Origin of the sequence: Laedolimicola intestinihominis (assembly GCF_040096155.1) — a bacterium.
Taxonomy (GTDB): Bacteria; Bacillota; Clostridia; order Lachnospirales; family Lachnospiraceae; genus Laedolimicola; species Laedolimicola intestinihominis.
In genome coordinates, this window is sequence record NZ_JBBMFE010000003.1 from 227,498 (window position 1) to 284,556 (window position 57,059).

The following is a 57,059-nucleotide window of genomic DNA, read 5'->3' on the forward strand; positions in this document are numbered from 1 at the left end:
TGCAATCCCAACAATCCCACTTCTACGGCGATTTCCCAGGATTCCATGCGGAAAATTCTGGATGAGTGTAAGCGGTATGACATCTTTGTGATGGTAGATGAGACTTATGTGGAGTTCGCGCCGGACGCGGCGGCGGTGGATTCGATTCCGCTGACTCATTTTTACAATAACCTGGTGGTACTGCGGGGCGTATCCAAGTTTTTCGCTTCACCGGGACTCAGGCTTGGGTATGCGGTCACGGGGAATGCGGATCTATTGAAGTATATCAATACCCATAAGAATCCCTGGACCATTAACAGTCTGGCGGCGGTGGCCGGGGAGCTGATGTTCTCGGATGAAGAGTATATCCGTAAGACACGGGAGCTGATTCATCGTGAACGGACACGGTGTTATGAGGAAATGAAGGGCTGGGGTACGGTGAAGGTGTATAAGCCTACAGCGAATTTTATGCTGGTGAAGATCCTCAAGGAGGGCGTGGATGCGGATGTGTTGTTTGAGCATGCCATTAAGCGGGGACTTATGATTCGGAATTGTTCGACGTTTCCATTTTTGGATGAGAGGTTTTTCCGATTTTGCTTTATGAGTCCGGAGAAGAATACGGAGCTTTTGAACTGTCTGCATGAATTACTTTAGGACGGACGAAAAAAGGGCGCAGGGGTTGCGTCCTTTTTTCTGTTCGTATATTATCAATTGCCGAAGTATTTGGTGTAGATGGTCATGAAGTTGGGGGCGGCTTCACCGCTGTAGTCGGCAAAGTGGACTTTGTTCCACTTCTGCCGGTTGAACTCGGATGGGGTGTCGGCCATCAAAGTTTCGTAGGCTTCGGTGAATTCTTCGTCGCGGCGTTTTTCTACCATGGTAATTTTGTTGGCTTCGGTGGCGTCGCGGTCGAAGTTGTTGACACATTTCAGGATATAGTAGCCGCCGGTGGTTTCGATGACGTCGCTTATCTGATCGTTTTCCAACGAGAAGGCTGCTTCTTCGTAGGCTGCTTCTTTTTCACCACGGCCTAAGGTTACGGTGGTCTGGCTGTCTCTATTATAAGCGGCGGCTACGGTACCGAAATCTTTGCCTTCGTCCAAGCGTGCTTTGACGATTTCGGCGTTGTCTAGGCTGTCCAGGCGGATCTGCTGGATGGTGATGATGCGGGCTTCGTCGTCGCTGACTTCCGTGTTCACGTCTTTGGTGATCTCGGTGTAGACTTTTTTCGATAATACATGGGCGGTGTAGAGGTCTTCTACGTCGCCTTTTTCGACTTTCATGTATTTTTTCTGTTCATCAGTCAGAGCGCTGTAATATTCTTCGGCTGCCTGGCTGATTTTTTCTTTTTCAGCATCGCTTAAGGTGACATTGTTCTCTTTAGCCAGCAGGGTTACGGCTTTGATAGAGGCCAGCTGGGCAATAATGGTATCTTTTACATATTCTTCCAATGTCACGCCGCCAAAGTCGTGCTCCCACATTTCCACGCCATAGGCGTTTTCATACTGCTGCTTGTAGTCCATGACGTAAATCATGGCTTCGGGCAGGGTGCAGACGCTTTTGCCCACTTTAAAGAGCTGATCGCCGGTCAGGCCGGTGGTCAGTACAATTTTTGTATTGCTCCATGTGCCGCAGCCGGTCAGGCTGCCCGTCAGTACGATGGCCGCAAGCAGGGCAGCCGCCCCCCGTCTGATGGTTTTTATCATTGTTTTTTATCCCTCCACAATCAGGTAGGTGCCGTCATCCAGGGCGAAGACTTCCGCGGTTTCTTCTACTTCTTCGTCGCTCATGCCGCTGACGTCCATACCGCTTTCTTCCAGATAGTCGCGGACGTCTTCCAGGCTGTCTACAACCACTGCCATGCAGTCCTCCAGAAATTCTTCCGCCTCTTCCAGGCTCTCCGCCACGAGTTCATCAAAAAGCTGACCCTGGTTCTTCAGAAATGTTTTCAGACATTCTTCTGTATATTCGTTCATTGTGTGCTCTCCTTTTTGTTTATATTCTATCCTACAACAGAGTGCGGAGTACTTTCAGTACGCCGTCGTTGACATTGGTATCCGTGATGTGCTTTGCCGCTTTTCTGACCGGTTCCGCCGCATTGGCTACCGCGTAGCTTTCCGTGGCCGCTGCCAGCATTTCCAGATCATTTAAGTTATCACCGAAAACCATGGTTTCATCAGGACTGATTTTCAGAATCTTCTGGATCTCCCGGATGGCGTGTCCTTTGTTGGATTCTTTGCTCATGAAATCCAGCCAGATGTCTCCTGCTATGGTGCAATGCAGACGCTTGGACCATCTGGGAACCATGTCCTCCGCCACTTTCTCAATGTCATTTTTCCGGTATACGGATATTTTATTGATATGGCGCTCCTCTGCCAGTACATCTTCCACAATCGTCAACCGGCTGTGGTAGCCCAGACGGATCAGATCCACGAACTCCTGATCCGTGCTTTCGGAGTAAAGTCCGCCGTCGGCGTCCAGGGCAAGGCTGGCTCCCGGAATCTTTCGCACTTCCTCTACCCACTCACAGACATCCTTCCAATCGATAACCTCCTCGGACATCAGATAGCCTCTGCAGCTTACATAGGCTCCATTTTCTGAAACGAAGATAATATCGTTTTTAACCGGCTCAAACAGTCTGACTATACTGGAATAGGGTCTTCCGCTGGCCGCCGCAAAGATGATATCTTTTTCCTTCAGTTTTCGAATAACAGCAAAGATCTCTGGATTGATTTCCGCGGTTCCCTCAGGAAGCAGAGTTCCGTCAATATCGCTGCATATCAGTTTAATCATGTATCTGTCCACCCTTTCTGTAGATCTCGGCAATTTCATCCGCCTGTCCCGCGATGGCGTCCGAACCGTTCTCCCGCAGCTCCCGCTCCTCACGGAAGCCCCAAAGCACACCCACTGTGTACATGCCGGCTGCGGTTCCAGTCTTCATATCTGTGCTGGTATCGCCCAGATACATGCACTCCTCCGGCTTTACGCCAAACTGCTCCGCGATGTAGAGAGCGCCTGCCGGATCGGGTTTTCTCGGGAATGCCCCGGACTGTCCCTGCACCCAGTCAAACAGCCCCTCCTCCGGAAATACGGTACGGATGACGTTTTTGGTGTTGGCGTCCGGTTTATTGGACAAAACGGCGAGCTTCGCGCCCTGTTTTTTCAGTTCCTTCAAGGCTTCCACGATGCCCGGATAAGGCTTTACGTTATGGAGACAGCCTTCTTTGAAATATTCCATGTAGCGTTCCCGCACCCGTTCAAAGTTCTCACACGCCTCGTCGCCGCCGAAGCGGAGCAGCCGCTGAATCAGGACGTCTACGCCGTCTCCCACAAAAATCTTATACTGCTCTGTCGCAGCTTCCCTCATTCCGAAATCCCGTAAAGCCCGGTTGGCACTCCAGGCAATGGACTCTACACTGTCACAGAGGGTACCGTCCAAATCAAAAATACATGCTTTAAAGCTCATAATATTCCTCCTCTTCCGTCTTCCGCAAATCCACGCCCTTTTTCAGAAGCTCCTGATAAAACCGGGCCGCCGGAAAGCCAACGACCGTGGCGTATTCTCCCTGTATTCCGCGGATATAGGGCATACAGCCGCCCTGTATGGCATAAGCTCCCGCCTTGTCCATGGGCTCGCCGGTCTCAATATAATCCTGAATCCAGGCGTCCGTCATGGGATACATGGATACCTTTGTCCCTTCCGCGAAATGCGCCAACGGCTCGCCGGTCACGGTATCGATCACCGCCACGCCCGTATACACCATATGGGACGCCCCCTGCAGCTCCTTCAGCATCCGAAACGCTTCTTCTTTATCATGGGGCTTTCCCAGAATTTTATTCCCACTGGCCACTACCGTATCGGATCCAATGACCAGCGCGGGCTCTCCTGTCTTGTCCGCCACTTCCCGGGCCTTCTGCAATGCCAGGGCTTTTACTGCCTCTACCGGGTCCGACGTCTCCAGTTTTTCTTCTCCGCAGGCCGGATGCACCTGGAAGTTCAGGCCCATATTGCTCAGAATCTCCCTGCGTCTCGGTGACGCGGAAGCCAGTATCAGTTTTCTTTTTTCCAATTTTTCACTCCTCTTTCCAGCTATGCCAGCTTTTTTACCGGCATACCACTTCTATTAGAGTAATATATAATTTTTAGATTGACAATAAATTTTTAATATTTTTTCGCTTTTCTTTTTTCCGGTTTCGTATTACAATAGAATAAATTTACAAGGAGGGACTGTATCATGAAGAAAATAGCAAAGATTTTTGGAGCAATCGCCGCAGTCGGAGCTGCCGTTGCAGGAGGAGTGGCGCTGTATAAAAAATTCATTTCCCCGAACGAGGATTTCGACGATCTGGTGGATGAGCTGGAGGACGAATTCGAGGACGAGGATCTGGACGCCGAGCCTTCGAAGACTGCTGACAGAAGCTATGTGTCCCTGACACCTTCTGAAGAATCCACAGCAAAAGAAGAGGACGCAGAAGAAGAGACTGCTAAAGCCCCAGAGAGCGAAGACGCTCCCGCTGCGGAAGAGGCTGCAGAAGCAGATGAGAAAGAGATATAAAAAATTCCCGACCGGACGCGCTGCGTCCGATCGGGAATTTTTTATATCTCTTTCTCTGCCTTTTCCTTCGCTTCTTCCCGAAGCTCCTTTTCCACTTCTGCCTGTTCCTTCTTCTGCTCCCGCAGCATCCGCCGGTAATAGGACACCCGCCGGAACTGATCCTCGAAGTAAGAATTGATCTCCGCGCCAATCAGAATGATATACATACAGAAATACAGCCACAGCATCACCAGCACGATGGTGGTCAGACTGCCGTACATATTGGCCAGACCCGGAGAATATTCCACATAAAGGGAAAATACGATAGAAAATACATACCAGCACACCGCCGCGAAAGCCGCGCCCGGAGCCTGCCGGATGAGCCGCACCTTCCGGTTCGGCACAAAACGGTACAGCACCATAAAGAGTACCGCCAGGATCCCGACGGACACCATGCCTTTCATTTTCAGGATAATCTCCGTCACATAGGTCAGAATCGGAATGTATTCCACCGCCATCTCGTGCAGGGAATTGCCAAAGACCAGAACCACCAGGGACAGGATAATCGCCACCACGAAAACCATCGTATATAACGCGGACTGCAGCCGCAGAATGATATAATTTCTGCGCTCCTCCACATTGTAAATCATATTCATCCCCTGTATCAGACCCATAAAGCCCTTACCTGCGGACCAGGCTGTCATGATCGCGGACAGGGAAATGGTAACTGCCGTCTTGCTGTATACCTCGTCTATAATTCCCAGCACGAACGAATCCATGCTGGGGGGAAAAATCATCTGTGCCGCTTTATAGATATCTGCAGGCGTCAGGGAGGTATACTGTACCAGCGTCACTAAAAGGATGATAAACGGGAAAAAGGACAGCATAATGAAGTATGCAGTCTGCGCCGCATACGCCCCCACACAGTCCTCCTGCATGGCATTCAAAAAGCCCATGATTAACTTTATGCATTTTTTCACAAACTTCATGATTCCCCCGTCATATTCTCGAATCTTTTAACCGTATCTTATATATTATCACATCTCCCTGATATCCGTCAATTCCACATCTGTGTAGAAAAAATGCAGGATTTCTCCGTAGCCTTTTCCCTGCTTCGCCATACCGTTGGCCCCGTTTTGGCTTAAGCCCACGCCATGGCCATAGCCACCGCCTGTGAACCGCCAGCCGGACAGCTCGCCCTTTTCATCAAACAGAGGCGTAATCCTCATGCAGGCGCTGGGCAGCAGCATGCCGCCCTCCACCCTGCTGCCGTCCCTTCGCCGGATGCTTCCGCCCTGTACATTCAGAAGGGCCCGGGCATTGTACTCGGTGCTGACCTCGATGGTATGACGGCTGCCGCGAATCTGAAGCTTTGTAACAGCTCCACCCTCGTTTCTCTCCAGCACGTCGATGCCCCGGATCCGCCCGATGGTTTTGATGGTACGGCTTTCCAGACGGCTTCCCAGGCGGGTCAGGACAGCGTTCGGATTGGCCGCGATACGCCCTGCCAACGCCTGATTCAGATTTTCCGAGAGTGTCTTGTTGTCAATCTCCGTCTCCCAGCGGTACCAGCTGATATCCGCGTCATAGCCGTCCGGGTGATCCGCCTCAAGAAATGCGTTAAATTCTTCTTCCTTACTTAAATCTACCGCTTCCCCGGCTGCGTCCACGGTCTTTCCGGCCAGATAGGGTGTCGCTGTCTGATCGCCGTCCCACCAGACCTCCTGATTGCCGGTTGCGCCGCAGGATGTGGAAAAATAGTATGCCGTAATCGGACTGCCCTGACAGGTCAGAATCTGCCCGGCGGTTTCTGCCACCGCCCGATCTGTGCCGGCGGTCCGGCCCGTGTTGCCGTAAACCTGGAAGCTGACACTGTCGTCCACATGAGCCTCGCAGTCCGGGTAGGCGTATGCGGAAAGCTCCTGATACGCATAGGTCCGGGCGCAGACCGCCTGGGCCTTCAGGGCTTCCATATGATAGCCGGATGGCATCTCACTGGGCACCACATAGGCCAGATATGTCTCCAGGGGCACCTCATTGACCAGATAGAAGCCCTCGTCCGCAGGCCAGATTTCCAACGCGCCCCCGTAAACGGGATGACCGGCATTTCTGGTCAGGGAAGCCACCCGGATGCCTACCTCTGCCGCCTGCGTCCGCAGACAACGCGGCCTGCCCTCCAGCGGTTCTCCGTTTAAATACAGCACGCCATCCTCCCCTGTCAGCTCCAGACGGTTTCCTTCCTCTATTGTTTCACCGGTATCCCGGTCCGTCAGGATCAGGTCGTTTCCGTTTTCTGAGATAAACGTTGCTTTTTCATGCAGCAATCCGGCGAAGCCGTCCGTCTTTAAAAGGACACGGATACTGCCGGTAAAAGGCAGCAGCTCCGGCTCCGGTTCTTCTGTCCCGGACTCACGCGCCCCGGGCGCTTCTTCCGTTTCCCTCCTGTCCGAAAATTCCATCTCTGTCTTATCCGCCGCGCCGCCATATTTCAGGCTCAGTATCACGCCTAAAATCAGGATTCCCATGGTCAGAATTCCCAGTTTTATCTTCCGGAGCTTCTTTCCTTCCATCCGCATTTTCCCTCCGAGCGCAAAAGAAAAGACAGCCGTCTCCGACTGCCCTTATCTTTCTTGTAAACCCAAAGTGCCGTTTCCGCGATTTTGACGCCTAGCTAATGCTAGGTGGGTAACCTCAACTGCCTTTCTGCCTTCCACTGCACAATCGGAGGCCTGACATCCGGACAGAAATGTTGGAATCCCATGAACGTAAATGTAGGTTCAAAATAGCGGGTTCACGCACACCCCAGGAATTCATTCCGTTTCACTTATAAGTTACTCAACTCATGAAATTATTATACTGCAAATGATACTATTTGGCAACAGAAAAAATTAAAGCTTACTTACCGCTTTTTTGTAAATCACAAACGCGGCCGCCGCGGTCGCCCATTCGGTCAGCCAGAAGCCGTGCCAGACGCCTGCTGCGCCCAGGAAACGGCTCAGGATGAAGCCTGCCGGAACCAGGAGTACCAGGTAGCGGAGCAGGGAGATTATCAGGGACGGCACGCCCAGGCCCAGCCCCTCCAGGACGCCGCCGGAGATAATGGATACAGAGGAAACCAGAAAACCGGCGGAAATCAGTCTGAGCGCCTGGGCTCCCATTTCCACGGTTGACGCGTTTTTGGTAAAAAGGCCGAATAATTCTTCCGGGAACATCAGGCAAATCACCGTTCCGAAAGCCATGATGACCGCCGCCAGTGTCAGCGCCGTCCGGTAAATTTTCCGCACCCGCTGCTCCTCTCCGGCGCCATAGTTATATCCCACTAACGGGCGGATGCCCTGCACGATGCCATTTGCGGTCAGATACAGGAAGGTCTGTAGTTTATAATATACGCCCAGCACCAGCACATAGACGTCTGAAAATCCGGCAAGAACCGCGTTTAATGCGGAAATTGTCAGAGATGGTACCGCAAGATTCAGGGTGGCCGGAATGCCCACGCTATAGATACGGCTCAGCACATCCTTTTCAAGGCTCAGGGCTTTTCTGGTGATTCGCACCGGAATCGGGCGTACAACATAAATGATCAGATACACAGCCACACTGACGGTCTGTCCGATGCCCGTTGCCAGGGCTGCGCCCTCGATACCCATAGCCGGAAAGGGTCCAACGCCGAAGATCAGCAGCGGATCCAGAATAATATTGCTGATACAGCCTGCCATGAGGCTTACCATGGACACCTTCATCCTTCCTACTGCCTGAAAGATTTTCTCAAAGCTCAGGCTAAAGGAAATCATCACCGCAAAGGCAAAAACGATGCGGGAATACCGCAGCGCATAGTCGATAACCCCTGTATCCTTCGAATACAACCACAGAAAGCCCGGCATCACCAGCAGACAGATGAGCATCAGAATCAGGCTCTGAACCGCATTGATGAAAAAGCCGGCAGAAGCCGCCCGATCCGCCTGCTCCTTTCGCTGTGCCCCCAGATAGAAGGCAATGGTGGCGTTGATGCCGACGCCAAAGCCGATGGTAATCGCATTGATCAGATTTTGAATCGGATAGACCAGGGACAGGGCCGTCATGGCCTCCTCGCTGATGCTGGCTACAAAATAGCTGTCCACGATATTGTACAGGGAATTGACCAGCATGGAAAGCACCATGGGCAGGGACATCGAAAGCACCAGACTCAGAATCGGTTTCTCTTTCATGAAAGCATCGTTCATTTCGTATCTCCTCTTATTTTCCCGCATAAAAATACCACACAGATATGATCTCTCATATCTGTGTGGCGAAAAGCAGAATCACTCCGGAAAAATCCACTTCCCTTTCGGGTTTTAATGGAGTCATTCTAACATGTTCTTTTTTTCCTGTCAATCCCTTTGTATAAATTAGAGCTGCGGACCTGCTGCAACCAGTGCCTTGCCGTCTGCGTTGCTCTCATATTTTGCAAAGTTCTTGATGAAACGCTGTGCCAGATCCTTAGCCTTTGCATCCCACTCTGCAGCATCTGCGTATGTATCACGCGGATCCAGAATGCCTGAATCAACTCCCGGAAGAGCTGTCGGTACCTCAAAGTTGAAGTACGGAATGGTCTTGGTCTCTGCGTTCAGAATATCGCCGTTCAGGATAGCGTCGATGATTCCACGGGTATCCTTGATGGAGATACGCTTGCCTGTGCCGTTCCATCCTGTATTTACCAGGTATGCCTTAGCGCCGCTCTTCTTCATCTTCTTAACCAGCTCATGAGCGTACTTGGTCGGATGCAGCTCCAGGAATGCCTGGCCGAAGCATGCGGAGAAGGTCGGTGTCGGCTCTGTAATTCCACGCTCGGTTCCTGCAAGCTTTGCAGTAAATCCGGACAGGAAGTAGTACTCAGTCTGCTCCGGCGTCAGAACGGATACCGGCGGAAGTACGCCGAATGCGTCTGCGGACAGGAAGATAACGTTCTTCGCGTCCGGACCGGAAGAAATAACATTTACATTCTGCGCGATCTTCTCGATGTGATTAATCGGGTAAGATACACGTGTATTCTCTGTAACACTCTTATCTGCGAAGTCAACCTTGCCGTCCTTGTCCAGAGTTACGTTCTCCAGAAGAGCGTTTCTCTTGATGGCATTGTAGATATCCGGCTCAGACTCTTTGTCCAGGTTGATAACCTTTGCATAGCAGCCGCCCTCGAAGTTGAATACGCCGTTGTCGTCCCAGCCGTGCTCGTCATCACCGATCAGAAGACGCTTCGGGTCGGTAGACAGAGTTGTCTTACCTGTTCCGGAAAGACCGAAGAAGATAGCGGTGTTCTTTCCTTCCATATCTGTGTTTGCAGAGCAGTGCATGGAAGCGATGCCCTTCAGCGGCAGATAGTAGTTCATCATGGAGAACATACCCTTCTTCATCTCTCCGCCGTACCAGGTATTGACGATAACCTGCTCGCGGCTGGTGATGTTGAACATAACTGCGGTCTCAGAGTTCAGACCCAGCTCCTTGTAGTTCTCTACCTTTGCCTTGGATGCGTTGTATACAACGAAGTCCGGCTCAAAGTTCTCCAGCTCCTCAGCGGTCGGCTGAATAAACATATTGGTTACGAAATGAGCCTGCCAAGCTACCTCTACGATAAAACGGATAGCCATGCGTGTGTCCTTGTTTGCGCCGCAGAATGCGTCTACTACGTACAGCTTCTTATCGGACAGCTCTTTCTTTGCAATATCCTTTACTGCAGCCCATGCTTCCTGAGTTGCCGGATGGTTATCGTTCGGATACTCCTCGGATGTCCACCATACGGTGTCCTTGGAATTCTCATCCATAACGATGAATTTATCTTTGGGGGAACGTCCGGTATAAATACCTGTCATAACGTTCACTGCGCCAAGCTCGCTCTCCTGGCCCTTTTCAAAGCCTTCCAGACCCGGCTTTGTCTCCTCTTCGAAAAGCATCTCGTAAGAAGGATTGTGTACGATCTCTGTGGTACCTGTGATACCATACTGAGTTAAATCAATCTTTGCCATCTTTCACTCGACCTCTTTCTTTGTATTATATGTGTCAACTAAAGGGTCCCTCTGCATGTAGCTGCCATCCTGCATACAGGGCTTACCCGCCCACGCCACTTATTATCACATCTTGTGAAAAAAAAGTCAAGGAAAAGTACTTAAAATAATACAATTTATTTCGCCAGAATTGACGCGCAGTAAAAAAGGATGCAACTTTCTGTAGGCGAGCTAGCTCTCCTACAGAAAGTTGCATCCGTTCGTCCGCATTCTCATTTGTTACCATTTTCTTAAAAATCTGTAAACTTTCTGTTTTTCGCATGATTTTCTGTCCACTTTATGATATGATAACTCCAATACGCGGCGGAACAGTGTCTGTGCAAAGTAATTCAATGAATACTCTTTCATATCCGCCCGGCAGGCATATCTGAACATCACAAAACACCCGTTATCAACAGAACACCTGTTATATTTTAGAAAGGAGCTTTTGCCCATGCAGATCAATTCATATTCCGAAATCACACCCGAAATTCTGGATCTCTCCCGCTTAAGCGAGAAAACCAGCCAGATTAACACAGAGCTTTATAAAAAATACGATGTAAAACGGGGACTGCGCGACATCAGCGGTCAGGGCGTGCTGGCCGGTCTCACGGAGATCGGCGAGATTCACGCCTACGATATGGTGGACGGTAAGCTGGTTCCCTGCGAGGGAAAGCTGTTCTACCGGGGCATGGATATCGAGGAGCTGGTGCGTGGCTTCGTATCGGAAGGCCGCTTCGGCTTCGAGGAAATCACCTATCTGCTGCTCTTTGGGGAACTGCCGAATCCGGACGAGCTGGCCTCCTTCCGGGAGCTTCTGGGCTCCTACCGTTCCCTGCCCACCCATTTTGTCCGGGATATCATTATGAAAGCTCCCAGCAAGGATATGATGAACACCCTGGCCAGAAGCGTCCTGACCCTGTACTCCTACGACAACCGTGGCGACGACATCTCTATTTCCAACGTACTTCGCCAGTCCCTGCAGCTCATTGCCCTGTTCCCGATGCTCTCGGTCTATGGCTATCAGGCTTACGCCCATTACCACGATGGCAAGAGTCTCTACATCCACCCGCCGAAGCCGGAGCTGTCTACAGCGGAGAATATTCTTTACACCCTGCGTCCCGACAGCAGGTACACAGACTTCGAGGCCAAGATTCTCGATATCGCCCTGGTGCTTCATATGGAGCACGGCGGCGGTAATAACTCTTCCTTCACCACCCATGTGGTCTCTTCCTCCGGTACCGACACCTACTCCTCGGTGGCTGCCTCTCTTGGCTCCTTAAAGGGTCCCCGGCACGGCGGCGCGAATATCAAGGTGGTGCGGATGTTCGAGGATATGAAGCAGCAGGTGAAAGACTGGACCAATGAGGAAGAGGTAAGCGCTTATCTGCGTGCTCTGCTCCACAAGGAAGCCTTTGACCATGCAGGACTTATCTATGGAATGGGCCATGCGGTCTACTCCCTCTCTGACCCCCGTGCGAACATCTTCAAATCCTTTGTCAAGCGTCTCTCCGTGGAAAAGGGACGGGAAGAGGAATTCGCCCTTTATTCCATGGTGGAACGGCTGGCCCCCCAGATCATCGGCGAGGAACGCAAAATCTACAAAGGCGTCAGCGCCAATGTGGACTTCTACAGCGGCTTTGTATACAGCATGCTGGATCTTCCCCTGGAGCTCTACACCCCGATCTTCGCCATGGCCCGTATCGTGGGCTGGAGCGCCCACCGCATCGAGGAGCTGGCGAATAACGGCAAGATCATCCGTCCGGCATATAAGAGCGTGGCCGAGCGGCAGGAGTATGTGAAGCTCGCTGAGCGCTAATCCGCTTTCTCCCGGCAGAATGAAAAAACAGCCTTCGGCGGTCAGATTTCTGTATTTCTGATCCGAAGGCTGTTTTTTCATTCTGCCGGGATCCTCACATATTTTACCAGAACTTTTCGGTTCCCTTTCGCGCCATCAGCGCGAACCAGATCAGGATCAGCAGAAATACAAACATCATTACATTGTAAAGCATAGAGGGAAGCGGTGTCACATAGCTATTGACCAGCCCCATGCCGCCATAAGCTACCGCACCCACTCCAAACACCAGCATCTTCGGCGCTATATAAGCCTTGTAACCTTCCAAATCCTTACACTTTTTCAATTCAATATCCTTACTCATCAGGACTTCCTGCTTAATCTCACCCTTTTTTTTCATAAGAAACCAGGCATACAGCATATAGACGCCGGCCCCCACAAAAATAATATCCAGAAAACTCCATATATTATCCATGTTTTTACCTTTGGCTGCCCTCTCTCCCGGGGACAGCGCTTCCTTTTCTTTTTTTGAGCTTACATACCGAGAAACGCCTTTACAGCCGCCTTCATATCCGGTACCTCTACCACCGTATCATGAAGAACCGGCGCGGTGCGGATCTCTTCCACTGCCTTCGGCACCTCTACGCCGGAAAGCCGGGATAGTTCATCCGCCAGTGCGAAGTCATCCTTGCCCTCGCAGTCCACGCCCATGGCCTCCAGAACGCTTCTGGTGAACTTGAAGGGGCTTGCGGTAGACGCGATCACAGCTTTTGTCCGGTCTCCTGTCTCTGCCTGATACTTCTTATATACACAGTCCGCTACCGCCGTATGGGTATCGATGACATAGCCATTTTCATCATACAGATCGTGAATGGTCTTCGCAGTCTCCTGCTCCGTCGCGTAATTTCCATAGAAATCACCCAGCTTTTCCCGCATGGCCGGGGTAATCTCATACTTTCCGCTCTCACTTAAGGACTTCATGAACGCTGCGTCCGCTTTGTCGTCGTGACCGGCGATACGGTAAATCAGACGCTCCAGGTTGCTGGAGATCAGAATGTCCATGGACGGGGAAGTGGTCAGCACAAATTTCCGGTTCCGGTCGTAGCTGCCGGTCCGGAAGAAATCGTAAAGCACCTTATTGTCATTGGAAGCGCAGATCAACTTCGCGATGGGCAGCCCCATCTGCTTCGCGTAGTAGGCCGCCAGGATGTTACCGAAGTTGCCGGTGGGGACGACCACATTGATCTTCTCGTTCTTCTCAATTTCCCCATTTGCGTATAATTTCGCGTAAGCATATACATAATACACAATCTGCGGAACCAGACGGCCGATGTTAATAGAGTTCGCAGAGGAGAACTGGAAGCCTGCCGCGTCCATTTCCTTCGCCAGATCCTTATCACCGAAGATGGCCTTTACCCCGCTCTGGGCGTCATCAAAATTGCCATGGATACCGATGACCTTCACATTCTTACCCTTCTGGGTCACCATCTGCTTCTCTTGTACGGGGCTGACGCCGTTCTTCGGGTAGAATACCACAATTCTAGTACCAGGCACATCGGCGAAGCCTGCCATAGCTGCCTTGCCGGTATCGCCGGAGGTAGCAGTCAGGATCACGATCTCATTTTTCACCTGATTCTTCTTTGCGGAAACGGTCATTAGATGGGGCAGGATGGAGAGCGCCATATCCTTGAACGCGATGGTGGAACCATGGAACAGCTCCAGGAAATAAGCGCCGTCCGCCTTCACAAGCGGCGCGATCTCCGGCGTATCAAACTTCTCGTCGTAAGCGCTGTCGATGCAGTGCTTCAACTCCTCCTCTGTAAAATCCGTCAGGAACTTGCTCATAACCGCGTAAGCTGTCTCCTGATAGCTCATCTTTGCCAGCTCATCCAGACTTACATTCAGTGCCGGAATCTCCATCGGCACAAACAGACCGCCGTCCGCGGAAAGGCCCTTTAAGATAGCCTGGGAAGCAGTTACCTGCACACTGGAATCTCTGGTACTTCTGTATAACAAATCCATAGTAGTTGTCCCCTTTTCTTGTATTCTGATCACTGCATCTGCTGAACTGCCCTTTTTCAGGAGCGAGATCGCAAATCGTGATTCTTTGTTCTCACAAAATTCCCGCTTATTATACCAGATCATAGGAACCGCGTCAATGCGCAGCTCTTTATTACGTTAAATCATTACGTCAAAAGTTAAATATGCAGCCCATCCGCCAGCTTTCGGTACAGCTCCGGCTTCCGGTCAATCTTTGCCGGGAACGCTGCCCGGTATTTCCGCACCATTTCCAGATCCAGGTCAGCCACCAGCAGTTCTTCCCTTCTTCCGCCATGGGCCAATTCCCGTCCCAACGGATCTACAATCATGGAATCCCCGCTGTACACCGAGGTTCTGGCATGTCCTACCCGGTTGATTCCGGCGATGTAACACTGATTCTCGATGGCGCGGGCTTTTAAAAGGGTCTTGAAATGCTCCACCCGGTCCTCCGGCCAGTTGGCGGGAACCACGATAAGCTCCGCCTGTGGGGAGGCAAGCTGAAAGATCTCCGGAAAGCGCAGATCATAGCAGATAAAGGGAGCTATGGTCCAGTCGCCTACCTTACAGAAGCTTAGGGAATCGCCGCCTGCGTAATGCACTGATTCTGTTCCGAAGGTAAAGGGATGGATCTTCCGGTAATCCGTCAGAATCTCGCCCTTGGGACTTATCATTGCATAACGGTTATAGGACTTGGGCTCCCGGTATTCTACGTAACCCACACCGATGTAGAGGCCGTATTCCACCGCCTTTTTCGCAAAATAGTTCAGCGTCTCCGGCTCCTCCGCCGGTTCCCCGATCTTCTCCGGATGCATGGAAAAGCCGGTCATGCTCATTTCCGGAAATAGGATAAGCTCCGCCTGTCCTTCTCTCGCTTCTTGCAAAAAGCGCTCCGCGCGCTCAAAATTTTCGTATTTTGCCTCCCAGAGAGGCTCCGTCTGTGCCAGTGCGATCCGCATACCCGTTTCTTTCCTTTCCTTTTTTCTTCTTATTTTGTATTATAGTCCATTCTATCCGGCATTTCCACAGGACTTTGAAAAACCACAGTTTTGGCACAGCATGTCCGCCACAGACGTACATATAAAATGAGGCCTCTGAACGTGGAGAGACCTCATTTTTCCGCTTGTTTTTATCCTGTTTTCTATGCCACGGAATTGTTGATGGCTGTCAGCAGCGCGTCGATGGAGGCACGGATGATATCCGGGTCCACGCCTGCGCCCCAGGCCAGGGTTCCGTCCGGCTTCTGGAGACCCACATAGGCGATAGCGCGGGAGCTGGAGCTCTGCTCCAGAGCGTGCTCCTGATAAGTAACCAGGCTGTACTCCAGGCCGTATCCCTTCTTAAGCGCATTGCTGACTGCGTTCAGACGACCGTTTCCGGTAGCGTAGAGAACCTGCTTTTCTCCCCGGTACTCGGTATGTACCTCTGCCGTGATACCGTCCACCTGCTTGAAATGTACTTCCGTGATATTGTAGGGAGCCGTAATGCCCTCGAACTTCTTCTTGAAGATCTCGAAGATCTCCTCCGGCATCAGCTCCTTGTTCTGGTGATCGGACGCGTCCTTGGCCGCGTAGCCCATAGCCTCGCGCATCTTCGGCGGCAGATTGAGACCGAAGTTGTGCTCCAGAATGTAGCCCACGCCGCCCTTGCCGGACTGGCTGTTGATACGGATGACGTCTGCGTCGTAGTTGCGGCTCACGTCGGTGGGATCGATGGGCAGGTACGGTACGGTCCAGTGCTCCGGGTCGTTCTCCACACGGTAGTTCATGCCCTTGGCGATGGCGTCCTGATGGGAACCGGAGAAGGCTGCGAATACCAGCGCTCCTGCGTAGGGGCTTCTCTCATTGACCTTCATGCCCGTGAACTTCTCATAAGCCTCGCAGATCTCCGGCATGTTGCTGAAGTCCATCTTCGGATCCACGCCCTGGGAATACATGTTCATGGCCAGGGTTACCACATCCACATTACCGGTACGCTCGCCGTTGCCAAACAGGGTTCCCTCCACACGATCAGCGCCAGCCAGCAGGCCCATCTCAGTGTCCGCCACGCCGCAGCCACGGTCATTGTGGGGATGCAGGGAAACGATAACGTTCTCGCGGTATTTCAGGTTCTCGCACATGTACTCCACCTGGCTTGCGTATACATGGGGCATGGAGTGCTGTACAGTAACCGGGAGGTTGATGATGGCCTTCTTATCTGCGGTAGGCTTCCATACATCCAGAACGGCATTACATACCTCCAGCGCGTACTCCGGCTCCGTTCCGGTGAAGCTCTCCGGGCTGTACTCGAAACGGAAGTTACCCTCAGTCTCGTCCGCCAGCTTCTTCAGAAGCTCCGCGCCGTCCACGGCGATCTTCAGGATCTCTTCTTTGGATTTATGGAATACCTGCTCCCGCTGTGCCACGGAAGTGGAATTGTATACATGAACAATGGCCTGCTTTGCGCCCTCCAGCGCCGCAAAGGTTTTGCGGATGATGTGCTCTCTGGCCTGGGTCAGTACCTGGATAGTCACGTCGTCCGGAATCAGATCCTGCTCAATCAGGGTACGCAGGAACTCATACTCGGTCTCAGACGCCGCCGGGAAGCCCACCTCGATCTCCTTGAAGCCTACTTTGCAGAGGAGCTTGAAAAAGCCCACCTTCTGCTCCAGAGTCATGGGAACCACCAGCGCCTGGTTGCCGTCACGCAGATCCACGCTGCACCATACGGGAGCCTTGTCTACGTAATCCTTCTCGGCCCACTTCATACAGGGGTACGGCGGTAAAAAGTACTGTCTCTGGTATTTCCTGTAATTCATCATACTGTTTTCTCTCCTTTTGTTCTGTGTGTTGTGTTATTCTGCATTTCGATAATAGATATGCGGTATGGCAACCTACAGGAACGTGGATTTCCGCAACGAGATAAAATACGCTTCGCGACTTTGACTCGTTGCTCGCGTAAAAAAATCCGCCTCCGTCAGCCTGCTGCCAACGGAGACGGAAGACTTATTCGCCTTACGCGGTACCACTCCATTTTCGTGAATCTCATTCACACTCTCATCGGATACGGATTCTTCATCAATACAATTATCGAACCTTATATCCTCCCCGCTGTAACGGTCGGGCTCCGTCTGCGTCTACTTTCCGATTTTCTGAAAATCAGACATCGGATTTCGGACAGCCGCTCTGAGGTCAGTTCCCATTCTCTCTTCCGCTGCTTCACACCAGCCAGCAGCTCTCTGAACTCCAAGGGAATCGTACTACTCCTCGTCCTCGCATTTATCTAATATCTGTAGTCTAGGATAGCAAATGTCGCTGTTATTGTCAACCCCTTTATAGATAAAACTCATGCCCATGGTAAGCAAAGAGCAGCGTCAGGTGCTCCCGGAACCACTTAAGGTTTCCGGCGTCAGCCAGGGTGGGGTTTACGAAATAGAGAGCGCCTTCGGAGACGTCCTCGCCGGTCAGAGCCCGGGCTACGGCGGCGCGGGTGGCGTCGGAGACGGTGACGCGCGCTATCTTGCCAGTGTGTACCGGGGAGAACTGGGCTTTGCCGTTCTTCCGCTGGTAGACGACTTCGCTTACTGTATTCGGAAAGGCTGCGCTTCGGACGCGGTTCAGGACCACGTTGGCCACCAGCAGACGGCCTGTCTCATCCTCGCCGGAGGCTTCGGCCTCCACGATGCGCAGGAGGGCGTCATAGTCCTCCGCGGTGATGACGTAAATGCTATTCTCCGGAACGGCCAGTTCCGGCTGCACTGCGGCAGCTTCTGTCACCGGTTCTGTCTCTGCTGTTTCTTCCTCCAAAATTACGGTCTGATCTATCTCTTCCTCCGGCCAGTCTGCCTGTGCCTCTGCGTAAGTCTGCCGCATCCGGCCGGAATCTACACGGTTCTCCGCCACAGCGCCAAGCAGCTCTGTCCCGATTCCCCGGAGCACCCCGGCGGTATCATCCTCTGTCGATCTGTCAATACTTTCACTTTCGTAAGAGATTTTCGCTTCCACATCCTTCGTATCGGCGGACACCATCAAAAGCATGCCTGCCAATCCCAGCACGATTGCACTATCTCTTAGTCTGTTCATATGCCCTATTATAAAAATGCCGCGGGAGTTCGTCAACCCGTTTGTAACAATTTTGTAACAGTTTTTGTATTTTTCTTCCTATATTATCCTTTTTATGAATAATTCCTGTGAAATAAACAAAAAATATTTTTCATAGGACAGACATTTTGGAGTCTTTTCTGTTCTAAACTGAAATGTGGCATTTTATCGGAGGAGGATTTGTATGAAAATCCGTGAGCGCATCAACCTGGCTGCCGGGATTCTGTTTACGCTGATCATCGGCACGCTGTTACACTTCACCTATGAATGGAGCGGGGAAAACCCTTTTGTGGCTCTCTACTCACCAGTCAATGAGTCAGTCTGGGAACACTTAAAGCTTTTGTTTTTTCCTGTGCTGCTCTATACCTTTTTTGAAATCATCGTGCTGTATAAGACCTCCGGGCATTTTCTCACGTCCCGGCTTCTGGCGGTCTGCATTGGAATGTTTTTTATCGCGTCCGCTTTTTTCACTTACACCGGACTGTTGGGGCGGGATTTTCTGGCGCTGGATATTCTGATCTTTATCTTCAGCGTCCTGCTGACCTTTTTTCTGTCCCGCTGCTTTGAAGTGCGCTGCCCCGGCCTCAGGCTGCCGCTGCTGGCGGTCTATGTGCTGCTGCTTCTCCTCGTCATCTGCTTCTTTTCCTTCAGCTTCGCGCCGCCGGAGCTGCCGCTGTTTACGCCGCCTGCATAAAATGAAAGAAACAAAAGCCACAGAAAAAGCATGAGATTCTGAAAATCTGTCAATTTCAAAATCTCATGCTTTCCTTATGTCACGAAATATCCGCAAGGCACTGCCGATGGGCAGCGGCTCCCGATACTCGATTTCTCTTTATTTCTGATTAATGTAGTTAATCAGTCCCTCGGCCTTAATAATCTTCTGCATAAATTCCGGGAAGGCCTGACCCTGGTACTGCTTGCCGCTGGTGCGGTTGTAAATGATACCGCTGTCGAAGTCCACCTCTACCTCGTCTCCGTCCTGAATATTCTTTGCCGCCTCCGGACACTCAATGATCGGAAGTCCGATATTGATGGCGTTGCGGTAAAAGATACGCGCGAAGGTCTCCGCGATAACGCAGGAAATGCCGGACACCTTGATGACCAGCGGCGCGTGCTCGCGGGAGGAGCCGCAGCCGAAGTTCTTGCCTGCCACCATGATATTGCCGGGCTGTACCTTCTTCACGAAATCCCTGTCGATATCCTCCATGCAGTGCTCCGCCAGTTCTTTGGGGTCTGCGATGGCCAGATATCTGGCGGGAATGATTACGTCTGTATCTACATTGTCTCCGTATTTAAATACTTTTCCTTTTGCCTGCATCTTTTCTTCCTCCTATAATCCAAGCTCTGCCGGTGCGCTGATTTGTCCGGTCACGGCGCTGGCTGCGGCTACGGCCGGGCTTGCCAGATATACCTCGGAATCCACGTGTCCCATACGGCCTACGAAGTTCCGGTTGGTGGTGGATACGCAGCGCTCGCCTGCTGCCAGAATTCCCATATATCCGCCCAGGCAGGGTCCGCAGGTGGGTGTGCTGACCACAGCGCCCGCCTCGATGAAGATCTTTAAGAGTCCCTCGTCCATAGCGTCCATGTAGATCTTCTGGGTTCCCGGAATCACGATGCAGCGAAGTCCCTTCTTCACCTTGCGGCCTTTCAGAATCTCAGCGGCTGCACGCAGGTCGTCGATACGTCCATTGGTACAGGAACCGATGACTACCTGATCGATCTCTACCGGATCGGTGATTTCGTCGATGGTCTTCGTATTCTCCGGCAGATGCGGGAATGCGACGGTGGACTTTAATTCGCTCAGATCGATGGTGTACTCCTCATCGTACTCTGCGTCCGGGTCTGCCTCGTAAATCTTATATTCCCTCTTTGAATGCTCCTTCATATAAGCAATGGTCTTCTCATCCACCGGGAAGATGCCGTTCTTGCCGCCTGCCTCGATGGCCATGTTAGCGATGGTGAATCGGTCATCCATAGACAGATTTTTGATTCCCTCGCCCACAAATTCCATGGATTTATAAAGGGCACCGTCTACGCCGATCATGCCGATGATGTGCAGGATTACATCTTTACCGCTGACCCATTTGGAGGGCTTGCCTACGATATTGAATTTAATGGCGGACGGTACCTTGAACCAGGCCTTGCCGGTGGCCATGCCTGCTGCCATGTCGGTGCTTCCCACACCAGTGGAAAACGCACCCAGGGCTCCGTAGGTACAGGTGTGTGAATCTGCACCGATGATGCAGTCGCCTGCTACGGTCAGTCCTTTTTCCGGAAGCAGCGCATGCTCGATGCCCATTTCTCCCACGTCGAAGTAATTGGTTACCTCCTGACGACAGGCAAATTCACGGACGCATTTGCAGTTTTCCGCGGATTTGATGTCCTTGTTCGGAATAAAATGATCCATAACCAGGGCGATTTTGTCCTTATGAAATACGTCCTGTCTGTTCAGCTTCTGCATCTCGCGGATAGCTACCGGTGTGGTGATATCATTTCCCAGAACCAGATCCAGATCGGCCTCAATGAGCTGTCCCGCTTTTACCTCGGGAAGGCCGGCGTGCGCCGCAAGGATCTTCTGTGTCATTGTCATTCCCATGATTTTGTTCTCCTTTTATCTGTAGTTTCTGCACATCTGTGGAAATAAGCTCCTTTCGGGTATGCAGTCTTTATTTTCAGCTTCTTGTATTCTAGCACATTTATTGATATAATCAAAATACATATTAATAATATTTATTATAACTATAAGTTATGTTTTAAAGGATTAGGAATAACCTGATGATTCCTGCAGAAATTCTTTGCAGCGTCAGGCTTCTCTCTCTTTTATAGAAAGGATTTGAATCATGAACCAGAATCTATCCCTCTACCGCATTTTCTACACCGTCGCCCTGACCGGCAACATCTCTCACGCCGCCGACGAACTCTTTATCAGCCAGCCCGCAGTCAGCAAGTCTATCCGAAAGCTGGAGCAGTCTATGAACACGGCTCTCTTTACCCGGTCCTCCCGGGGGGTTCAGCTGACCGAAGACGGGGAACTGCTTTTCTCCCATGTAAAATCAGCCTTCCAGACCCTGGAGAATGCGGAAAATCAGCTGCGTCTCCGCCGAGAGCTGGGCATAGGGCAGCTGCGCATCGGAGCCAGCTCAACCCTCTGTAAATATGTTCTGATGCCCCGGCTTAAGGATTTTATCAAAACCCATCCGCACCTGCGGGTGACCATTTCCTGCCAGGCCACTAACCAGACTTTGCAGATGCTGGAAAACAGAGAGCTGGATCTGGGACTGACCGGGCGGCCGGAGGAGACCGGGACGCTGCTCTTCTCTCCGGTCATGGAGATCCAGGATACGTTTGTGACTACCCGGGATTATCTCGACAATCTGGCCCGGCAGCTGGGGCAGCCTGTTCCCGAGAATCTGACTGCTGAGGATTCTGTTTCTTTCATAAAAAATGGCGTCCTGATGCTGCTGAATCGGGAGAATCTGACCCGGCAGTATCTGGACGCGCATATGAAGGAGCATACGCTGTTTCCGGAAAATGTGTTGGAGACAACTTCTATGGATCTGCTCATTGATTTTGCCCGGGTGGGGTTGGGGATCGCAGGTGTGATACGGCAGTTTGTGCAGACGGAGCTGCAAAGCGGTTCTCTCATCGAGCTGCCGCTGCCTTTTCCTATTGCTCCCCGGGAAATCGGGTTTCTGTGCAGGGAAGAGGCGGAGTATAAAAGGATTTAGCTTGTGTACGGACAGGAGAAGAACCGCTCCCTACCGGAACACGCAGATTTTCCTACTCTACTGTCACGCTCTTCGCCAGGTTCCGGGGCTTATCGACGTCCAGGCCTCTCGCTACGGATACGTAGTATCCGATGAGCTGGAGTGGGATCACGGCCAGGGAGGCCGCGAAGTGCTCGTCGGTCTTCGGGATGTAGGTGACGAAGTCGGCAGTGTCTTCAATGTTGTAATGACCGTAGGTGGTCAGGCCCATCAGGTATGCGCCGCGGCTCTTGCACTCGACCATATTGCTGACAGTCTTTTCGTAGAGGTCGCTCTGGGTCAGGATACCGATGACCAGGGTGCCGTCCTCGATGAGGCTGATGGTGCCGTGCTTCAGCTCACCCGCGGCGTAGGCCTCGGAGTGGATGTAGCTGATTTCTTTCATTTTCAGGCTGCCCTCCAGGGAGATGGCGTAGTCGATGCCGCGTCCGATAAAGAAGACGTCGTGGGCTGCGGCCTGCTTGGAGGCGAACCACTGGAGGCGCTCTTTATCCTGAAGTATCCGGGTGATTTTCTCCGGCAGAGTTCCCATTTCCGCGATCAGGCTCCTGTAGCGGTCTTCATCGATCGCGCCGCGTACCTTCGCGAACTGGACAGCCAGGATGTCGCAGGCCAAAAGCTGGGTGCTGTAGGCCTTGGTGGTAGCCACAGAAATCTCCGGTCCGGCCAGGGTGTAGAAGACGTTGTCTGCCTCACGGGCGATGGAGGAGCCAACCACATTTACGATGGCAAGGGTACGGATACCCATGCTTTTAGCCTCACGAAGAGCCGCCAGGGTGTCTGCGGTCTCGCCGGACTGACTGACAAGGATAACCAGTCCCTTTTTGTCCAGCAGCAGGGTCCGATAGCGGAATTCGGACGCCAGCTCCACACGGACCGGGATTTTCGCCAGATCCTCGATGACATACTGGGCGGACATGGCCGCATGATATGCGGAGCCGCAGGCCACCATGTATATCTGGCTGATATCGCGGATTTCTTCCTCGGAAAGTCCCATCTCGGACAGATCGATTGTGCCATCCTTTACCACAGAGTTCAGGGTATCCTGTAAGGCTTTTGGCTGCTCGTGGATCTCTTTCATCATGAAATGCTCGAAGCCTGCTTTTTCCGCCGCTTCGGCGTCCCATTTAATCTCCACCGGCTCTTTCTCGATTTCGTCGCCATCCAGGTTATAGAAGGTAATTTTGCCCTTCTGCAGACGGCCCAGCTCCAGGTTGCCGATGTAGTAGACGTTGCGGGTATATTTCAGGATGGCGGGAACGTCGGAGGCCACGAAGCACTCGCCGTTCTCCATGCCCAGAATCATCGGGCTGTCCTTGCGGGCCACGTAGATCTCCTCCGGATAATCTTTAAACATCACAGCCAGCGCATAAGAACCGCGGATACGCACCATGGCATGGTTGATGGCGTCTACCGGGGTGCCCAGGTATTTCTTGTAATAATAGTCAATTAATTTAATCGCCACCTCGGTGTCGGTCTGGGAATAAAACTGGTAGCCCTTGCGCAGCAGCTTATCCTTCAGCTCCTGGTAGTTCTCGATGATGCCGTTGTGTACGCCGACCACATTGCCATCGTCGCTGCAATGGGGGTGGGCATTATTCTCCGAGGGCTCGCCGTGGGTCGCCCAACGGGTGTGGCCGATGCCGCAGTCGCCTGCCAGCGCCTGACCGCCATTGGTCTTCTCAGCCAGAATCTTCAGCCGTCCCTTTGCTTTCACTACTTCAATGGCTCCGTCGCCGTCCCGCACCGCCATTCCGGCGGAATCATAACCTCTGTACTCCAGCTTGGACAGTCCGTCCAGCAGAATCGGCGCTGCCTGATGATTTCCCACAAATCCTACAATACCACACATACTCCTTTAATCCTCCTGTTATTCCTTCAGTTTATGCTCCGTTATACAAATTGACAATTTTACCTTTGTCGGATGCCAGGAATCGGTACCGACTTGTTATTGGTATTGTAGCAGATAATTGATAAATTGAAAAGTACAAATTGATTTTTGATTAAAAAGTGCAAATATCATTTTTTAGTTAATTAAAAATGCAAATTTACAACTAAAAAGTGCAAGTTCAAGGTTTTTCTGTCTCTTTTTCTATTCCGATCATCTTTTCCGCCGCCATTTCCGGAACCTGTATCACGCCCCATCGATACAGCAGCGGATAGATATAGGATATTCCCCGAATATCACCCAGCTCTTTCGGGCGGCCTATCACTGTGCCCCTCTCCATCTGCAGTGCATTCTGAAACGCCAGCACCACCGAACTCCAGGCCAGAGTCTTGCTCTCCCTGCGTCTGCTCACCAGCAGCTCCCGGTTATAGTCGCCGCTTCGTCCCCGTTTCAGCGTATAAGAAAAGGGCAGGCCTGATATCGTATAAAACGCCTCCCCCTGAAATGCCACAACGGCCTGCCAGAGGGCGTCCTCGGTCCGCGTGCGCTGAAGCCGTTCCACTGCCATGGGCTGCTGCGCGGCGGGGGAACTATCTAAGATATACTTTTGCTTAAACTCGATTACTTTGTTTTGACTTTTCATTTTTGTATGGATATTTTGCTCATTTCTTCTGTGTTTTCTATGATTTGCTCTTTTTCACGCTCTTCTTTTATTCTCGTATCACGTTCTTCAACCCAACCATAGTTCCACGCACTTATAGTGGCAATCATCAACACACACAATACAACGTTTGAAATTAGTAATGGTTTTATTTTATTCCTGTTTTCTTGTAGCCCATTCACTAATCTATCTACATAATAAAACAAGCCAAATAATATATTGATTAGCACCAAACCTATTATCAATGAAACCAATATAATTCTGTATACACTCACTGTATTAATATTATTAAGTACGGATGTGGAAAATGCTATCCCGCCTGTAAAGGCCAGTACAACCGCTGCAAATATTCCTAAAATAGAGATGTACTCTCTTTGCTGTTTTTCTAATTCAGTTTCTACATTACTTTGAGCTATTTTTGTCCTATTAATTTCTGTCTGGATCTGATTCAATTGTGACTGCATATCAATAATTGCTGTCTCTCCAGCAGTTTTTCTGTCTCCCGCATCTGAGTACAAAATTCTCGCAATATCTAAACTTACGTGGTCATATAATTTCCGAATACTATCACTTATATCAATGATATTTCCCTGTTCATCTCTGTTTTGAGGTCTGTATTCCATTCTTATTAGCGATAAATTCTGCCCCAGAATATTAATATCACCCTGTTTCGGATCCTGTTGAATCTGCGTTAGCACAGTAAATATATCTGAATAGAAATGCCTGTACCTGTCTTCCCTATTAGGTGAATAGTACAGTTTCTCCAATCGTTCATACACATCCTGTCGCTTTGCTTCATCTTGAAGCATCTCCTGGTCCTTTGCCAATCCAAAAAGTATATCACAGAATTCTTTGCGTTTTTCCTGTTCCGTTTTCAAATCCATTTACCCCACCGCCTTTATCAGTTCAGTGGGAATAATTTGATGATTACCTAATCCATTTTTATATATCTCAGCCCAAGCCCCGCCATCTTTATGAGTCTCAGCTACCATATCCCAAGGATTAAGTTTCCTTTTTTCTTCTATTATTTTATCAATAAATATAACATCTGAAGGTGCAACTGAAAATGTAGCTTTACTAATAGATATTGGCATAGCACCAAAACCACAATAATGATAATAAACATTCGGAACAACCGGCCCAAATTGCCAAGCTTCTATATCATCAGAAAAAGCCAGTTCACCGCGTTGCAAAAAATCTTTCTGTATATAATATAAGATTTTTTGCAACTGAAGATTACTGATTGGTTGACCATCCGTTATACACTTTGATACTATATATTTTGATATATCAATCGCATTATACATATATGATGACCGCCTTTCAGTTTTTCATTATATTAATAATAAATTACCAATTCTTTTTTTAGTGTACCATAAAAATTGTATTCAGTCAATCATTTTATCGAACATTTGTTCTTTTCGCTTATTTTTCACGGAGTCAGCTGTAAGGCTTCGCTGCTATCAATCATCACATACTTTTATCTCTATATGCTTTCCCAACGCCGATACGTATTTCTCCAGTACCACAAGCGTCGGGATATGCTTTCCGCTCTCTATTCTCGCAAGATTCGGTGGCTGTATCCCTGTTATATCCGCCAGCTCCTGCTGTGTCATTCCCTGACGCTTTCTTTCTGTGACAAGTTCTTTTACGACTTCCGTCGTCGAATTCTGAACCATATTCTGGATCGCGTCGGCATATGGAGTCTTTAATGGGGTCTGACCCCACTGTGTAGATATTCAGATCCTCCTGTGGATACGTCACAGATCATCCAGCAGCGTCCAGAGAAGCTGTAACACCGGGAAGGGAGCGGACCTGATATCGGACATAAAAAATCTATGTTTTGCACAAAAATCAGGTGGGCTTTTGAGGTGTTACTTCCCTGACTTTGGGATTCAGCGGATTCAGCCCCATCATAAGATACCGGAACTGTTCCTCTGTAAGGTCTGCGGCCTCTTCGCTGGTCCTCGGCCAGGACAGGGATCCTGCCTCCAGTCGCTTGTAGAGCTGAAGGAAACCGTCTCCCATCCATAGGAGTCCCTTGATGCGGTCGGACCGTCTGCCGCAGAAGAGAAATAAGGTTCCCTTTTCGAAAGGATTCTGATGGTATCTGTCTCCGATGATCATGGACAGCCCATCAATTTCTTTCCGCAGATCCACATATCCACAGGCGAGCACGACTCTACGGATACCGGCAGCATCATCAAGCATGAAGTACCTCCTGCAATAGCCTGCAAAGCAGTGGCTCCGAAACATCATTTGCTAATTCCAGAGTCAGTCTGCCAGATCTGATTACAGCAACCGGAGTCATTGCTGCAGGGACGGTTGGCACTGGTGCTATATCCAGAGCAGTTTTTACCGGGATTTCTACAAAAGAGAGGTCAGATGGGTTGGTAACTTCCTGGAGTCCCTCATGTTCACAGACTTCCCGGCGGATCTTTCTGAGCCAGTAATAGTAAGATTTTTCAGAAATATCGTTTTCAGCAAGCCACTGCTTTGCCGTAGTGCCTGCCGGTCTGTCCTGGCACTGTCGGATGATGTTTATCCAGTTCGACCTGCGGACAGTGTGAGTTAATTGATCCATGCGCTTTAGCCTCCTCTAAAAAACTAATAGTTTTTTCGTGTCATTTAGAGTGTGGCATAAAAAAACTAATTAGCCAAGGCGCAGGATTTGACGTTTACCCTTCAACGGTATGTACATGCTGCTCCATCAGGGCGCCAGAGCCTTCGAGCGCTGGACCGGCCGGGAGATGCCTGTAGAATATATCCGGGAGCGTTATTTCCGCTAGAGCAATTTCCGCGGACATGCAAGCACCCTGCGAGTCTCTGAACGAAACCCGCAGGGTGCTGTTTTATCTGAACGCCTCTTCCAATTTCTGCTTACGTTCTATGAACACTGCTTTAAAATATAATCCATTCCATCGTCTAATTTTAGAACCTTCGCATTCTTTGATAATATCTTTATGATTATATTAAGATTGCTCGTATCTTTATAATCCGAATCATATATGAATAATACCTTCTTCCGCGTTCCTAGTTCATCCGCCACAAATGACCATTGTCTAGCATTTCCTATAACTCGTTTCAAATTTTTTCCTTTAAACGAGAACATCTTAATACACAAATCTTTGACCTGATAATCAAAAGTAATTTCATCGCTGTACGGTCCATCTACCTTTTGCGATGAACAATACTCAAGATTATTAGATTCTAAAACTCTTCGAATCAATTTCTTTTCTTCGTTTCCATTCAATCTTTGTGATTTAGCTAAATCGTATTTTAAATATACCTTTGACAAATCTTCAACATAATTCTCACTTTCGCTAACGGAAAGCGTTCTAATTGATGAAAATCTAAATTCATTTGCATATACTTTTATATATGAAGCAAGATCAAATTTTTGATTATAATTAAAAATCGAATTTTCTATCTCTTCTTTTATGCCCTTTAAATAAAGCTTTACAAAATCAATGTCTGCCTCGTCATCAAATGACTGAAAACGTTGGAAATTGGAGATATACTTAAAATCACGCTGTCCTGTAGCGATGTTATGAAACAAAACTCCAATACACAAACATTCATCTGAAATCGGTGAATGGTAATAATTCAGTGCTGCATATTCAATGTGATACATAAAGCTCCTCCTTCCTCATCTATTATGGTATGCTATAATTGTTGAAATTATTACATCCAAATTGTTGACTCTGTAAAGAATATATTTTACAAGCTCATCTAAATCTGTTTGTTTAGGTTTCCACTCATCCGGAATGTAACCGATAAGTTCTACTATTATATCACGATTAATTTTACTTTTAAATACCAAACTTTCTTTTTCCAACATTTCTTTTGTAATTGAAAAATTTTGAAAAAACATTTGATAAAGATAGGCATTATACTCCAATACCTTCGTATTTAATAAATCATTTTCAGCCATAGCTCTTTTCAAACAATTTGCATCCCAAAAAGTCTGATTAATAAAAACATGCGTGTGATCTATCACCTTAAGTGAAATATCGTCTTTACAAAATCTAACTAAAAGATTACCAGGATTTCTATCTGTATTAAAAATAACATGGTCAAACAGTAAAATTTTCACAAAATCCTCTTTATTTCTCATCTTACCAATAATAGACGGAAGTAATTTTGTAACCTTAGGCATATATTCCGAAAAAAATGCTTTCCCATAATTATGTAAATCTGCAAGATTCTCATCTAGTATTTCTGATGAACTATCTAAAATACATATGCCCGATCTTGGCATCGGAATATCCAACAAAATAGCTAATCGATAGCATAAATACTCATTGAAAAGAACCAAATTACCTTCCGGTCCATTATATAATTTTGTAATTGCTTGTGTTCCATCTTCCAATATAGCAAATTTAGGTTCTGTAGAACCAAGGTTCATATTGTAACATAATTGGCTGATTTTGGGCTCGTTAATGAATATCACCTCCTCATAACTACTCAAGGACATTATATTAGAAATCTTATCTATTTGCGAGATAATATATTTCTTTTTGTCAAAACGAATGCCCATGCATATAATCAGACCAACGGGCAATCAGAATCACAACAGTTTAATTTCCTATTTTATCCAGATTATCAACAATGAATTTTTGCGCAGCTTCATTATACAAATTAACCGAGTAACGATTTCCATAACTGTTTACTTTCGTTTCATTTATAATCCCCAATCTGTTACCAAGTTCTGTTGCTACCTTATATTTATTTCCATTTTCCATTTCTCTCTGTTCTAAATATCCCTGCTTTAATAACCAGCTTGTAATATCAACAGCACGCAATTTTTTCATATAAGCTTCAGCTTTTCCATTAAGTGAATAGACTAATGCGCTAATTGAAACAGGGATCTTTGAGTACTCAAAAGCTGCTTTTCCCTCTTCGCTTAAACAGAATCCCAATTTTTTCATTTTCAAATCAACATTTTTTTCCGATCTTTCAGCCGCATAGATAATTTCCCCCAGAAGTTCTGCAACCTTATGATTGTACTGTTTTATAGCTTTACTGTTAAGGATTGTATCTTGTGAAAATTTCAGATTGGTTGTCGGCTCTTTCCCAGCTTCCAGTGCCTGCGCCATCTGATATAACCGCCTTATTTCTTCAATATTCATTTCATATTTCCCATTCTATCTTATCCAATTGCCTAAGAAGTTCTTTTCCAATATCTGGTTCTATCATATATACGAAATATGCTTTTCCATACATATGCTCTTTATAAAATCGCTTACTGCACCCTATGTGTTGCAAATGATTTGCTAGACCATACTTTTTACAGTAATAAATTTCCTGAAATATTTTCTTTTTGTACTTTTTCTTTACTCTGATCTTATCCCCTGAAACAACTACACCAGTCACTTCCTGCCTTTGATAATTATACTGTATCCTTGTTTTTCTCTCATTGATGAAAAATTTTTCATCTTCTATGATCTTTTTTACCGGTATGACAATATTTTTAATGTCATAATCACTTGAAAAAGTCAAATCATCTGCATATCGCGTATATACAGCTTGATATTTCTCAGCCACTCTATATAATCTTTTATCCAGTTTCAGACAAATTATATTGGATAAATACGGACTTGTTGGTGCTCCCTGTGGAACCTTTCCCTCATATGTGCATAATCTGGAAAGTATGTATGATACCTCTATTGTATACCCGTAATAATAGAATACTCGAAACACTTGTTCCTGTGTAATTGATGGAAAAAAATCCTTCATGTCCATATTTACCACACATTTTTTCCCGAGATGTGCCTTTGCGTTCGTCGCTATGGAATGTTCCTTTCTAAACCCCATCGCCTGATCAGAAATTCTGAGTTCATATAAAATATTCTTTAAAATCCACCTTTGAATCAGTCGCAATTTCATCGCCGGAATAAGCAGTTCTCTTATTCCTCCATTTTTCTTTTCGATCTCCGCTTTCCGATAATAATTTTCTTCAAGATTCGCCATCATAACAGTTAGCCCTTCAAGCTCTATACCTACTAAAGCCGCAAAATGAGCTTTGTCAAAAATAACCGGCAAATTTAAGTCGATCATATTATCTGCATATTTTATTGCCGCCTGTATGTCTTCCTCACTCTCATTATATTCTGTTAAAAGCTTACGCAAATTTTTTATGTACTCTGCCTTATCCATAATTATCTACTTTCTAAAACGTATCTGCTACCCAATCCTGTATTTTCTTTTAAGCCATGCATTCGTAGTGAGCTTCTCACTACGAATGACTAGATATTGTTGCAATGCCAACATATCCAGTATAAGCACGCTTAGCTGCTTATACTGGCATATAAAGAAACCTTATTCCTATGAAAGACCACTGTTCTTTCGCTTCTAACAGATACGTTTTAGAAAATCGACAACTATACACCTCTGCTATGAATTTCTCCACTTTTTCTTCGAGAAATTCCTCACATAAAATGGTTTATCTAACGGCCAAGCTTCTTTTAAAACAGAATTTTCCAATTCTCCTTCTTTAGCCTCATAATACTCTTCCATGGGAGAATTCATTAACCACATTCTTCCAGCAAAAGATATCCGTAACATAGCTTCTTCATAAATCAATTTTTTCTCAACAATCATCCGTTCAAGCATGTCTTCCAATTGTGCAAACGATATACCAATGCTGTGTCTCAATTCACTCAATGAATATTCATCCACGTGATTTCGAAAATAAGCCAGAATTAATAATTCAACATATTCTTCTATCATTTCTACTTTTCCTTAAATAGTTACTTTCACTTCGCAATTCTTTATCTCTTTTCATCATCTTCCAGCTCGGCTTCTCATCATCATTCCTGGGAAACAGTGCCTTATTACCTTCTACATCTTTCCAGAAGATTGGCAACGTATTATTCGGCGTATTATTGTAGAAAGCCACCAAAGCTTCTGTATTCTTATATCCCAACACATTTTTTTCCGGAAGTCCATATTCTACCGATAATCGCTTAAAATCCTTTCTTCTTTCTGCTGGTTGAAAATTACGTTCAAAAGCAGCTGGAGTACAGGTTCCATAGAGTACAGATATATTAAGCTTGGCTTCTATTCTCAATTCTTCAATCTTTTTTAAAGCCTTCTCCATGACATGAACAACCAGATAATATATATGTTTATCTCGCATTATGTCTTTGTTTGCCATGATATAATCCTTAAATGTTTTTCCTGAACCACCAAAATCATCTACAAAAACAATATTTTCAATATAATCCAAATCTTCTTTCGGCATTTCCTTTAAATTCGGAATCACCACATGGCAACTCAATCGATTAAGCATACGGTATTCTATTATATATTCATATCCACTATTGAGCCTGCCCTCTTTGTTCGGCAATACACAATAAATTGTATTTTCAAATTCAACACCCTGCATTTTCTGCAATTTTTCATGCAATGCAACTAATTCTTCATTCACGTTCTGATGCGTATAATAATCAAAGCCTGGCATCAAAGAATTAACTATTTTAGCTAATTCTTCTGGCATTTTCCCCAACCACTCTGGATAGCGTTGAAACGCATTTTCCGTATCTTGTTCAATTTCCCAACGACGCTTACATTTCTCAAAGATATCAAGTACTTTTTCCATTTTTATAAAATAGCTTCTTCTTTAAAATCAACAAAAGGTAACCGCATTTCTATTTTTAAATTACCATTCTTTTCCCTTCTTGTCAATCTCTTTTTGGGAACATATGTTCTTTTTTCTTGTTGTACAGCATTAAAGCATACTCATCCGATTCCATCCATCCGTAAACGTCAAATCCTGCGCCTACCCTTAAATTTAGCGCCGCTTTTATTGAGCGGCGTGGTTTCTGGCATTCCTCGGGAAACTCATCTGCCCAGGGCATCAGCTGGTCCAGTTTTGCCGGATCTATATTTCCTTTTTCGTCACAATACTTAGACAGCTCCATGAGGATATGCCTGAAGTAGTAGTATAGGCGCAGATTGTTCAGCTTTGCTGTTTCCGAAATAACTGTAAACAAGAGCTCTGGCTCCTTTTGCTGTGTTATAGAACATCCAATTCTTCTTTTATCTGAACACCTCTTCCAATTTTCTTATGGTTCTCTCCAGCCCCTTTAAATATTCCTTTTGTTCCTCTTCCGAACTCTGCGCCACCCAGCAGGCAATCTGTTCCTTCTTTTTGTCTATCGGACTCATCGTCACAATCGTATCTCTCACATCCACATTTTCTACAAAATCGTCAATCAGATTATCGATTGTCCGCTTCCTGTCCAAAAATCTTTTCAGCAAAACAAATAATTCTTCATTCTCCTTTGGCTGTACATAGTTCATCTCTTTCAGCTTTCCCCAGCATGTCACCGAAAGCAAATGCTCTATCTCATAAGGCAAATCCAGCTGTTTCCTGTATAGCTCCAGAATTTCATCCGAAGGCTCCAGATATTTTACCTGAATTTCTGCCGTCGACCGCTTTCCCCTGTAGATTTCGTGTCCGCACAGTTCCTCATGGGCTTTGCGTCCGGCCTCATCCTTATCAAACAAAACAACCGCCTTACTGGTATAGCCACTATAAATCCATGCGCATGCCCAGTTAATCAGCCTGCTGCATCCGCCTTTCCCTTCCTCTGTAAATATCCGCAGCTGTCCTCTTTTTATCTTCTCATAAAGATCCTGGGAATAATGCTTGATTGCCAATTCCAGGTACTGCTTATCCGTCTTCCCTTCTACAAATATAGTAGGAATATCACACAGGAGATTTTGATTTAAAATCTGCTTCGTACGTTCCAGTTCTCTCTCTTTTTCCTCAATATACGGCGCTACCAGAGGCATCAGTCCCATCGTAGCGCTGAGATACGCATTGTTAAAGGCCGTGCTTAATTTCGTGCCTTCGCCCTTCTCTTTTCTGGAGGTATAAAAAATCCTTGTTCTGTCATCCGATTTCTTGTTGTAAAAAGCCGGTGAATGGGTGGTAACAAACATCTGGATATCCATCGAATACTCCAAAAAATCCTCTGCCATCTCGAATGCGCGCGAAAGCTCTACGCCGTTTTCCGGCTCTTCGAATCCCCAAATCGTAGTTGCCTTAGACGCGCCTCTGTTGCGGGTTTTCTGAGCCTGATCCGCAATATATTTTAAAATAATCGGAATATGCCTTGCCTGTATACCGTCTCCGCGCATCTCCAACGGAATCGTAATATCTTCCGAAGTTCCTGCCGTTTCGAATACCAGTGTTTTGAACATTTCGCTCATATTCTGCGGAATCGAAAGCCTGCTATCAATTCCAATCCTACGAGCTACCTCCTGATGGATCTGATCCGTATAATCCCGCAGTACCGCTGAAAATTCCTTCATGGACTGTTCCAGCGGGCTGTCCAGTACAGCAGAAGCCGTCATATATACATCTGCCAGCAACGCCTTATAGTATTCTCTGCTCTTTACTGCCGGTACATACTGATAACGCACTCTCTGAAGCGCTACCTGGATTCTGGAACGCTCTGTCGGTCTCTTTCCGTCCGCATCCAGGACAACGTCTGTCTTGTATCCATTCGCTTTCCATATCTTCCGCCATGTATATAAGCCGGCATTCTTATAGGAGTCTGGAATCTCGAATTTAATTTCAATCGCAATCTCCTTAGGCCGATGGGATTCCGGGCGATATAAATACGTGAAATCCCGCTGAAAATCAAACGGCGTCTTATAATCTGTCTCACCACAGAAAAATAAATTCAACGCCTTTAACACATTGGATTTACCCGCATCATTCAGTCCTACGAAGATATTCATATCCTTCGCTTCCAAATATTCGTTCTTGATGCTTCTGAAATTTTTAATTCTGATGGAATGAATTGTAATTCTGGTACCCATTGTTTTTCCTTTGTGTGTGATTTCTTAAAACATTTCGTGCTTGTTTTTTTAATGTTTCAACGTAATCTGGCGGGTCCCTAAGCACCCCACTGACATCCCAACCACATTCCAAATCACATCATTCACATCCGCGCACCCCCGCCCTGTCAGATATTGCACGCATTCACAGAACACCGACAACGCCACTCCCAGCATCAGGAGCTGAAACCAGTTTCGCTGACGCTGTGTCCGGGCGGCTGTCCAGCCCAGTGGGACATATAATAAAATGTTCAGCAAATTACCTGCCCAGATTCCGGCACCGGGCCAGAAGCGCAGGTTCCAGCGGATGCTTTCGTCATAGCCGGGCGCACGGCGCAGGATGGTAATATATAGAATCAGGAAAATGCAGTAGCCAGGCAGAATATGCGACCTTTTTCGCCCGGCCAGCCACGCCACCACTCCCAGAAGCACCAGAAAAATAATTTCCTTCCCGGACAGGTTCAGGCTTGTACTATAATGAATCTGATGCAAAAGTTCCTGCAGAAATATGGTTACTCTTGAAAATGTCAAATTGGATAACTCCTTATATTAATCCGCAATTCCATAAGCTCACATGTTTTTTGTAGCGGCTGTTCCCTGCTCGGTGAAATGCCCTGGGCTGGGCGCACGGGTCTGACCCCAATGCTAGGAGTCTACCGTTCTCACTCAGGTTATTCAGTAGGATCCGACACCAATATTATTATTCTCGATACTTTCATTCTTTAATGCTTCTTTTTGTAACTGTTCAAGTCTCTCCATAAATTCTTTCCATTGTTCTTTAATCTGATATGTCGTTGATTTTAATGGTTTATCTGTATCATACAATATTTCCAAAATCCAGTCATGCACCGTGTAATAAAATTCTTGAACACGCCCTTCATTAATAGGAACACCCATTCGATCTATTACTGACAATCGTATCATATAGCAAACAATTTCAAAATATATGATAAAATCACGCCCTTTAACTATTCTAAGTGGTTTCTTTGATTCATTCAAAAAATGTGAATACCAATTGCGTGTTTCTGCTAATCTAGTCATAAACTTATATCTTGTAACTTTTAACAACGGCATAATTTCACATGCATATTTTTTATGATAGTTAAAAAAATATTTTTTACAAAGCCAATGAACCGCCGCCATATAATCTCCTACAACGCCCTTTTTAGCTTCAGGATATTTGTTATATATTTCCTTTTTTTCAGCTTGTAATTGATTTTTATCAGCATTGTATAACCCTTCAATAATATGAAGCAGCAATGTCATTTTGTGATTTGTTATTACATGGTCATAAGCCTTAGATAAAAGATATTGAAACGAATATATCGGATATGAATTTATTTTTCGTAATTCTTCTATCCTCTGCTGATTTACTGTTGTTTCATCAATATCACAAATGATCAGATTGTCTTTCAAAAAATTATCACTTGTTTCATATTTAACTGCCCGTTTCGATATGTCTATTTCCTTTTCATTAATATAGAATAATTCCATCAAAGGAAACGAACCTAAATAGAAAAAAATTAGACATTCTAATTCATCAAAAAGTTTACTTACTTTTTCTTCTCCTGATCTTCCATATATCTGTATAATCAATTCTTGTCGGTTACTTTCCACTATCACTCTACAATTATCAATTTTAACTGTAAACTTTTGAATCGGATGTCCACTAATTACTTTTGCTCTATATTTAGCTAACATCTGAGTCATAACTTATCCTCCTCACTTCTAATGGGGTCAGGCACCAATGCTTAGCTAAGGGCAATGTTGGTTTGGCTGAGATTCAATCCGCCAAGCCGGATGATCTCACGATACTTGGTCATAAATGGTGACCTCCTTCGTAATGAATTTACGTTACAAAGCGCATGAATTCATTATAAAGGGAATCGGTATCATCTGACCAGAATTGCGGTATCCAAATCCCGGAATAGTAGTGGTATCACCGAAAACTGAACAGCGGTACTGCATCACCGGAATGACGGTTCAGAATCGCCCGGAATATTCAAACAGATGAGCCAATATAATTGACTTAAGTTAACACTATATTGCTAGCATTGGGATCAGGCACCAATGCTTTTACTTCTAATCTTTCATCGGACAAACTTTTAAACATTTGCCACACCCAACGCACTTATCCCTGTCTACCATCGGATATTCAAATCCCTCTTCATCACTTTGCATTACAATTGCATCTCGACTGCAAATTGCATAACACGCTGTACATCCACAACATTCTTCTTTATTTTCAAATAGTATAATTTTCTTATTAATCATATATATACATTCTCCTCACTTTTAACATTTAAGTATCCTCAACACAGCAGAATATATATCTTAAGTTAAAAACAATGACCCCACTACCCATTTCTTTCACTCTTGTCATTTTCTAAAAACGTAAAATGTAAAGAATACTCTGTATGCCCCCCCCGAAAAATTGTAAAAATTTTTTCAGTTTTCTTTTTTGCCGCACTCCCCAAGAAGCTCCATACTTCTTTTTAAACTTATTAAAATTCATATTATTCAAATCAACATAAAACCTTTCTCTTTTCTTAGGTTTTTTTGCCGAACTATACTCAGCTACATTATTTCTTACTCCTTCTTCGTATGTAGCCTCTTTAGCATACAAATTTGCCTCTATTTTTTTCCAAATAGATTCTCCCTTTTCTGTCCTCACAATAACTAACGACGTTCCATTATCATCAAACATTTCTGGCAAAATTTTATCAATCCCCCAAAAATCTGCTATCGTTATATCTGAATATTTTTCTTTTTTAGCTTTACATTTATAACATGATGGGCGTAAACAATAATTTTTCAAAAACACTTGCATATAAAAACTATCTTCTTTTGGAATATATATTTCATTTTCTTTCATTCCAAAACTTTTCCATCCCGTATCTTTACAGCGAAAATCTACTGCAACTAGCTTTTCTCTATTTTTCTCTTGATACAATGCATATTGCTTCCATAAATTTGGCGAGGGTACTCCGTGACAAATAACATCAACGCACACTAAATTATCATATTTTACATTCAAAAATTTTTTCAGTCCATTTATTTGACACCCTGTCCCCGAAAATAAAACCATTTTTCCATTTTTCAAATCACCTTCAACGTCTCTATAGGTATCACCTACTTTAGCTTGTAAATACTTTGAACCTCTTAATAGCTTAAGTTCATCCTCTTTCTCAACTCTGATATATTCTGCTGAATAGCAATCTTTTGTCATTGCTACACCATATACAACCCCATTATCTTTTAAAATACTAATTGCTATTGCTGAAAATATTCCTCCTGACGAACTTTGTTGCCTTACAGTATTTTCATTATAATACGCTGCATATACTTTCATTATAATACCCTTTTGTTCTTATTTGCTTATTGCTACTTTTATGTTCTTTCTATATTCTATTAAAAATAACGCTATATAAACAATTCCGCCTATAGCTATCTTTAATAGTATGGTTATCATATTATTATTGTAGTATATCTTTCGAATAGATGCATACATTATAATTCCATTCATCATAAACGTTATTGCACATTTTATGCTTTCTCGCTGTTCTAGCTTCTTAAACGATGCAACTATTTGAAATACGCACACGCTTCCTTCCGCTAAAAGAGTTCCAACTGCCGCACCTACACTGGCATAACGTGGTATTAATAATGTATTGATAACTATATTAACTATCGCACCAATTATAACCGAAATAATAAAAATCCAATCTTGCTCAAAGGGAATTAAATATTGTGTCCGAACAACATTTGAATATGCTAAAAACAAAGTGCTAGGCAATAAAATCATATAGAGAAGTATGCATTTATCATATCCCTTTCCATAAAAAACAGGGATGAATTCTGTTGATACACTTATCATTCCAAAACATAATGCCGAGACTAAAAACATTGACACGCCAATCATCGGCAAGAAAAATTTATTTGCAGCCTCTTCGTCAGTTTTAACCAATGACGATATTCTTGGTAACATCACTGTTCCAATAGCAGTTACAATCCCCATTGGTATAGCAATTACTTTTTCTGCACTTTCATAAAATCCCACTTCAATTAAAGTTGACATTTGTCCCAACATAATTTTATCCATAATTTTATATAAGCTAACTGCAATTATTGGAATAAATAATATTATGTTTGGCCTAATATGTTTCCGAAATACCGAGAACGGAACCCAATGAAATTTTATTATTTTTCTCAAAAACATCCACATAATTACTTGCGAGGCTAAATAACTCCCAGCCATTAACAAGCAATAAATACTTATATCGTCAGAATTTTTTACAAGAACAAATACTAATATAATAGTAAATATTTTTATTACACTATTTCTAAAAACTGTTAAATCAAATCTTTCCAATCCAAAAAAAAGCCAATTGATATCTAACATTCCTGATAATACATACGGGAAAAACAACCATACTATAATTGTCTTGCCAATAAATATGCCATAAAAAATGTATCCCATTATAACAATTATTGCAATGCTGATTTGCATCGAATATATTTCGCAAAATATCCGTTCTACATTTCCATTGCCTTCCACTTTTCCTTTAGCTATCTGTCTATTTCCATAATTATTAAGCCCTAACATAATAAAAATCACAAAATAATAAGCAATTGAATAATTATATGAATATATGCCAATATTATGTGGTCCTAACACTCTAGACACATATGGAGTTGTAATCAATGGTGCCAAAAATGCTAACATCTGATATGAAATGTTATATATCAAATTTTTACCAATTTTAGATTTCATAATCCCCATCACCGCAATTTATTTTTGTAATACCTTGAAACAGTATCAGAAAGAAACGGAACTTTTAAAATTATATATAACATATAGTCTTCAATTCCCGGTTCTTTAATCATTTCAAAATGTAATTTTCTATATTTTCTCTGATTTTCTTTTACATCATTTTTTAAAATCAATTTATAATATTTGTCTTTCACGAATCTCTCTATTTTACTGTCTTTGACCCCCATATTTTCTATAATATTCAACAACAGTTCCGATGAATCATGATAAAATTTTAATTTTTCTTCATACGACTTATCTATATGCGAATGACTCGTTTTTCTAATATAATAAACAAATAATTTTTTTTCGATAACTCCACATTCATACTTGTAAGCAAGAGGAAGTAGCAACTGCCAGTTTTGACCCAGCCTACTTTCAATTATCCTTTTTTCCGGAATAACTTTCCATAAAGCTTCAGTTTTGACCATATAAATTCCTGGTGGAAAAAATATGTTTTTTTCTTTTAACAAATTCCAAAACATATCTTTCGTTTCTTTTACGTATGGGACATACTCTTTTATAAGCAAATTTGTTTCTTCATCCCTTATATAAGCCCCACACTGCACCCATTTATAAGATGGATTATCAAAAAAAAATTTCACTTTTTCTTCTATATTATTTTTAAGGAGTTCATCATCTGCATCTAGCCAAACCAAATACTGGCCTTCCACATATTTTAACCCTGCATTTATTGCAGAAGCCTGTCCGCCATTTTCTTTATCAATCACCAAATATCTTTCTAATTGAACTGTTTTTATTTTATATTCTTCCAAAATACTTCTTGTACTGTCTGTCGAACCATCATTGATTATTATGAGTTCAATCTTCTTATAACTCTGATTTATTATTGACTCAATACATCTCTCTATATAGCCTTCGCCATTATAACATGGTACCACAATCGAAACTAGCGGCATTATTTTACTATTATCCATAATTAAACTAACGCTTTCTTTATAAATTTTCTTCCTCTTATTTGCAAATTCAAAATAGTTTCTTCATTGTTCTCAAAATCAACATCATATATATTTTCCCAGTCTATGCATTCATATTTTCTATCATTCAAAGCAAACATATTCAATAAAGTGTCTATTCTACTAGAAAGTTTTTGTGAACTTGTTTTTCTTTCTGATACTATGAACGGCCTTTTAAATATTATTGAAAAAACGCAAGCATGAAAACTATCTGTAAAAATTATTTTTGCTGCCCGAATATACTGTAAAAAATATATCGGATCCATATCTTCAAACATTACTGTTTTGGGATCCATTATATCAATAATTTTTAAATTATCCCTTTTTGCTATTTGTTTTATTCTTTTTTGAATTTCTATCGAAACTGGACCAAGGAAATACACTAATACATACTCCTCCGGTAATGTTGACTCTCTCTTTTCCGAAATTAATTTTTCCCATTTGCTAGTTTCTAATAGTAACGTAGGATCTGCTAAAAGAGTAGCCTCTATACCAACATTTTTCAAATAATTAACAGCACTCTCTTCTCGAACCGAAATATCCGAAAACCTTCTTATTAATTCTATTTCTTGTTCTCCAATTTCACATTTATCCAATGAAATACCGAATGAAGCAGCTAATGCAATTTTCTTTTTCTTAATATTGGGCAAATAAAATGTTTTTCTCCCGTCCTCATAATTTGGATTCCATACCTGATCACTACCTACAAAGAAAGCATCAAATTTTTCTTCTATTTCTTCAAATTTCTTATCTTTATTCACCATGTATTCTGTTTCAGTCAAATATTTATCTGAGAATTGATGAAATCTTTCTTCACGTTTACGATACTTCTCCTTATACTCTCGTTTTCGTATCATCTCTCTTATTTTCCAAACAATTGAATATATATTAGTACGAAACACTTTTTCAAGCTTATACCTATTTTTTTTCATAATTCTATTTATATCTCGATAAATGCATATTGTTTCAACGTCACATCCGAATTCTCGCAATAAGCATTCACTTGCATAATTTTGAAGTCTGTTTCCAAAATTCTGGTAATCATTTAACGTTATAATTCCAACTTTCATTATATTTCCTTCCAATTTTTTTCATAATTCTACGCATATATTTTAACTCATTAAACAGATAATAGAAAATATACTCTCTATTATTTAGGATTCCAATTTCATGAAAATCCTTTAGATTTTTTTTTGCTCCTGCATTCATTTTTTTAATGTCGGCTGATAATCCCTTTTCTCCTCCTATTTGAGGTTTTCCATTTCCATAACAAACCAACTGTTTATTTATATGAAAATATTTATACTTAAAAGCTATCTTTATAAATAAATTCATATCCTCACAATAACTTTGTTTGGGGTCAAACCCCCCAAATTCTTTAATCGCCTCTGTTCTAGCAATCACTGATGATGTTTGCGGGAAACTCCTAACAATCATATCCTTAGCTTCAACAAAACCGGCTGATATTTTTTTATTCCAACCGATTATTTGATCCTTTTCGTTTACATTCGCTCCAATAATAGAAATATTTGTATATGAATCAATATATTGCTCTTGAATTTTAAGTTTATTTTTATGCCAACTATCATCGGAATCAATAAATGCAATCCACTCACTCTTAGCCATATTTATTCCCGCATTTCTTGCACAACTAACTCCTTTATTCGATTGATTAATTATCCGAATATCAATACCATCTACTTTTTTTATTTTATTTAAGGTTTTCAAAGTTCCATCGTTTGAGCCATCATTTACTATTATAATCTCACTAATCAAAGCTTTTCTAGATTGTCCAAGCACTGACTCTACACAATTTATTATTTCTTTTTCACAATTATATACTGGTATAATAACCGATATACTTTTATCTTTCACAAATTACTCCCCTTCACCTGTCACCCCAAAATAATTTTTAAATAAAATATTAGTATAAAAGAATTGAACAACTATTGGCAATGACAATAACATATTAGAAAAAAATGTGAGCGCTATTATTCCTAAATATATACTATAGTTGCAAATAGCACATTCTTCATTTTCTCCATAATTCATATCATTCCAAAATTTTCCACCAAGCCACCCTATATACATGCTAAAGGCAAAAACTCCTGCTATTCCAAAATCAAAATACGGTGTCAATAATGCGGTAGATACATTGTATGTTTGTGAAATCAGGTAAGAATAATCATTTATAGCTACATCTTTCATTCCCAACGCATTCACAATTGCAGTGGGTAAAAATGCTTTAAGCGATGCAGCCCCAAAATATAATGTTTTCCATGAATCAATTGCAGAAATCATATTGGCAATCGGCGTCATCATATACATGTAAACCCAAACAAAACCCATAAAAAAAAACGGAACACTATCTACTGATAGCTTTGCCGTATTAAGAACATGTTTCGGGTCTGTTCTTATATTTCCAACAATTCCAAAGATTACAATTGTCATAACAAGTAGACCACCTATTTTTTTTATATTAACTTTTCTTTTTAAAAGATATATCGTGGTCAACTGTATTATTTCCGTCATAATTGATTGTCGCGCTAACAAAAGGAAATATACTATATTAATTAAAATTCCCCATTTAAAGATTCTTTTATCTCTTGAATCTAGATAATATATAAGTAATATGTTCAATGTGAACCATGATAATGAATTAATAAAACCATGTATAGACGGAATTCCAAACGATGCATAACTACCTTTACGTCCACTTATTAGCCAAACAAGCGGAAATCCCTTACAATACAGCACTTCTACTCCAATAAGAAATATCCAAATTATCGCCAATGTTTTAATATAATCATATTTTGTTGTAGCTTTAATTAACCTAATATTACTTACTACTACCGTATGTTTGCACCGTGTACTTATAAAAAAAGATAGGTTATACGCTAACAGCATACATAAAAAACAAATTCCGGCTTTTAATGAGATATCGTTCGTATACACTTTTGATAACTTAATCCCATATAATATAAAACATACAAACCATATACCATTAAAAACAATTATAGGATTTGATAAATTTGTTTTTTTAATTATGCCACTAAAAAAAGGAATTCCTGATACCACCAAAATAAGAAAAAGCATTTTACCATTTCACCCAAAATCTAAATATAATAATTTACAAAGAATAGCCACCTATTATATATAGTAGCTTAAACATTATCGTTTCAATATATTTTTGCCTGTAAAATTTTGTACTTTTTATATATTTAACTCGTTTCGCTAACGTATCTTGATTTTCGAAAAAATTTTTTACCTCGAGTAATTCACTATCCGTCATATATTCATTATAACATTCCGCAAGATATTGCATTTGTAGTGCTATCGCTTGCCCCTCAGCTCTTAATGCTCTTCTAATTCTCGCTTTCATCCATTCAAATTTGTTTTTTCCATACCCTAATTGATTTTTTCCATGCATTCGATACAATGTATGTTCGGAATTATCAAAAACAACTCTCCCAACAATAGCTGCTACATTTGTAATCCACAAATCCTGTGAGTAAATTTTATTCGTATCTTTTGTATTCTGAACAATTATTTCTGCAAGTTCTCTATTAATCACTTGATTATGTCCCGGACAAATATTTTGAATTGCAGTATTATAAAACACAATCTCTTTAATTTTCTTTTGTGTAGTCTTCCCGCTAAACTTTAAATCTGCATCTACAATTTTAGAACTACAACTATATAATAACGGTTTCTTTTCCTTTTGTATGCTTTGAATTGCTATTTTAAGTTTATCTGATAACCAATAGTCGTCTTGATCGCAAAATGCAAAATAACTATATTCACCATTTTTTAAACCATACTCTAATAATGAGAAAAAACTCCTAACTAAACCTATGTTTTCTCCATGTATTATCTCTATATGATTATATTTTTTTTGTAGCATATCTAATATTTCAACAGTACTATCCTGCGAGCCATCATCTCTTATAATAATTTTTACATTTTCTATATCTTTTTGAGCCAATATACTCATTATTTGCGGTTCAATGAATTTTTCTCCATTATATGTTGAAAGTAATACTGCTATTTCATACTTCGAATTCATAACTTTGCATTCCTACTTTATCGTTGATACATTTTTTCCATTTTCTACTGCCACGCTCGCCGTCACCTGTCCATCCGCAATCCCTTCCGTAGAATCCTTGATAAACAAGATCTTCACCGTCGCAAACATCAGCCGCAAGTCCTCAGACACCGACATACTATTAATATACATCAGATCCATCTGCAGCTTATCGTACGGCGTGGTATTATATCTTCCCTCAACCTGTGCAAACCCGGTCAACCCCGCCTTTACCTGCAGCCGCAGATTAAACGCCGGCATTTCTTCCTCATACTGGGCCGCAATCTCCGGTCGCTCCGGTCTTGGGCCTACGATGGTCATGTCGCCCTTCAGGATGTTGAAAAGCTGCGGCAGCTCATCCAGGCGGCATGCGCGGATGAAATGTCCCACCGGAGTAATCCGGTCGTCGTGGGCGGATGCCAGACGGGCGACGCCGTCCTTTTCCGCGTTGACGCGCATACTGCGGAATTTCAGAATCTTGAATTCTCTGCCGTCCTTGGTCAGGCGCACCTGCTTATACAGGGCCGGGCCATGATCGTATGCCATGATGGCGATGGCGGTCACCAGCATAACCGGGCTGGTGACAATGATGCCAATCAGGGACACAAAGATGTCAAAGGCACGCTTGATGAACAGATATTCCGGCGACGGCTGCGACCGGCGCACACGTACCAACGGTACGCTGAACATCTGCATATAGGTGGCTCCGGCCATGATGACGTCGCCCACATGGGGAGCGATGTAGCCCTGTACGTTCTGCTCCACACAGTACTTGACGATACCATTTCTTAAGGTCGCCGGAATGCCTGCCACGAAGACTACATCGTAGCCTTCTATCTCCCGGATGATGGCATGAATGTCATCCACCGGATTCTTCATATATTTCTGAACATCGAATTTGCTTGAAAAGTATTTGATCTCTTCCAGCTTCTTCAGATCGTTGTCTTCTTCGTAAATAATAACTGTCTTTTTCGCTTTGTGAATCCGGAAATAGACCTTATTGGCTGCCAGACTCCAAACAGCGTTCCAGATTCCCTGCAGTACCACGATTCCCAGCAGGGGCAGCGGGTTCAAAAGCGCGACTCCGCTTACTGAAGCAACCACATAGACAATTCCTGACACGATGACGTCAGACAGGCTCAGAGAATAGATAAGCTCCGATACTCTGCTTCCGCCCACATCGTAGGCATTGTATACTCTTCTCATGATGACGAGAAGAATCGCGTAGAACGCGCAAATCAGCATACCCGATTCGGTGAGGCCCGGGTAACGGCCTGACGCATAATAGCCATACCAGCCGAAGGCAAACAGCGCGATGGACGCCGCCACATTGAGTACCTTCATGCCGCGCATTAAAATCGTCTTTTTCATCTCACGGTATCTCCCCACATGGTCATCCCTTCGGACTCCCCTCTTTTCTCATTCAGGTCCAGGACAGGGGAGCTTCTCAAAAGCTCAAAGCTCCTCTGTTCCATCCCCTCATCTGGCTTAGATTAAGCCTCTTTCTTCTTCAGTGCTACAGAAGCTGCTCCGAGAACAACTGCTGCGCCGATCCACATCATCCAGTCAGATGCTGCTCCGGTCTTCGGAGAAGTAGCTGCGGATGAGGAAGAACTGCTGCTGGAGCTGCTGGAAGAGCTGCCTGAGCTGCTTCCGCCGTTGCTGCTGCCTGTGTCAGCGACAATTACAACCGGAGACAGGCTTGCGAACTTGGCAGTTACAGTCTTGGCTGCTGCATCGAAGCTGGACTCTACTACTTCCCATGCAGTTCCGTTGAAGTGAAGAACGGTTACGTTCTTTACGGAGCTGGTCAGGTTCTGAACGTTGAAGGTTACAACGTACTTGCCGTTCGCGTCCTTCTGAGCGCCGTCAGCCTTTACATCCATAACCGGAGTAAGAGCAGTCTTGCCCTCTACAGCCTTCTTTACCTCTTCCGGAGAATTCTTAACCATTTCGGTCAGGTTCTTCTCCTCGCCGTTCTTCGCATCGATCGCTACTGTGTAGCCTGAGCTTACAGTTACGCCTGTAACTGCGCTGCCTGCTGCGCATACGGTCAGAGTCTGAGCTGCCAGAAGTCCAACAATCATCAGTGTTGCAAGAATCTTCTTTCTCATGTTTCTTACCTCCATATCCTTTCTTAAGATTCTATAGATACCAGTACAGCTTGTACCAGGTATCGTCGGTCTGCCTGGCCCTTGTAGCAGGTGGAGAGGGTGATAATCTTATCCTCCTCGGTCACCGGGATGTCGGTGTCTACAAAGGCGTTCATGTCGCGGATGTTCCGGACACTGTCGAGATACGCCCGGAATACGTCCGGGTCCTTGAAATCAAAGCTCAGCATCAGATGCCGGCTGTCGTAGAGATATGCCGCGAAAATGGTGTAATGCAGGATTTTATCCGGCATGTAGATGGTGATATCTCTGTTGTTATCGAAAAACTCCCGGTCACTGTAGTTGTGAAGGGTACGGAACATGCTTCCGTTCTTCATGTTGTGGCCGTAGATGATGGTATTCGGATCGGTAAAGTCCTTGCTGTTATAGTCCTCGGTGAAGATGGCCCCGGCGATGCTCCCGGCTCCGTCTACACTGTGGTTCAGGTAATAGCCGTTATCGCCCTCCCGCTGCAGGATGGGGTAATCCACGTTGGTGCCCGGGATGGTGATCCAGGCGTAGATATCCGGATTTTCCGCCTGCAGGGCTTCGAAATCCACCGGGATATCCAGCGGTTCTTTTTCTTCCTCCGGCTCCGCTTCCACGGTTTCCGGTTCTTCTGTCTTTGCCTCTTCCCGAAGCTCCTCGTACTCTTCTCCGGCCTTCTGCTCTCTTACCAGCTTGACGCCGCCCACGACCAGGCACAGGATGGCTGCCGCGCCGAGAAGGTACGCAATTGTTTTTTTCTTCATAGCGTTCTATTCCGCCTTTTTATAAAATGTCTCCAGAATCTTCTGATACAGGGCGCCGTTGTCCACATGGTATTCGTCGTACTGTTCGCCCTCCACGCCCTCGCCCGGAATCGTCCAGCGCTCCACGGTCTCGCCTGTGGAAAGTGCTTCCATGAGCTTCACAAACCAGTCATTGCTGATGCTGGTGACCAGATAGGGCATCAGGTCTTCGTAGAGCTTTGTGACCTTGGACGGGTCTGCCGCGGCTGCATTGCCGAAGGCGTCCAAGAATGCCTGCTGGCGCTCCATGCGGGTAATGGCCGACTGGCTGACGCCGGTGTCCCGGCTCCGCAGGAAGATCTCCGCGTTCTCCGGGGTGATGGTCGCCTCCGCGCCCTCCCGGAATTCCGGATAGCGCTCCGCCAGACTGTCATTGGGAACGGTGACGGTCACATCGCCGAAGCTTCGAAGAAGCTCGGGGATTCCGTCCAGGCTCATGGCGCAGACGCCCTGGATGGGCATGCCGTAGAGCAGGCTCGACACCGCATTTTTCGAGAGCTCCAGGCTCTTGAAGCCGCCGTCGCCATAGCCGTAGGCCAGGCTGATATGGTTCTCGGTGAGTCCTAAGGAGCCGCCGTTCTGGTCAAATACTTCGATGGGCGTCATGGTGTCTCGGGGGATAGATATCAGGGTGACCTGATTATCTACCCGGTCCCAGCTTATGAGATACAGGGCGTCTGACTGCCCTGCGTCCGCGCTGCCTGTCTCGGTCTCTGCCTTTTCCCGGGTATCGACGCCCAGGAACAGAAAATTACTCAGATGATCGTTGTATTTGTATGTGGTTCCCTGCCAGGTGACGGTCCGGTAATCTCCGGTATCGTCCGTCTCTTCCAGGACATCCTCCACTTCCGCTTCCGCCGGTTCGGCTTTTGGCTTGCCGCAGCCGCTCAGGAGCGCCGCTGACAATGCCAGGAGTCCTGCCATTTTCCACAGCTTTTTACTTCGTATTTCCATAGCCATTATAATATCCGTAGTGTCCGTAATATTTACTGTAATAGGTATCCTGCTGCATATCCACTTTATTCAGCACAGCGCCCAGGATCCTGCACCCGGTCTGCTCCAGCTGCTTCTTGACTCTCTGCAGGGCCTTGTAGCTGACCTTTTTGCTCTCGACCACCAGCAGCACGCCGTCGCACCACTTCGCCGCAATCAGGGCGTCGCTGACGCTTAAGACCGGCGGCGCGTCCAGGATGATAAAGTCATACCGGGAGCGCAGGCTCTGGATCAGATTGCCCATGGCTTCGTCCTCCAGAAGCTCGGAGGGGTTCGGGACGCTCCGTCCCGCAAAGATGATGTCCAGGTTCGGGAAATTGCTCTCATAGCACAGGTACTCCGGGTCCGCCTGTCCGCACAGGTAGTGGGACAGTCCGGTGATGCCCTTCTGCTTCACCTGATAGCGGCTTACCAGCATGGATTTCCGGATATCCGCATCCAGGAATAAAACGCGTTTTCCCATATTTCCAATCTCACGGGCCAGCTGGAAGGCGATGTCGCTCTTTCCCTCGTTGGGGTAGCAGCTGGTGGCGAGAATGACCTGTATCCCTCTTCCGGCAAACTGCAGGTTGGTACGCAGGGTTTTTATGGCCTCTTCATAAAGGCTGTCCGCTTTTTTCGGATCTATCATGACCACTTTTCTATCTGATGACATCTGTCTCTCCTCCTGCTACCGCTTTTTGGCCGGTTTGCTTTTCTTCGTTTTCTTTTTCTTGCCTGTGATATAGTCCTTACGGTCGGGCACGCTGGCCAGGGTCGGGATACCCAGGTATTTCTCGATATCCTCCTCGGACTTCACGGTGTCATCCATGACGGTGTACAGGGTTACGACGCCGCAGCTTATGACGATGCCTAAAAGAATGCCCAGGGCTGTATTTTTCATGGTGCTGGGGCTGGACTTATGATCCGGCACTTCGCCCTCGTCGATGATCTTCGGGGGAACGCCCTCCATCTTGTCTCCGATGAATTCCGAGGTCACAGCTGCGATATCGTCCACGATCTCCTTGGCCAGCTTCGGGCTCGGATACGTCACGGTAATCTCCATGATCCGGCTGTCGGACGGATTGCTGATCTGTACGCTGTCTTTCAGATCTTCATACTCCATATCCAGGTTCAGGTCGTCGATGACCCGCTCCAGTACCTGACGGCTGACGGTCAGGATCTCATAGTCGTTGGTCAGCTGGGTGCCCATCTGCAGATCCGCCAGCGAGGAGAGGGTGGTCTCCTTGGTCAGGACCAGCATGGTGGTGGTGGACTCGTACATGGGCGTCATCAGAAGCTTCGTGCCCGCAAATGCCAGGGTTCCGCCTACGATCGCTGCCAGTATAATCCACAGGATCTGCTTTTTCAGTGCGTAGAAAAGCTCCAGCAGATCGATTTCTATCACTTCATTCTGTCTTTTTTCCATCTCTTATGTATCCCCTCTATAGATTCTGATTGGTCAGCACCTGTCCGGCGTGATCCCGGCATATCCGCGAAAGCTCTTCCCCACTAAGATGTGTCTCCAGCCATTTCATGGCCTCGGCCACCCGGGGCGGTCTCCTGTGAACGCTGTGCATGTCGGTTCCCAGAAAATGGATATTACCCTCTTTCAGCTGCTTTCTGCACCAGCGCTGATCCTTATCGAAAAGGCTCGTGCCGATGCTGCCGTAATTCATCTGGATGCAGACGCCTGCTTCTGTCAGCTCCTCCAGGCCTTCTGTCCGCAGCGCTCCGTAGCGCTCTGCATGGGCCAGTATGGGAAGGTAGCCCTCCAGGCGCAGAGTCCGCAGGCTCCGGAACAGAGCTCCGTAGGACACGGAGGGCAGATATTCCACCAGCACGTAGGAGCTGTCTGCCAGGGTGAGAAGCTCTCCCCTGTCCAGTTTTTCCGGAACGCTCTCTTCCCAGCAGATCTCCTGGCCGGGATAAATCCGGATCTCCGATGCGATGGTTTCCCGTGCTTCTTTTTCCAGTTTTTCGCATTTCTCCCGAATGCGTTCCGGGCAGTCGTTACGGAACTGTCTGGAATAATGGGGCGTGGCTATGAAGGCTTCGACGCCCTGCTCCCAGGCCATCCGCACCAGGGCCAGGCTCTCTTCTTCATCCTTCGCGCCGTCGTCCATTCCCGGCAAAATGTGACAATGTATATCTGTAATTTCCATTCTCTGTAACCTTATAAATTACCGTTTTCTGCTATGTCTATGTAAAATACCCCCCCCCGAAAATTTTTGATTTCCAGAGGGGTATTCCTATTTTCAGCTTATGCCTTATCCTTGGTAATGCTACCACATTTCGACAAGAATGTCCATACATCGACATTCTTTTCCGGCTTTTCAGAACTTTGCACAAGTTTTCTCTGGAAAATAGTTACAAGCATTAAATTTTGCCCATATTTCATGTGCGGCTGCTCTTTTTGTTATTTTGTAAGAAAGCTATTGTATAAAAAAATCTGCCGGAAATTTCTTTCCGGCAGATCCTGCACTTCTTATTATATTATAATGCTTACGCGTTCTCCGGCAGATCCTTGATGGAGAAGCTGAAGCGTCCCATCTTGTCCTTGCCCAGGCATACCACCTTCACGATGTCGCCCAGTGTCAGGACGTCCTCCACACGGTTGATGCGCTGCTTTGCGATCTTGGAGATGTGTACCATGCCCTCTTTGCCCGGAGCAAACTCCAGGAATGCGCCAAACTCCTTGATGCTGACTACCTTACCGGTGAGGATCATGCCCTCTTCAAAATCGGTTACGATGGTCTTGATCAGTTCGATGGCCTTGTCCATGGCAGCCTTATCTGTACCGCATACGGATACAGCGCCGTCGTCGTCAATGTCGATCTTCACGCCGGTCTGCTCGATGATGGCGTTGATGGTCTTACCTCTCTGGCCAACCACATCGCCGATCTTCTGCGGGTCGATCTGGATCTGTACAATCTTCGGTGCAAACTCGCCTACCTCTTTACGCGGCTCGCTGATGCAGGGCTTCATGCAGTTGTCCATGATGTAGAGACGTGCCTCGCGGCAGCGCGCGATTGCGCCCTCTACGATGGGACGGGTCAGACCGTGGATCTTGATATCCATCTGGATGGCAGTGATACCCTCGGTGGTACCGGTTACCTTGAAGTCCATGTCGCCGAAGAAGTCCTCGAGACCCTGGATATCGGTCAGCAGCACGAAATCGTCGTCGGTCTCGCCTGTTACCAGACCGCAGGAGATTCCTGCTACCATCTTCTTAATCGGTACGCCTGCTGCCATCAGGGACATGCAGGACGCGCAGGTGGAAGCCATAGAGGTGGAACCGTTGGACTCGAAGGTCTCGGATACGGTACGGATCGCGTACGGGAACTCCTCCTCGGACGGCAGTACCGGCAGCAGCGCACGCTCAGCCAGCGCTCCGTGTCCAATCTCACGACGTCCCGGTCCGCGGCTGGGCTTTGTCTCGCCTACGGAGTAGCTCGGGAAGTTATAGTGATGCATATAACGCTTGCTTGTCTCATTTTCATCCAGGCCGTCCAGGCGCTGTGCCTCAGACAGCGGAGCCAGGGTACAGATGTTGCAGATCTGGGTCTGTCCTCTGGTGAACATGGCGGAACCGTGTACACGCGGAATAATATCTACCTCTGCAGCCAGCGGACGAATCTGGGTAATGGCACGTCCGTCCGGACGCTTGTGATCCTTCAGGATCATCTTACGTACGGTCTTCTTCTGATACTGATATACAGCCTCGCCCAGAACCTCGAGCCACTCATCCTTTTCTGCAAATGCCTCTTCCAGGCGCTCGGTAATTTTACGGATGTTCTCCTCACGCTTCTGCTTCTCATCGGTGAAGACTGCCTCTTCCATCTCTGCGGGCGGTACAATCTCTCTGATAGCCGCGAACAGCTCTTCCGGTACTGCGCAGCTGGTGTAGCTGTGCTTTTCCTTGCCGCACTCTGCTACGATCTGGTCGATGAACGCGATAACCTGCTGGTTTACCTCGTGAGCCTTATAGATAGCCTCGATCATCTTTGCCTCGGGAATCTCGTTAGCTCCTGCCTCGATCATGATGACTTTTTCTCTGGTGGATGCTACGGTCAGCTTCAGGTCGGATACCTTATAGTCTGCCTGACCCGGGTTTACGATGAACTCGCCGTCGATCATACCGATCTGTGTCATAGCGCAGGGACCTGCGAACGGAATATCAGAGATCGCAGTTGCGATAGCGGAGCCCAGCATCGCTGTCAGCTCCGGGCTGCAGGTGGGGTCTACGGAAAGCACCAGGTTGTTCAGGGTTACGTCGTTCCGGTAGTCCTTCGGGAACAGCGGACGCATGGGACGGTCGATGACACGGGACGTCAGAATCGCGTTCTCGGACGCCTTGCCCTCACGCTTGTTGAAGCCTCCCGGGATCTTGCCTACGGAATACAGCTTCTCCTCGTACTCTACGCTTAAGGGGAAGAAGTCGATGCCGTCGCGGGGCTTGTCGGATGCGGTTGCGGTGGAAAGCACGGTGGTGTCGCCATAGTGCATGAAGGCTGCGCCGTTAGCCTGCTTCGCGACGCGTCCTACGTCTACAGTCAGTGTACGGCCGGCCAGCTCCATAGAAAAACTCTTGTACATAATATTTCTCCTTATTTTGCTGGTGTAGGAGAAACCGAAACTACTGATTTGCGCGGGATGCGCTCCTGCGTACATCAGTGGTCTCGGAACATTTCTCCTACATGGTGAATGGGTTACACAAAAACCGGGCGAAAGAACCGTGAGATTCCTCCGCCCTTTTGGAAACTTATTTTCTCAGTCCTAATCTCTCAATCAGGCTACGATATCTCTCGATATCCATCTTCTTCAGGTATGCAAGCATATTACGTCTCTGACCAACCATCTTCAGAAGTCCTCTTCTGGAGTGATGATCCTTCGGGTTCGCCTGCAGATGAGCGGTCAGCTCCTGGATACGTGCGGTCAGGATAGCTACCTGTACCTCCGGTGAACCTGTGTCACCCTCTTTTAAACCGTACTCTGCGATAATAGCCTGCTTCTTGTCCTTTGCGATCATGATGTTTCCTCCTTATATTTTTTATACGCTGGGTATCAAGCAATGGTCGGAGTGTCCGATAACCGGATACCAGCAAACTCATACTCCGATAGTGTATCATAGGGAATATGGGGTGTCAAGGGTGATTTTTCAAAATCAGTCCTTCAGGATCCGGGCCGCAGTCACCGGGCTTCTGTAGTACATATTGGAAATGGTGATTCCGGTGCGGGCGTTGCTGGCATGTACCACACGGCCTCCGCCGATGTACATGGCTACATGGTTGATATGCTTGCCGCTGCCATAGAAAATCAGGTCTCCCGGCTTCACGTCGCCGACGCTGATCTTCGTGCCGCAGTTAGCCTGGGCTCTGGATGAATGGGGCAGAGAGATACCGAAGTTCCGGTATACGGCCAGAGTAAAGCCGGAGCAGTCCGCGCCCCTGGTCAGGCTGGTGCCGCCCCACACGTAGCGGTTACCCACATACTGCTTAGCGAAATCACAGATAGAAATGCGTACGTCGGTGACGCCTTCGCCGTACAGCGCTTCGGACAGAGTCAGGGCTGTGTCCAGCTCGCTTTTCACATTCACGTATTCCGACGCCACATAGCCGTCCTCGCCGTCGATATCGACTTTGATCCAGTCGCCCATATCCTCGATAACCTGAAGCTCCTCGCCTGCCGGAACCTTGGTCCAGTAATCCGCGTCGGTGCTTGGCTCCATCCGCACATACAGGGAGTCTGTATTCACCTTCGCCATGGTCTGTCCCAGCTGAAAGGCCAGGTCGATGGCTTCCTGTCCGGTATACAGGTACTCGGCCTTCACATAGCCCTCTACCTCGCCGGACCTGATATGGGCCCACTCGCCGTCGATCCCCAGCACCTCACAGGCGCCGTTTTTGCGAAGCTTACCCACCAGGGAGCTGCTGCCGTCCGCCGCCTCGCGGATGTTCAGGCTGTCCTCCACGTTGGCAATGGCGATATTCACATAGCCCTCCAGCGGCGTACCGGTCCATACCACCTCCGCGGTGGCCTGGGTCTGCTCCTCGCTGTCTGTGGTCTGATCAAAATTGGATGCGATTCCCTCGCCGAGACCGTCCCCCAACGGCGCAGCCTGCGCCTGCATGCCGACCATGGCCATGAAAATCGCACCCATTACAAATCCCGCTTTATATCTTTTAAACATACAATCCTCCGTATTGATTATCCGGTATAATTATTACAATTTTGTTAAGAACCTATTACACCTTATAATAATCGGGAAGATTTGTCAAGGAAATCTTTTTGATTCACGTGGATTTTGCGGATTTCTGTGGGATTTCTGTGGGTTTTCCGCAGAATTACCGCCGCACCCGCCGTACCAGCCGGTTCAGTTCGTCCCGATCCCACAGCTCCACGCCGATTTCATCCGCCAGCTCCTCCGCCGACGGGGTAAAATAGCTGTTGGTCAGTACCACCGGCACGTCGCAGCCGTAGAACTCGGCTCCGGCGTAGGCTTCCTGTACCGCCTTATTGCTGATTTTCGCCCGGTAATGCTTGCACTGGATGGCGTAGGAGACTCCGTCGCGCTGCGCCAGCACGTCCACGCCCTGGTCGCCGCTGCCCCGGGTGACCTCCACATGGATATAGCCGTCCCGCGCCAGCAGTCCGCCCACATATTCCTCAAATTCCCAGCCGTCCATGTCGTCATAGTCGGCCCGGCGGAAACGCCGGCGTTCCTTCCGCCAGCCATGAATCCGGCCGACGCACCGGAATATGGTCTTAAAAGGCCAGAACAGCACCCGCAGTAGAAACAGTGCGGGTGCCGCTATCAGATAATAAAATAGTCTCATGAAACTAGTTTTCTCTTTCTCCAAAATATTTTCTGCCCCAGGCCACGTCTTTCTCAATCCGCTCCTTTAAGGCTTCCAGAGAATCAAATTTCCGCTCCGGGCGCTCAAAGCCATAGAAGGATACAGTCAGCGTCTCCCCGTACAGATTCCGGTCAAGGTCAAACAAAAAGGTTTCCACACCTTTTCGCGTCTCTCCGCCTATGGTCGGCTTATAACCGATGTTGGTGATGCCCTCAAAAATCTCGGAAGCAATCCGGGTTTTGGTGGCATAGACGCCGTTGGGCGGCAGCAGCTTTGAAAGCCCCGGCTGCTGATTGATGGTGGGAAGCCCCAGGGTCCGGCCAATCTGATGGCCATAGAGCACCTCTCCGGTCACGGAATAGGCGTAGCCCAGCAGCTGATTGACCAGCTCCATATGGCCCTGCTCCAGTTCCTTACGGATCCGGGTACTGCTGATTTCCCTGCCGTCATAGCAGGCTTTTTCTACTACCTCCACCTGAAAACCGCATTCCTTCTGCATGTCCTCCAGAAGCCGGTAACTGCCCTTCCGGTTATGGCCGAAATGAAAATCCGTCCCCACAGCCAGATATTTTACATGCAGCCTCTTTACCAAAATCTCCCGCACAAAATCCTCTGCCTCCATATGGGCTATGGATTCCACAAAGGGACACTCTATCAGATAGTCCACGCCCCATTTTTCCAGGAGATTTCTCCGCTCCTCCGGGAGCAGAAGGGTAGACCGTTCTCCGAAATCAAAGGTAAAAATCAGAGCCTTTAAGCCTTCTTCCTTCTTTTTTAAAATGCGGTTCACCAGAAGCTGATGTCCCATATGAAGCCCTTCGAACTTTCCCAGGGAAATGGCTGTCGCTTCCGTTGTCTCAAATTCTGTCGTTCCGGTAATTAATCTCATGGTAAATCCTTTATCCTATCATTTTATCCCTCAGGATAAAAACATTTTCTCGGGCTTATAGCGTCTGCCGCCCTGTTCCCGCCGGTAGAGCCCCCGGAAATCCCCTTCGGAATTGTATACACGCACGCAATTGCGCTCCAGCTCCGTACCTTCCGGCGGGCACTCTCCGGTCGTTTCCGCGATATCCTCTTTTCCAAAAGGATTGCCGTTTTGAATCAGGCGATCGCTCTCCTGCCTGATACGGACTGCCGGGCAGACCGCAAAGACGTCGTCCACCGGAAGCAGTACCTCCTCGATGCGGCCCTCGTGCATCATTGTCTCCAGTTCAGAAAGCTTATGGCTGTCCGCCAGTTCAAAACGGTCTACTTTGGTACGCAGCAGGCTTTTCATACAGCCGCCGCAGCCTAGCTTTTCACCGATGTCCTGACAGAGGGTGCGGATATAGGTACCGCTGCTGCAGGTCACCGTAAAGGTCACCTCCGGGAGCCGGATTTCGTGAATCTCCATATCCAGAATCCGTACCCGTCTGGCCTGGCGCTCCACCTCTTTGCCTTCGCGGGCCAGCTCATAGAGCTTTTTTCCGTTGACCTTCAGGGCCGAATACATGGGCGGGACCTGGTCGTAGTCGCCAAGGAAGCTCATGATCGCCTCCTGGACCTGCTCCCCGGTGGCTGTCACCGGCGCTTCTGTCAGCACCCTGCCGGAAGTATCCTGGGTGTCGGTGGTCTGTCCCAGCAAAAGCACTGCCCGGTAGGTCTTCTCTTTTTCTGTCAGAAGTCCGCAGAGCTTTGTGGCATTTCCCAGACAGACAGGAAGAACTCCCTCCGCATCCGGATCGAGAGTTCCCGTATGGCCTATCTTTTTCTGTTTTACGATTCCGCGGAGCTTCGCCACCACGTCGTGTGAG

The 57,059-nt window shown here is 46.4% G+C and carries 59 protein-coding genes, 1 other RNA gene, 1 pseudogene and 1 other annotated feature (2 of these 62 running past the window's edge); of the genes and pseudogenes, 6 read left to right on the plus strand and 55 right to left on the minus strand.

The genetic code is table 11. The features are described 5' to 3' along the window. A protein-coding gene (locus WMO29_RS05310; RefSeq protein ID WP_349164067.1) for a pyridoxal phosphate-dependent aminotransferase crosses the window boundary here: on the plus strand, positions 1-633 show its 3' portion. The gene continues 462 nt to the left of window position 1, outside the view; only the last 633 of its 1,095 coding nucleotides appear in the window; its start codon lies beyond the left edge, outside the window; it ends in the stop codon at positions 631-633. Between the two features lie 53 nt (positions 634-686). On the opposite strand, the gene WMO29_RS05315 is transcribed toward WMO29_RS05310, so the two are convergent. From WMO29_RS05315 to WMO29_RS05335, 5 genes are read right to left on the minus strand one after another with little or no spacing between them, the layout of a single operon-like run. Next, entirely contained in the window at positions 687-1,685 is a 999-nt protein-coding gene (locus WMO29_RS05315; protein ID WP_349164068.1) for a peptidylprolyl isomerase, read from the minus strand. Between the two features lie 6 nt (positions 1,686-1,691). Beyond that, the gene (locus WMO29_RS05320; RefSeq protein WP_349164069.1) at positions 1,692-1,955 is read right to left on the minus strand and encodes a glyoxalase; all 264 of its coding nucleotides are present in this window, start codon (positions 1,953-1,955) and stop codon (positions 1,692-1,694) included. Positions 1,956-1,986: 31 nt separating this feature from the next. After that, complete coding sequence (locus tag WMO29_RS05325) at positions 1,987-2,772, minus strand: HAD family hydrolase (protein ID WP_349164070.1); 786 nt, start codon at positions 2,770-2,772, stop codon at positions 1,987-1,989. Next, positions 2,765-3,445 carry an HAD-IIIA family hydrolase gene (locus WMO29_RS05330; protein ID WP_178039478.1) on the minus strand — a complete coding sequence of 227 codons (681 nt, stop codon included), beginning with the start codon at positions 3,443-3,445 and terminating at the stop codon, positions 2,765-2,767. Before WMO29_RS05330 ends, WMO29_RS05325 begins: the two co-directional genes overlap by 8 nt. Then, positions 3,435-4,049, minus strand: coding sequence for a Maf family nucleotide pyrophosphatase (locus WMO29_RS05335; protein WP_178039477.1), 615 nt, complete (start codon positions 4,047-4,049; stop codon positions 3,435-3,437). The genes WMO29_RS05330 and WMO29_RS05335 overlap by 11 nt, the downstream gene beginning before the upstream one ends. 165 nt (positions 4,050-4,214) lie before the next feature. On the opposite strand from WMO29_RS05335, the gene WMO29_RS05340 reads away from it, so the two are divergent. Then, positions 4,215-4,535 carry a hypothetical protein gene (locus WMO29_RS05340; RefSeq protein ID WP_349164072.1) on the plus strand — a complete coding sequence of 107 codons (321 nt, stop codon included), beginning with the start codon at positions 4,215-4,217 and terminating at the stop codon, positions 4,533-4,535. A gap of 41 nt (positions 4,536-4,576) precedes the next feature. Here WMO29_RS05340 and WMO29_RS05345 read toward each other — a convergent pair whose 3' ends face one another. The 5 genes from WMO29_RS05345 to pckA form a co-directional block, all read right to left on the minus strand. After that, the gene (locus WMO29_RS05345; RefSeq protein ID WP_178039271.1) at positions 4,577-5,503 is read right to left on the minus strand and encodes a YhjD/YihY/BrkB family envelope integrity protein; all 927 of its coding nucleotides are present in this window, start codon (positions 5,501-5,503) and stop codon (positions 4,577-4,579) included. A gap of 48 nt (positions 5,504-5,551) precedes the next feature. Beyond that, positions 5,552-7,084, minus strand: coding sequence for a SpoIID/LytB domain-containing protein (locus WMO29_RS05350; protein ID WP_349164073.1), 1,533 nt, complete (start codon positions 7,082-7,084; stop codon positions 5,552-5,554). A gap of 61 nt (positions 7,085-7,145) precedes the next feature. Further along, positions 7,146-7,326: non-coding RNA, 6S RNA (gene ssrS, locus WMO29_RS05355), on the minus strand. A 76-nt stretch (positions 7,327-7,402) separates the two neighbouring features. Continuing rightward, positions 7,403-8,734 (minus strand): MATE family efflux transporter, encoded by a 1,332-nt coding sequence (locus tag WMO29_RS05360; RefSeq protein WP_349164075.1) that lies wholly within the window; start codon positions 8,732-8,734, stop codon positions 7,403-7,405. A gap of 165 nt (positions 8,735-8,899) precedes the next feature. Next, on the minus strand, positions 8,900-10,513 hold the full coding sequence (gene pckA, locus WMO29_RS05365; protein ID WP_349164076.1) for a phosphoenolpyruvate carboxykinase (ATP): 1,614 nt from the start codon (positions 10,511-10,513) through the stop codon (positions 8,900-8,902). A gap of 472 nt (positions 10,514-10,985) precedes the next feature. Here pckA and WMO29_RS05370 point away from each other — a divergent pair, with 472 nt between their 5' ends. Beyond that, positions 10,986-12,350, plus strand: a complete 1,365-nt coding sequence (locus WMO29_RS05370) for a citrate/2-methylcitrate synthase (RefSeq protein WP_349164077.1) — start codon at positions 10,986-10,988, stop codon at positions 12,348-12,350. Between the two features lie 103 nt (positions 12,351-12,453). Here WMO29_RS05370 and WMO29_RS05375 read toward each other — a convergent pair whose 3' ends face one another. From WMO29_RS05375 to WMO29_RS05395, 5 genes are all read right to left on the minus strand, one after another. Beyond that, entirely contained in the window at positions 12,454-12,801 is a 348-nt protein-coding gene (locus WMO29_RS05375) for a hypothetical protein (protein WP_349164078.1), read from the minus strand. 59 nt (positions 12,802-12,860) lie between these two features. After that, complete coding sequence (gene thrC, locus WMO29_RS05380; protein WP_349164079.1) at positions 12,861-14,348, minus strand: threonine synthase; 1,488 nt, start codon at positions 14,346-14,348, stop codon at positions 12,861-12,863. A 176-nt stretch (positions 14,349-14,524) separates the two neighbouring features. After that, entirely contained in the window at positions 14,525-15,322 is a 798-nt protein-coding gene (locus WMO29_RS05385) for a nitrilase-related carbon-nitrogen hydrolase (RefSeq protein WP_349164080.1), read from the minus strand. A 182-nt stretch (positions 15,323-15,504) separates the two neighbouring features. Beyond that, positions 15,505-17,163 carry a 2-isopropylmalate synthase gene (locus tag WMO29_RS05390; protein ID WP_349164081.1) on the minus strand — a complete coding sequence of 553 codons (1,659 nt, stop codon included), beginning with the start codon at positions 17,161-17,163 and terminating at the stop codon, positions 15,505-15,507. A gap of 168 nt (positions 17,164-17,331) precedes the next feature. Continuing rightward, positions 17,332-17,624: a binding site (T-box leader), on the minus strand. A gap of 50 nt (positions 17,625-17,674) precedes the next feature. Then, entirely contained in the window at positions 17,675-18,424 is a 750-nt protein-coding gene (locus WMO29_RS05395; protein ID WP_349164082.1) for a cell wall hydrolase, read from the minus strand. 202 nt (positions 18,425-18,626) lie between these two features. Here WMO29_RS05395 and WMO29_RS05400 point away from each other — a divergent pair, with 202 nt between their 5' ends. Beyond that, positions 18,627-19,136: a DUF6512 family protein gene (locus tag WMO29_RS05400; protein WP_349164083.1), complete on the plus strand. Its 510-nt coding sequence runs from the start codon at positions 18,627-18,629 to the stop codon at positions 19,134-19,136. A 138-nt stretch (positions 19,137-19,274) separates the two neighbouring features. On the opposite strand, the gene leuD is transcribed toward WMO29_RS05400, so the two are convergent. Together leuD and leuC are read right to left on the minus strand one after the other, a co-directional pair. Beyond that, on the minus strand, positions 19,275-19,760 hold the full coding sequence (gene leuD / locus WMO29_RS05405; protein WP_349164085.1) for a 3-isopropylmalate dehydratase small subunit: 486 nt from the start codon (positions 19,758-19,760) through the stop codon (positions 19,275-19,277). 12 nt (positions 19,761-19,772) lie between these two features. Beyond that, positions 19,773-21,041 carry a 3-isopropylmalate dehydratase large subunit gene (gene leuC, locus WMO29_RS05410; protein ID WP_178038952.1) on the minus strand — a complete coding sequence of 423 codons (1,269 nt, stop codon included), beginning with the start codon at positions 21,039-21,041 and terminating at the stop codon, positions 19,773-19,775. A gap of 244 nt (positions 21,042-21,285) precedes the next feature. Between leuC and WMO29_RS05415 the strand changes: the two genes are divergently transcribed. Beyond that, positions 21,286-22,173: a LysR family transcriptional regulator gene (locus WMO29_RS05415; RefSeq protein WP_349164086.1), complete on the plus strand. Its 888-nt coding sequence runs from the start codon at positions 21,286-21,288 to the stop codon at positions 22,171-22,173. 52 nt (positions 22,174-22,225) lie between these two features. On the opposite strand, the gene glmS is transcribed toward WMO29_RS05415, so the two are convergent. The 7 genes from glmS to WMO29_RS05450 all read right to left on the minus strand — a co-directional run bounded on the left by glmS (position 22,226) and on the right by WMO29_RS05450 (position 27,345). Then, positions 22,226-24,064: a glutamine--fructose-6-phosphate transaminase (isomerizing) gene (gene glmS, locus WMO29_RS05420; RefSeq protein WP_349164087.1), complete on the minus strand. Its 1,839-nt coding sequence runs from the start codon at positions 24,062-24,064 to the stop codon at positions 22,226-22,228. A 217-nt stretch (positions 24,065-24,281) separates the two neighbouring features. Continuing rightward, complete coding sequence (locus WMO29_RS05425) at positions 24,282-24,743, minus strand: hypothetical protein (protein ID WP_349164088.1); 462 nt, start codon at positions 24,741-24,743, stop codon at positions 24,282-24,284. After that, entirely contained in the window at positions 24,740-25,645 is a 906-nt protein-coding gene (locus tag WMO29_RS05430) for a hypothetical protein (protein WP_349164089.1), read from the minus strand. Before WMO29_RS05430 ends, WMO29_RS05425 begins: the two co-directional genes overlap by 4 nt. Continuing rightward, entirely contained in the window at positions 25,646-26,068 is a 423-nt protein-coding gene (locus WMO29_RS05435; RefSeq protein ID WP_349164090.1) for a Panacea domain-containing protein, read from the minus strand. 156 nt (positions 26,069-26,224) lie between these two features. Further along, positions 26,225-26,440, minus strand: a complete 216-nt coding sequence (locus WMO29_RS05440; protein WP_349164091.1) for a helix-turn-helix domain-containing protein — start codon at positions 26,438-26,440, stop codon at positions 26,225-26,227. Between the two features lie 175 nt (positions 26,441-26,615). Further along, positions 26,616-26,972: an IS66 family insertion sequence element accessory protein TnpB gene (gene tnpB / locus WMO29_RS05445; RefSeq protein ID WP_349164092.1), complete on the minus strand. Its 357-nt coding sequence runs from the start codon at positions 26,970-26,972 to the stop codon at positions 26,616-26,618. Beyond that, the gene (locus WMO29_RS05450; RefSeq protein WP_349164093.1) at positions 26,965-27,345 is read right to left on the minus strand and encodes an IS66 family insertion sequence element accessory protein TnpB; all 381 of its coding nucleotides are present in this window, start codon (positions 27,343-27,345) and stop codon (positions 26,965-26,967) included. The genes tnpB and WMO29_RS05450 overlap by 8 nt, the downstream gene beginning before the upstream one ends. Before the next feature lie 100 nt (positions 27,346-27,445). Between WMO29_RS05450 and WMO29_RS05455 the strand changes: the two are divergent. Continuing rightward, positions 27,446-27,550 (plus strand): annotated as a pseudogene (locus tag WMO29_RS05455) (quinate/shikimate dehydrogenase); the annotation flags it as partial. 98 nt (positions 27,551-27,648) lie between these two features. Here the strand turns inward: WMO29_RS05455 and WMO29_RS05460 are convergent. The 31 genes from WMO29_RS05460 to truB all read right to left on the minus strand — a co-directional run. Beyond that, entirely contained in the window at positions 27,649-28,395 is a 747-nt protein-coding gene (locus WMO29_RS05460) for a DUF3037 domain-containing protein (RefSeq protein ID WP_349164094.1), read from the minus strand. A 15-nt stretch (positions 28,396-28,410) separates the two neighbouring features. After that, a complete protein-coding gene (locus WMO29_RS05465; RefSeq protein ID WP_349164096.1) occupies positions 28,411-29,214 on the minus strand; it encodes a HipA family kinase in 804 nt (267 codons plus the stop codon). Positions 29,215-29,341: 127 nt separating this feature from the next. Beyond that, positions 29,342-29,893 (minus strand): hypothetical protein, encoded by a 552-nt coding sequence (locus WMO29_RS05470; RefSeq protein WP_349164097.1) that lies wholly within the window; start codon positions 29,891-29,893, stop codon positions 29,342-29,344. A 1-nt stretch (position 29,894) separates the two neighbouring features. Continuing rightward, complete coding sequence (locus WMO29_RS05475) at positions 29,895-30,920, minus strand: retron St85 family RNA-directed DNA polymerase (RefSeq protein ID WP_349164098.1); 1,026 nt, start codon at positions 30,918-30,920, stop codon at positions 29,895-29,897. A gap of 237 nt (positions 30,921-31,157) precedes the next feature. Then, positions 31,158-31,493 carry a hypothetical protein gene (locus tag WMO29_RS05480; protein ID WP_349164099.1) on the minus strand — a complete coding sequence of 112 codons (336 nt, stop codon included), beginning with the start codon at positions 31,491-31,493 and terminating at the stop codon, positions 31,158-31,160. After that, entirely contained in the window at positions 31,474-32,364 is an 891-nt protein-coding gene (locus WMO29_RS05485) for a phosphoribosyltransferase-like protein (RefSeq protein WP_349164100.1), read from the minus strand. The genes WMO29_RS05480 and WMO29_RS05485 overlap by 20 nt, the downstream gene beginning before the upstream one ends. 82 nt (positions 32,365-32,446) lie before the next feature. Continuing rightward, positions 32,447-32,758 (minus strand): transposase domain-containing protein, encoded by a 312-nt coding sequence (locus tag WMO29_RS05490; RefSeq protein ID WP_349164101.1) that lies wholly within the window; start codon positions 32,756-32,758, stop codon positions 32,447-32,449. Between the two features lie 46 nt (positions 32,759-32,804). After that, complete coding sequence (locus tag WMO29_RS05495; RefSeq protein ID WP_349164102.1) at positions 32,805-34,598, minus strand: ATP-dependent nuclease; 1,794 nt, start codon at positions 34,596-34,598, stop codon at positions 32,805-32,807. A 48-nt stretch (positions 34,599-34,646) separates the two neighbouring features. Further along, positions 34,647-35,147: a VanZ family protein gene (locus tag WMO29_RS05500; RefSeq protein WP_349164103.1), complete on the minus strand. Its 501-nt coding sequence runs from the start codon at positions 35,145-35,147 to the stop codon at positions 34,647-34,649. Positions 35,148-35,291: 144 nt separating this feature from the next. Next, positions 35,292-36,326 carry a hypothetical protein gene (locus tag WMO29_RS05505; RefSeq protein ID WP_349164104.1) on the minus strand — a complete coding sequence of 345 codons (1,035 nt, stop codon included), beginning with the start codon at positions 36,324-36,326 and terminating at the stop codon, positions 35,292-35,294. Positions 36,327-36,698: 372 nt separating this feature from the next. Then, positions 36,699-36,890: a 4Fe-4S dicluster-binding protein gene (locus tag WMO29_RS05510; RefSeq protein ID WP_349164105.1), complete on the minus strand. Its 192-nt coding sequence runs from the start codon at positions 36,888-36,890 to the stop codon at positions 36,699-36,701. A gap of 112 nt (positions 36,891-37,002) precedes the next feature. Next, positions 37,003-37,968 (minus strand): Coenzyme F420 hydrogenase/dehydrogenase, beta subunit C-terminal domain, encoded by a 966-nt coding sequence (locus WMO29_RS05515; RefSeq protein ID WP_349164106.1) that lies wholly within the window; start codon positions 37,966-37,968, stop codon positions 37,003-37,005. An 18-nt stretch (positions 37,969-37,986) separates the two neighbouring features. Then, positions 37,987-39,390 carry an oligosaccharide flippase family protein gene (locus tag WMO29_RS05520; protein WP_349164107.1) on the minus strand — a complete coding sequence of 468 codons (1,404 nt, stop codon included), beginning with the start codon at positions 39,388-39,390 and terminating at the stop codon, positions 37,987-37,989. A gap of 8 nt (positions 39,391-39,398) precedes the next feature. Beyond that, entirely contained in the window at positions 39,399-40,367 is a 969-nt protein-coding gene (locus tag WMO29_RS05525) for a glycosyltransferase family 2 protein (protein ID WP_349164108.1), read from the minus strand. Positions 40,368-40,369: 2 nt separating this feature from the next. Continuing rightward, entirely contained in the window at positions 40,370-41,476 is a 1,107-nt protein-coding gene (locus WMO29_RS05530) for a polysaccharide pyruvyl transferase family protein (protein ID WP_349164109.1), read from the minus strand. Continuing rightward, complete coding sequence (locus tag WMO29_RS05535; protein ID WP_349164110.1) at positions 41,448-42,281, minus strand: glycosyltransferase family 2 protein; 834 nt, start codon at positions 42,279-42,281, stop codon at positions 41,448-41,450. The genes WMO29_RS05530 and WMO29_RS05535 overlap by 29 nt, the downstream gene beginning before the upstream one ends. A gap of 3 nt (positions 42,282-42,284) precedes the next feature. Continuing rightward, positions 42,285-43,502 carry an O-antigen polymerase gene (locus WMO29_RS05540; protein ID WP_349164112.1) on the minus strand — a complete coding sequence of 406 codons (1,218 nt, stop codon included), beginning with the start codon at positions 43,500-43,502 and terminating at the stop codon, positions 42,285-42,287. A 34-nt stretch (positions 43,503-43,536) separates the two neighbouring features. Continuing rightward, positions 43,537-44,472, minus strand: a complete 936-nt coding sequence (locus WMO29_RS05545; RefSeq protein ID WP_349164114.1) for a glycosyltransferase — start codon at positions 44,470-44,472, stop codon at positions 43,537-43,539. 12 nt (positions 44,473-44,484) lie between these two features. Next, positions 44,485-45,861: a sugar transferase gene (locus WMO29_RS05550; RefSeq protein ID WP_349164115.1), complete on the minus strand. Its 1,377-nt coding sequence runs from the start codon at positions 45,859-45,861 to the stop codon at positions 44,485-44,487. Positions 45,862-45,983: 122 nt separating this feature from the next. Next, the gene (locus tag WMO29_RS05555; RefSeq protein ID WP_349164116.1) at positions 45,984-46,604 is read right to left on the minus strand and encodes an LPXTG cell wall anchor domain-containing protein; all 621 of its coding nucleotides are present in this window, start codon (positions 46,602-46,604) and stop codon (positions 45,984-45,986) included. 23 nt (positions 46,605-46,627) lie between these two features. Then, the gene (gene srtB, locus WMO29_RS05560) at positions 46,628-47,392 is read right to left on the minus strand and encodes a class B sortase (protein ID WP_178038000.1); all 765 of its coding nucleotides are present in this window, start codon (positions 47,390-47,392) and stop codon (positions 46,628-46,630) included. A 6-nt stretch (positions 47,393-47,398) separates the two neighbouring features. Continuing rightward, complete coding sequence (locus WMO29_RS05565) at positions 47,399-48,385, minus strand: LCP family protein (protein ID WP_349164117.1); 987 nt, start codon at positions 48,383-48,385, stop codon at positions 47,399-47,401. Then, positions 48,369-49,079: a CpsD/CapB family tyrosine-protein kinase gene (locus tag WMO29_RS05570; protein ID WP_349164119.1), complete on the minus strand. Its 711-nt coding sequence runs from the start codon at positions 49,077-49,079 to the stop codon at positions 48,369-48,371. Before WMO29_RS05570 ends, WMO29_RS05565 begins: the two co-directional genes overlap by 17 nt. 15 nt (positions 49,080-49,094) lie before the next feature. Then, positions 49,095-49,832, minus strand: a complete 738-nt coding sequence (locus WMO29_RS05575; RefSeq protein WP_349164120.1) for a YveK family protein — start codon at positions 49,830-49,832, stop codon at positions 49,095-49,097. Positions 49,833-49,848: 16 nt separating this feature from the next. Next, on the minus strand, positions 49,849-50,568 hold the full coding sequence (locus WMO29_RS05580; protein WP_349164121.1) for a CpsB/CapC family capsule biosynthesis tyrosine phosphatase: 720 nt from the start codon (positions 50,566-50,568) through the stop codon (positions 49,849-49,851). 340 nt (positions 50,569-50,908) lie between these two features. Beyond that, entirely contained in the window at positions 50,909-53,002 is a 2,094-nt protein-coding gene (locus WMO29_RS05585; protein ID WP_349164122.1) for a polyribonucleotide nucleotidyltransferase, read from the minus strand. A 166-nt stretch (positions 53,003-53,168) separates the two neighbouring features. Beyond that, a complete protein-coding gene (rpsO, locus tag WMO29_RS05590; RefSeq protein ID WP_158361885.1) occupies positions 53,169-53,435 on the minus strand; it encodes a 30S ribosomal protein S15 in 267 nt (88 codons plus the stop codon). Between the two features lie 135 nt (positions 53,436-53,570). Further along, a complete protein-coding gene (locus WMO29_RS05595; protein ID WP_349164124.1) occupies positions 53,571-54,596 on the minus strand; it encodes a C40 family peptidase in 1,026 nt (341 codons plus the stop codon). Positions 54,597-54,750: 154 nt separating this feature from the next. Beyond that, positions 54,751-55,242, minus strand: coding sequence for a restriction endonuclease (locus WMO29_RS05600; protein WP_349164125.1), 492 nt, complete (start codon positions 55,240-55,242; stop codon positions 54,751-54,753). 4 nt (positions 55,243-55,246) lie between these two features. After that, entirely contained in the window at positions 55,247-56,152 is a 906-nt protein-coding gene (locus tag WMO29_RS05605; RefSeq protein WP_349164126.1) for a bifunctional riboflavin kinase/FAD synthetase, read from the minus strand. A 30-nt stretch (positions 56,153-56,182) separates the two neighbouring features. Continuing rightward, positions 56,183-57,059, minus strand: the 3' portion of a protein-coding gene (truB, locus tag WMO29_RS05610) for a tRNA pseudouridine(55) synthase TruB (RefSeq protein ID WP_349164127.1). Its footprint extends 50 nt past the window's final position; the window shows 877 of its 927 coding nt (coding positions 51-927); its start codon lies off the right edge, out of view; the stop codon is at positions 56,183-56,185.

What these genes read in the sequence shown, in the direction of transcription:
- WMO29_RS05315 (WP_349164068.1), bottom strand. Translation starts at nt 1,685, where the DNA reads ATGATAAAAACCATCAGACGGGGGGCGGCTGCCCTGCTTGCGGCCATC.
- WMO29_RS05320 (WP_349164069.1), bottom strand. Translation starts at nt 1,955, where the DNA reads ATGAACGAATATACAGAAGAATGTCTGAAAACATTTCTGAAGAACCAG.
- WMO29_RS05325 (WP_349164070.1), bottom strand. Translation starts at nt 2,772, where the DNA reads ATGATTAAACTGATATGCAGCGATATTGACGGAACTCTGCTTCCTGAG.
- WMO29_RS05330 (WP_178039478.1), bottom strand. Translation starts at nt 3,445, where the DNA reads ATGAGCTTTAAAGCATGTATTTTTGATTTGGACGGTACCCTCTGTGAC.
- WMO29_RS05340 (WP_349164072.1), top strand. Translation starts at nt 4,215, where the DNA reads ATGAAGAAAATAGCAAAGATTTTTGGAGCAATCGCCGCAGTCGGAGCT.
- WMO29_RS05345 (WP_178039271.1), bottom strand. Translation starts at nt 5,503, where the DNA reads ATGAAGTTTGTGAAAAAATGCATAAAGTTAATCATGGGCTTTTTGAAT.
- WMO29_RS05350 (WP_349164073.1), bottom strand. Translation starts at nt 7,084, where the DNA reads ATGGAAGGAAAGAAGCTCCGGAAGATAAAACTGGGAATTCTGACCATG.
- WMO29_RS05360 (WP_349164075.1), bottom strand. Translation starts at nt 8,734, where the DNA reads ATGAACGATGCTTTCATGAAAGAGAAACCGATTCTGAGTCTGGTGCTT.
- pckA (WP_349164076.1), bottom strand. Translation starts at nt 10,513, where the DNA reads ATGGCAAAGATTGATTTAACTCAGTATGGTATCACAGGTACCACAGAG.
- WMO29_RS05370 (WP_349164077.1), top strand. Translation starts at nt 10,986, where the DNA reads ATGCAGATCAATTCATATTCCGAAATCACACCCGAAATTCTGGATCTC.
- WMO29_RS05375 (WP_349164078.1), bottom strand. Translation starts at nt 12,801, where the DNA reads ATGGATAATATATGGAGTTTTCTGGATATTATTTTTGTGGGGGCCGGC.
- thrC (WP_349164079.1), bottom strand. Translation starts at nt 14,348, where the DNA reads ATGGATTTGTTATACAGAAGTACCAGAGATTCCAGTGTGCAGGTAACT.
- WMO29_RS05385 (WP_349164080.1), bottom strand. Translation starts at nt 15,322, where the DNA reads ATGCGGATCGCACTGGCACAGACGGAGCCTCTCTGGGAGGCAAAATAC.
- WMO29_RS05390 (WP_349164081.1), bottom strand. Translation starts at nt 17,163, where the DNA reads ATGATGAATTACAGGAAATACCAGAGACAGTACTTTTTACCGCCGTAC.
- WMO29_RS05395 (WP_349164082.1), bottom strand. Translation starts at nt 18,424, where the DNA reads ATGAACAGACTAAGAGATAGTGCAATCGTGCTGGGATTGGCAGGCATG.
- WMO29_RS05400 (WP_349164083.1), top strand. Translation starts at nt 18,627, where the DNA reads ATGAAAATCCGTGAGCGCATCAACCTGGCTGCCGGGATTCTGTTTACG.
- leuD (WP_349164085.1), bottom strand. Translation starts at nt 19,760, where the DNA reads ATGCAGGCAAAAGGAAAAGTATTTAAATACGGAGACAATGTAGATACA.
- leuC (WP_178038952.1), bottom strand. Translation starts at nt 21,041, where the DNA reads ATGGGAATGACAATGACACAGAAGATCCTTGCGGCGCACGCCGGCCTT.
- WMO29_RS05415 (WP_349164086.1), top strand. Translation starts at nt 21,286, where the DNA reads ATGAACCAGAATCTATCCCTCTACCGCATTTTCTACACCGTCGCCCTG.
- glmS (WP_349164087.1), bottom strand. Translation starts at nt 24,064, where the DNA reads ATGTGTGGTATTGTAGGATTTGTGGGAAATCATCAGGCAGCGCCGATT.
- WMO29_RS05425 (WP_349164088.1), bottom strand. Translation starts at nt 24,743, where the DNA reads ATGAAAAGTCAAAACAAAGTAATCGAGTTTAAGCAAAAGTATATCTTA.
- WMO29_RS05430 (WP_349164089.1), bottom strand. Translation starts at nt 25,645, where the DNA reads ATGGATTTGAAAACGGAACAGGAAAAACGCAAAGAATTCTGTGATATA.
- WMO29_RS05435 (WP_349164090.1), bottom strand. Translation starts at nt 26,068, where the DNA reads ATGTATAATGCGATTGATATATCAAAATATATAGTATCAAAGTGTATA.
- WMO29_RS05440 (WP_349164091.1), bottom strand. Translation starts at nt 26,440, where the DNA reads ATGGTTCAGAATTCGACGACGGAAGTCGTAAAAGAACTTGTCACAGAA.
- tnpB (WP_349164092.1), bottom strand. Translation starts at nt 26,972, where the DNA reads ATGCTTGATGATGCTGCCGGTATCCGTAGAGTCGTGCTCGCCTGTGGA.
- WMO29_RS05450 (WP_349164093.1), bottom strand. Translation starts at nt 27,345, where the DNA reads ATGGATCAATTAACTCACACTGTCCGCAGGTCGAACTGGATAAACATC.
- WMO29_RS05460 (WP_349164094.1), bottom strand. Translation starts at nt 28,395, where the DNA reads ATGTATCACATTGAATATGCAGCACTGAATTATTACCATTCACCGATT.
- WMO29_RS05470 (WP_349164097.1), bottom strand. Translation starts at nt 29,893, where the DNA reads ATGAATATTGAAGAAATAAGGCGGTTATATCAGATGGCGCAGGCACTG.
- WMO29_RS05475 (WP_349164098.1), bottom strand. Translation starts at nt 30,920, where the DNA reads ATGGATAAGGCAGAGTACATAAAAAATTTGCGTAAGCTTTTAACAGAA.
- WMO29_RS05480 (WP_349164099.1), bottom strand. Translation starts at nt 31,493, where the DNA reads ATGATAGAAGAATATGTTGAATTATTAATTCTGGCTTATTTTCGAAAT.
- WMO29_RS05485 (WP_349164100.1), bottom strand. Translation starts at nt 32,364, where the DNA reads ATGGAAAAAGTACTTGATATCTTTGAGAAATGTAAGCGTCGTTGGGAA.
- WMO29_RS05495 (WP_349164102.1), bottom strand. Translation starts at nt 34,598, where the DNA reads ATGGGTACCAGAATTACAATTCATTCCATCAGAATTAAAAATTTCAGA.
- WMO29_RS05505 (WP_349164104.1), bottom strand. Translation starts at nt 36,326, where the DNA reads ATGACTCAGATGTTAGCTAAATATAGAGCAAAAGTAATTAGTGGACAT.
- WMO29_RS05510 (WP_349164105.1), bottom strand. Translation starts at nt 36,890, where the DNA reads ATGATTAATAAGAAAATTATACTATTTGAAAATAAAGAAGAATGTTGT.
- WMO29_RS05515 (WP_349164106.1), bottom strand. Translation starts at nt 37,968, where the DNA reads ATGAAAGTATATGCAGCGTATTATAATGAAAATACTGTAAGGCAACAA.
- WMO29_RS05520 (WP_349164107.1), bottom strand. Translation starts at nt 39,390, where the DNA reads ATGAAATCTAAAATTGGTAAAAATTTGATATATAACATTTCATATCAG.
- WMO29_RS05525 (WP_349164108.1), bottom strand. Translation starts at nt 40,367, where the DNA reads ATGGATAATAGTAAAATAATGCCGCTAGTTTCGATTGTGGTACCATGT.
- WMO29_RS05530 (WP_349164109.1), bottom strand. Translation starts at nt 41,476, where the DNA reads ATGAAAGTTGGAATTATAACGTTAAATGATTACCAGAATTTTGGAAAC.
- WMO29_RS05540 (WP_349164112.1), bottom strand. Translation starts at nt 43,502, where the DNA reads ATGCTTTTTCTTATTTTGGTGGTATCAGGAATTCCTTTTTTTAGTGGC.
- WMO29_RS05545 (WP_349164114.1), bottom strand. Translation starts at nt 44,472, where the DNA reads ATGAATTCGAAGTATGAAATAGCAGTATTACTTTCAACATATAATGGA.
- WMO29_RS05550 (WP_349164115.1), bottom strand. Translation starts at nt 45,861, where the DNA reads ATGAAAAAGACGATTTTAATGCGCGGCATGAAGGTACTCAATGTGGCG.
- WMO29_RS05555 (WP_349164116.1), bottom strand. Translation starts at nt 46,604, where the DNA reads ATGAGAAAGAAGATTCTTGCAACACTGATGATTGTTGGACTTCTGGCA.
- srtB (WP_178038000.1), bottom strand. Translation starts at nt 47,392, where the DNA reads ATGAAGAAAAAAACAATTGCGTACCTTCTCGGCGCGGCAGCCATCCTG.
- WMO29_RS05565 (WP_349164117.1), bottom strand. Translation starts at nt 48,385, where the DNA reads ATGGAAATACGAAGTAAAAAGCTGTGGAAAATGGCAGGACTCCTGGCA.
- WMO29_RS05570 (WP_349164119.1), bottom strand. Translation starts at nt 49,079, where the DNA reads ATGTCATCAGATAGAAAAGTGGTCATGATAGATCCGAAAAAAGCGGAC.
- WMO29_RS05575 (WP_349164120.1), bottom strand. Translation starts at nt 49,832, where the DNA reads ATGGAAAAAAGACAGAATGAAGTGATAGAAATCGATCTGCTGGAGCTT.
- WMO29_RS05580 (WP_349164121.1), bottom strand. Translation starts at nt 50,568, where the DNA reads ATGGAAATTACAGATATACATTGTCACATTTTGCCGGGAATGGACGAC.
- WMO29_RS05585 (WP_349164122.1), bottom strand. Translation starts at nt 53,002, where the DNA reads ATGTACAAGAGTTTTTCTATGGAGCTGGCCGGCCGTACACTGACTGTA.
- rpsO (WP_158361885.1), bottom strand. Translation starts at nt 53,435, where the DNA reads ATGATCGCAAAGGACAAGAAGCAGGCTATTATCGCAGAGTACGGTTTA.
- WMO29_RS05595 (WP_349164124.1), bottom strand. Translation starts at nt 54,596, where the DNA reads ATGTTTAAAAGATATAAAGCGGGATTTGTAATGGGTGCGATTTTCATG.
- WMO29_RS05600 (WP_349164125.1), bottom strand. Translation starts at nt 55,242, where the DNA reads ATGAGACTATTTTATTATCTGATAGCGGCACCCGCACTGTTTCTACTG.
- WMO29_RS05605 (WP_349164126.1), bottom strand. Translation starts at nt 56,152, where the DNA reads ATGAGATTAATTACCGGAACGACAGAATTTGAGACAACGGAAGCGACA.